Genomic DNA, 57671 nt, shown 5'->3' with positions numbered 1-57671 from the left:
AAGATCTTGGTTTCATTCCGCTGGTGACTCCAACCTCGCAAATTGTAGGTACTCAGGCAGTCATCAACGTCCTGACGGGTGAGCGCTATAAGAGCATCACTAAAGAGACGGCTGGTGTTCTCAAAGGCGAATATGGTAAAGCACCGGCAGAAGTGAACGCTGAGCTACAAGCGAAAGTGCTGGATGGCGCAGAAGCGATTACCTGTCGACCTGCTGATCTGCTTGAAGCAGAATTGCATACGCTCACTGATGATTTGTTGCAGAAAGCGAAAGCGGAAGGCATTTCGTTGGCAGAAGATACGGTGGACGACGTGCTGACCTATGCTCTGTTCCCACAAGTAGGGCTGAAATTCCTCAAAAACCGCCACAACCCCGATGCTTTTGAGCCTGCGCCTGGCAAGGAAGTTGTTGCGCCAGCTGCTCCGGTCTCAGCACCAGCGGCAACTAAAGGTATTGAATCGTACAGCGTGAAAGTGGACGGTCAGGTTTATGATGTTGAAGTTGGACCAAAAGGTGAGCTGACTTCAGTGACGCCTGCAGCCACCTCAGCACAGGCCGCTGCCCCTGCTCCGGCGGCGACGAATGTCGAGGCTGTAGCCGCTCCTCTGGCAGGCAACATCTTCAAGGTAAATGTGGCGTCTGGTGCTCAAGTACAGGAAGGCGACGTTCTGCTGATCCTTGAAGCGATGAAGATGGAAACGGAAGTTCGCGCGGCGCAAAGTGGCGTGGTTCAGGATGTACACGTAAAAGAAGGTGATTCAGTCGTGGTTGGCGCACCTTTGGTTAGCTTAGCGTAAGGGAGTACCATGGAAGGATTGATGACCCTATGGTCAGAAACAGGGATCGCTAACTTCGAATTCGGCCAGATCTGCATGATTCTGGTCGGATGCCTGTTGTTGTTTCTAGCGATTCGCAAGGGCTTTGAACCGTTATTGCTATTACCTATCGGCTTTGGTGCTATTCTCGCCAATATTCCTAATGCTGGCTTTACGGAGCCCGGTGGCTTGCTGTACTACGTCTACTACATCGGTATTGAGTCCGGGGTATTCCCGCTGCTTATCTTTATGGGTGTAGGGGCGATGACGGACTTTGGTGCTCTGATTGCCAACCCTAAGACGTTATGGCTTGGTGCGGCAGCGCAGTTTGGTATTTTTGCTACGCTGTTCGGGGCTATTTTGCTGAACTACGTACCTGGCATGGAGTTCTCAATGCAGGACGCTGCATCCATCGCTATTATCGGTGGCGCAGACGGTCCGACAGCGATCTTCCTGGCAAGTCGACTTTCTCCTGAGTTACTGGGTGCGATTGCTGTGGCTGCATACAGCTACATGGCTTTAGTTCCTATCATTCAGCCGCCGATCATGAAGGCTCTGACGACGCCGGAAGAGCGTAAGATCAAAATGGCGCAGCTTCGTCACGTAAGCAAAGGGGAGAAAGTCTTATTCCCTCTTGCGGTGCTGTTAATGACGATCCTGTTCTTGCCGTCGGCAACGCCGCTGGTCGGTATGTTCTGTCTGGGTAACCTGATGCGCGAAGCGGGTGTGGTCGATCGTTTGTCAAAGACTGCGCAAAATGAGCTGATCAACATCGTTACTATTTTCCTGGGTCTGGGCGTCGGCTCTAAACTTCAGGCGGAGCAGTTCCTGAACTTCGAAACTCTGGGGATTCTGGCGCTGGGTGCGGTGGCATTTAGTATTGGTACAGGAGCGGGTGTCCTCATGGCGAAGCTGCTGAACAAGTACTCGAAAGAGGACATTAACCCATTAATTGGTGCCGCCGGCGTTTCAGCTGTACCAATGGCTGCGCGAGTTGTGAACAAGGTCGGTTTGCAGGCAAACCCGCAAAACTTCCTGCTCATGCATGCTATGGGCCCGAACGTAGCCGGTGTACTCGGCTCTGCAGTGGCGGCAGGTATTCTGTTGGCACTGGTTGGATAGTCCCATTCAGTTGTGAATAAGAGGGGGAGCGAAAGCTCCCCTTTTTTTTATTTGCGTTTAGGAAAGTGATTGAAATTGTTACATACTGGCAAGTGAATTGACGAAAAGTTAGTCTAGACTCGAATTGGTATTGGGTTACTATGAGTACACGATGAGCAAGAGGAAGCCTCGATGAAATGTAAACAGATAGTCATTCCAGAGTTTGGTTCAGCACAAGTACTGGCATTCCGGGAAGTTGATGTCCCTCAGCCAAAACCGGGAGAGGTATTGGTGAAGGTTGCTTTCTCAGGAATCAATCCGATTGACGTGAAAACCCGAGCGGGTCTGGGCTGGGCCGCAGCAGAGAACAAAGACAATCTGCCATGGGTTCCTGGTTACGACATCTCCGGGACGATAGCAGGGCTAGGTGAAGGTTCCGAATTGTTTGAGGTCGGTGAACAGGTAGTGGGCTTTATTGGCTTTCCGCTAAGAGGGGGAGGCTACAGTCAGTATGTCTGCGTCCCCGAGGCAGAACTGACGGCGCTCCCAAATACTGTCACTCTGGAAGCCGCAGCAGCGCTTCCTCTGGCAGGGCAGACCGCTGCTCAAGCGATCAATAAGGCTCAGGTACAGGAAGGTGAGCGGGTATTGATACTTGCTGGTGCCGGTGGAGTGGGGCATATCGCGGTTCAGATTGCAGTGGCAGCCAAAGCGGAAGTCTACACTACTTGCAGCGAACGTAATCTGGATTATCTGGCCACATTGGGTGCTCACGCTATTAATTACCAGTTTGCCCCAGCCTCAGAACGAGTCAGTGACGTGGATGTACTTATCGATCTGGTGGGTGGTGACGTTGCACTGGATGCACTGAAGTGCCTCAAGGATAATGCCCGTGTCGTGACTATCCCAACCATTACTGCTGAACTGGTGTGTGAAAAAGCACAGCTACTTGGCTTTGAAGCCAGCGGTATGTTGGTATCACCAGATACCAAGCAGATGGAAACCTTACTTTATATGGTGGGCGTTGGATTGCTGAAAACGGAGATCCAACATGTCTACCCATATCAACAGGTTGTTGCTGCGCATCAACAGGTGGAATCCAGTCGCACTCGCGGCAAAGTCTTACTTGATATGCAATGCTAGAAACATTTTCTCAAACGCTTGCGGAGTCATGGTTTGCCGACTCCGCACTCGCCGTCCTGTTTGTGTCAGGATTTTTAAGTGCCACGTTATTGCCAGGTGGTTCGGAAGCGGGCCTGGTTGCAACACTCAGTTTGCAGCAATATGAGCCGGCGATGATTGTGCTGGTTGCCACTGTGGGTAATACACTGGGGGGCCTGACCAATTACTGGATCGGAATTTGGCTTCCGAATCGAACTCAAAACGAGAAGCACGGTCATAAAGCCATGGCCTGGTTACAAAAGTATGGTTATTGGACTTTGCTTTTTAGCTGGCTACCCGTCATTGGCGATCCTCTCTGTTTAGCCGCAGGTTGGCTGCGGATGAAGTTTCTACCTTGTGTCGTGCTGATTGCGGTAGGGAAAGCCCTGCGTTATGCAGCTCTGACAGCAATATTCTATGGTCTTTTCTAAGGAGCATTTATGAAAAAGATCTGGTTCGGCTTATTGTCGATAGTCTTTATTTACGGTTGTAGCAGTAATGAATCGTCGACACAGAACAACAGCCTGCTGCCGTCGGGAGTGACGTTAATCGAAGAGACAAAAGCGGATCCTGATAAGGTGATGATCCCTTACTCCAAGTACCAACTGGATAACGGGCTCACAGTGATTCTTGCTCCTGACGACTCCGATCCTCTGGTTCATGTGGATGTCACCTATCACGTGGGTTCTGCCCGTGAAGAAGTAGGTAAATCGGGCTTTGCGCATTTCTTTGAGCACATGATGTTTCAGGGCTCGGAACATGTTGGTGACCAGCAGCATTTTAAGATCATCACCGAGGCTGGTGGCACACTGAATGGCACGACGACCCGTGACCGCACGAACTACTTCGAAACGGTACCGTCCAACCAGTTGGAAAAAATGCTATGGCTGGAAGCCGATCGCATGGGCTTCCTGCTGGGGGCGGTGTCACAGCATAAGTTTGAAATTCAGCGTGATACGGTAAAGAACGAACGCGCGCAAAACTATGATAATCGTCCTTACGGTCTGGTCTGGGAGAAAATGGGCGAGGCGATGTTCCCCGAAGGTCACCCGTACTCATGGCAACCGATCGGCTATGTCGAGGATCTGGACCGTGTGGATGTGAATGATCTTAAAGCCTTCTTCTTGCGTTGGTATGGTCCGAACAACGCGGTGCTGACAATTGGTGGAGATATCGATAAAGCACAAACCCTTCAGTGGGTGAGCAAGTACTTTGGGTCGATCCCAAGAGGCCCTGAGGTAAACAAGGCACCGAAACAGCCAGCTGTGCTGCCACAAGACCGGTATGTGACACTGGAGGATCGTATTCGTCAGCCAATGGTCGTGATCGGCTGGCCAACAAGCAGTTACCGTGGTGCTGAGGATCAAGCGGTGTTGGAGGCTATGGCAGACGCCATCGGTGGTGGTACCAACAGTCTGTTATACCAAAAACTGATCAAAACACAGAAAGCACTGGATGCAGGGGCCTTTAATGACTGTAATGAGCTGGCCTGTAATTTCTATGTGTATGCGATGGGGGCCTCAACGGACAAAGATGGCCTGAAATCCCTCTATAACGAGCTGCTTTCGACCCTGGACGAGTTTGAAAATCAGGGCATCAGTGAAGAGCGATTGCAGCAGATCACTGGTCTGTCGGAATCTGGTGCAGTGTTTGCCTTGCAGAGCGTGAAAGGAAAAGTATCGCAACTGGCGTCTAACGAGACGTTTTTTGGCCAACCCGATCGTTTAGAGCAACAACTGGCAAGAATCCGTGCAGTTACACCTGAAGCGGTGAGCGCAGCTTACAAGACTTTTATTAATGACAAGCATAAGGTCACTCTGAGTGTGGTTCCAGTAGGACGTGCAGATATGGCGGTAGCGCCAGCGAACTTTGTGACGCCACCGAGAACGCTACCTGAATACGACAAAGTGACAGAAGATCAACTCGCTTTACGTCGTCCCGTCGATGATTTTGACCGCAGTGTGATGCCCGAAGTGGCACAAGGGGTCAAAGCCAAGATGCCTGAGCTGTATGAAATGTATTTTGCCAATGGCAGCGAATTACTGGGAACGGAGACCAGTGAAACACCGACGGTTGAAATCCATTTTCAGTTACCCGCAGGGGATCGCTATGTCCCTAGAGGGAAAGAGGGTCTGGCGGGACTTACGGCAGCAATGATGGAAGAGGGAACTACAACCCGCAGCGTAGAACAGTTGCAGGCTGAGTTGGATCGTTTGGGAAGTCAGATTGGCTTTAGCGCAGGTGCTTATACCACGCGTGTATCGGTATCTGCACTGGAGAAGAATTTGCCACAAACTCTGGCACTGCTCGAAGACATTCTGTTTAATCCAGCGATGAAACCCGCAGACTTTGAGCGTCTTAAAGCTCAAACATTGGAGGGGTTGGTGTATCAGCATCAGAAACCAAGCTGGATGGCCTCACAGGCGACAAGAGAAGTGTTGTTTGGCGATTCGGTGTTCGGGCGCTCATCTGATGGCACTGAGTCATCGATATCAGCGCTGACGCTGGAGGATGTAAAGGCGTTTTACCGCAAGCACTATACCCCACAGGGAGCACAACTTGTTGTTGTCGGTGATATTTCCAGCAAGCAGGTTGCCAAGCAATTACAGTTCTGGAAAAACTGGAAGGGCGAAGCGGCGCCTTTGATCCGCCCGGAAACGGTTAAGGCACTGCAAGGGCAACACATCTACCTGATTGACAAGCCTTCAGCGCCTCAGAGTATTGTTCGTCTGGTGCGTCGAGGCCTGCCGTTTGATGCCACGGGAGAGCTGTACCTGAGTCGATTGGCGAATTTCAATCTGGCGGGTAACTTCAACAGTCGTATTAACCAGAATCTGAGAGAGGATAAGGGCTATACCTATGGGGCAAGCGGCTATTTTGCCAGCAACCGTGAGATTGGCGCCATCGTTTTCAGTGCGCAGGTCCGTGCGGACGCGACCATACCGTCCATTGAAGAACTGGTAAGTGAGCTGAAAAACTACAGCGAAAATGGCATGACGGACGAAGAACTGAACTTTATGCGCCTGGCCGTAGGTCAGCAAGATGCGTTGACTTACGAGACACCAAGCCAAAAAGCCAGCTTACTTTCTTCGATTTTAACCTATAGTTTGGATAAGGATTATCTTAAGCAACGCAATGAAATCGTCGAATCGGTCGACAAAGCCACTCTGAATCAGTTGGCCGCCAAATGGTTTGACCCAAGCCAATATCAGATCATTGTCGTGGGCGATGCCAATGGCCTGAAACCGCAGCTTGAGAAACTCAATATTCCGATTAAAGAGCTTGAAATCTCCCAGTAGAGTGACCATATAGGAGGAATGGGCGATACCTGAACACTATACGAGATGGATGAATCTGTCCGGCTTTCGCCCTGCTCTCAATTGGAATTACAACCTATAAGCGAATCGCATTGTGACTAATTTTGCTAAGCGACTGGATCAAGTTGCTAAAGAGAAGACCATTTTCCAACAGTTTGGACGCGGTGTGGAAAGAGAATCGTTACGTTACACCAACGATGGTCAGCTGGCGACAACGCCTCACCCTCAAGCGTTAGGCTCTGCCCTCACTAATGAATACATCACAACCGACTTTGCTGAGTCATTGCTGGAGTTTATTACGCCAGTTTCCCGTGATGTTGATACGCTGTTGAATCAGTTATCCGATATTCATCACTTCACACAAAGCAAACTGGGTGATGAGAAACTGTGGCCATTGTCGATGCCGTGTTACGTCGGTTCCGAAGATGACATCACGTTGGCTCAGTATGGAAGCTCCAATTCGGGTCGTATGAAGACCCTGTACAGACAGGGCCTCAAGCATCGTTACGGCAGTCTGATGCAAGTCATCTCCGGTGTTCATTTTAACTTCTCTTTTCCTGAGACGTTCTGGGATGCCTTGTTTGGTGAGCAAGATGAACAAACGAGACAAGACGCTAAATCAGAGGCATATTTTGGTCTGATTCGTAACTACTACCGTTTTGGTTGGTTAATCCCTTATTTCTTTGGTGCGTCTCCTGCTATCTGCTCGTCCTTTATACAGGGAAAAGAGACTAAGCTTCCGTTTGAAAAGATTGGTGGCACTCTGTATTTACCGAAAGCGACTTCTCTGCGACTGAGCGACCTGGGTTACACTAACAGTGGGCAAAGTGCTTTGAAAATTGGCTTTAACAGTCTGGATCAATACTTAGAGGGCCTGAATCAGGCGATTCATACGCCGTCAGAAGAGTTTGCTAAGATCGGTGTTAAAGTGGATGGTGAATACCGCCAGTTAAATGATTATGTACTGCAAATAGAAAATGAGCTGTACGCTCCGATTCGTCCTAAGCGCGTAGCAAGCAGCGGAGAGAAGCCGTCAGAAGCTCTGTCTCGTGGTGGTGTTGAATACATAGAAGTGCGCTCTCTGGACGTCAATCCGTTCAGCCCGATAGGGATCACGGCCGATCAGGTTCGTTTCTTGGATTTGTTCCTGACCTGGTGTGTACTGAAAGACTCTGAACCGATGGATGACTGTGAACTGGCGTGTTGGCGTGAGAACTGGAACAAAGTCATTACTGAAGGTCGTCAGGTCGGGTTGCCATTGCAAATTGGTTGCCATGGTGAGGTGCTTGACAGCCAGTCCTGGGTCAAGCGTGTGTTTGCTGACTTGCGTGAGATTGCGAAGTTGATGGATGCCGCGCATGGCAACAACGATTACCAACAGGTATGCGATACACTGGAAAGCTGGAATGAAGACCCTGAACGGTCAATCTCTGGGCGTATCCTGAAGAAGACCATTGAACTGGGTGGTTTGGGTAAAGTGGGTTGCGAACTGGGTAAAGAGTATCGTCAGAAAAACTTGTCGCATGAGTACCAGGTGTATTCATCGGACTTGATGGAAAACGAAGTTATCCGCTCCGTTGAGGTACAAAAAGTCATTGAAGCGTCAGACAGCGTTAATTTTGATGACTTCCTGAGCGATTATTTTGCTTACCTTACCCCTGAGCGGGCTCAGGCTATGAATCAATGAGTTGGATGAATGACTGAGGTTGCACCTCGTCATCGGGCCACTTACAATCGGGCTACAAATAATGTGCTTGCCCTGCCTGTCGGGCAAGCAACACGAAGGAGAATTGACCATGCCACTACTGGATAGCTTTACGGTAGATCACACGAAAATGCACGCACCAGCGGTTCGAGTTGCGAAAACCATGCAAACCCCGAAAGGTGATACCATCACTGTGTTTGACCTGCGTTTTACTGTACCAAACAAAGACATCTTGTCGGAGAGAGGTATTCATACGCTGGAGCACCTGTACGCTGGCTTTATGCGTGCCCACCTGAATGGTGACTCAGTAGAAATTATCGATATTTCTCCAATGGGCTGCCGTACCGGTTTTTACATGAGCTTGATTGGTACGCCGTCTGAGCAGCAGGTCGCGGATGCCTGGCTGAACGCAATGCACGATGTGCTTAAGGTTGAAAGCCAGAATAAGATCCCTGAGCTGAACGAATATCAGTGTGGAACTGCAGCGATGCACTCGTTGGACGAGGCTAAGGCGATCGCTGAGAACATCATTGCTGCGGGCATTCAGGTCAATAAGAATGATGAACTGGCTCTGCCTGAGTCTATGCTTCAAGAGCTGAAAGTCGACTGATCACTGACGACAAATAAAAAAGGATGGCGATGCCATCCTTTTTTGTGCCGGGTTAGCCCCACTGAGCTTCGAACCAGCTTTCCAGTATCACGACCGCAGACTGGCAGTCGACGTTGCCCTTAGACAGAGCTTTGTAACCGCCCATTTCAAACAACTCGGCCCGGGCCTCGGCTGTCGAAAGACGCTCGTCATGCAATTCCACTGGCAGGCCGAAGCGTCCGTGAATACGATTTGCAAACTTTTTCGCTCTTGGCGTGATGGTTTCCAGCGCTTTGCCATGAAGGTCTGTGGGCAGGCCGACGACGATCAGGTCAGGCTGCCACTCTTTAAGCATGGCTTCGATATCGTCCCAGTTGGGGACGCCATCTTTGGCCTTAAATGCTTTTAGCGGACTGGCGGTTCCGGTGACTTCTTGCCCGATAGCACTGCCAATGCTTTTGGTGCCGTAGTCAAAGGCAATAATAGTTCTGGAGGTCATAGGTTCTCTTTGTGATTAGAATAGACGGTTACGCGTGTCCAACGTCGGAAGACAGTTGAGCAATATCGATGCCTAGTTTAGCGACGGCACTGCTCCATCGCTCTTCTGCAGGGGTATCAAAAATGATGCTGGTATCGGCTTCCACCGTGAGCCAGGAGTTATCCGCCAGTTCACTTTCTAACTGTCCGGCACTCCAGCCGGAGTAGCCTAAGGCAACAAGATAGTTTTCCGGTTGAGCATCTGTGCCCAATACCGCGAGAATGTCTTTGGACGTTGTTACCATCACGTTATCGGTGATCTTAATGCTGGACTGATATTTATCTTTGGGTCTATGAATAATAAACCCACGATCCTCTGCTACCGGTCCACCATTCAGGACCGGCTCATCAAGGCTCTTGCTATGCGTGGTTTGGGAGGCGATAGGCAGGTCTATCTGAACCTGTTTCAGCATACTGGCCACGGTCACATCGATAGGCGTACTGATCATGATCCCCATCGCACCATCTTCATTGTGTTCACACACATAAATTACGCTGCGTTGAAAGTAGGGATCTTTCATGCCTGGCATTGCGACAAGAAAGTGATTTGCTAGATTCATGATCGCCTCTCTGTCCATTACTTCCCTAAACGGCGCTCTATAGCGTCCATGAGCTTACCGGTGATCGAAATATCAAAGGCTGCTTCAATTTCACGAATACAGGTAGGGCTGGTCACGTTAATTTCGGTGAGCTTATCACCGATGACATCCAGCCCCACAAATATTAGACCTTTCTCCTTCAATGTTGGAGCGACCGCCTCTGCTATTTGCTTATCTGTCTCACTTAAGGGACGTGCTTCCCCCGTACCGCCTGCGGCTAGATTGCCGCGCGTTTCGCCTTCTGCCGGGATGCGGGCCAGGCAGTATGGCATAGGCTCACCGTCAACCACCAGAATACGCTTATCGCCGTTGCTGATGTCAGGAACGAAGGTCTGAGCCATCGCATAGTTCTGCCCATGATTGGTCAGTGTTTCGATGATGACTGAAACGTTCGGATCCCCCTGTTTTACACGGAAGATTGACGCGCCACCCATACCGTCCAGCGGTTTCAGGATCACATCGCCATGTTGCTCTCTGAACTGTTTAATTTTATCCGCTTTGCGCGTCACGATCGTGGTGGGCGTTAATTCAGGGAACCAAGCGGTAAACAGCTTTTCATTACAATCACGTAAGCTTTGTGGCTTGTTGACGATCAGGGTGCCTTTTTCTTCGGCACGTTCCAGAATGTAGGTAGCGTAGATATACTCAGTATCGAACGGTGGATCCTTACGCATTAAGACAGCATCTAGCTCTGACAGTTCGATGGTTTGTTCAGATTTAAATTCATACCAACCATTCGGATCTTCTTTTAGCGTTACGATCTTGGTGTCAGCGACGGCAGTCCCTTGATCCAAGTGCAGATCATTCATTTCCATATAGTGGATTTCATAGCCGCGACGCTGCGCTTCCAACATCATGGCAAAGCTAGAGTCTTTTTTGATGTTGATGGATGAAATTGGGTCCATCACGATGCCGAGTTTGAGCATTATTTTTCTCCCGTTAACCTAAATCGCCAAAGCGTACCTGAAGTGCAGTAATGGCAGTCAGAGCTGCTGTTTCTGTTCTCAATACACGAGGACCAAGCAGGGTTTCTTCAAATTGATATTGTTCTGTCATTTCAATTTCCTGCGCAGAGAGGCCTCCTTCCGGGCCTATCAGCAGGCGTACTTTGCTGACTGGTTCTGGCAAGGTATTGATTGAGTATTTTGCTCTTGGATGCAGATTGAGTTTCAGTGCTTCAGAGGGTTCGGCACACCACTGTTCCAGAGACATGATGGGTCTAATTACTGGAATCGTGTTGCGCCCGCACTGTTCACAAGCACTGATAGCAATTTTTTGCCACTGGTGGAGCTTTTTTTCAAAACGTTTGGCGTCCAGTTTGACACCACAACGTTCAGAGATGAGGGGAGTAATGGTGTTAACGCCCAGTTCCACTGACTTTTGAATCGTAAACTCCATCTTGTCACCCCGAGAGACCACCTGACCCAAATGAAGGTTCAGTGGCGATTCGATACTCGCGGCGATTTTTTCGGTGACATCAACGTCGACATTCTTCTTTCCGACGTTGGTGATGGTTGCAGGGAACTCATGGCCACTGCCATCAAACAGCAGCACTTCCTGACCTTCTTTCATACGCAATACCCGGCCAATATGGCCCGCAGCATCTTCGCTTAGCGCTAAGCTTCCCAGAGTGTTGATGGTTTCAGGGTGGTAGATACGAGGTATGCGCATAGTCATTTCCAAAGAACAAAACAGTAATGAGGTATAAGATGGATGCCAGCCTTTCAAATTACAAGGGCTTGGCTTATGAATTAGCTCGGATTTTTACAAGCTTGGGCGACAAATGGATTGTCATTACCCTGTATCCGTCGAATGCGTTCATTTCGGGTACACTCCCAGGCGTCAACCGGATAGGCTTTGTTCCAGACATGCATCAGTTGTGTTTGTTGCTTGGAGAGCTTGAAACCGTATTCCTTGCTCATATAGAGGTAGGTACGAGCGATGGATCCTTTAGCACGATCCGGTGGCATGACTTTACGTTGTTTAAAGTTCACCTGCATCTCACAGCGTCCATAACTAACCCCATCGATGCCATTCCACTGAGAAAAGTTGTAGTTCGAGCGATCACCGTTGACCTCACCAATAGCCGGAGTCAGATTGTGCAGATCCGCTTCCATCAGGCGAAACTGTTGGTCATTTCGGGTGCAGTTTTTGCGTCCACCATCCTGCCAGCATTGTCGCTGGTGGCCAAATTGCCATGCCGGGACGACGTGTTCCCATTCGATGCGACTGGCTCTTTTTTGTTGTTTACGTACCTGATATCCACATGAACTGAGGTCAGGAACGCCTTTTTTTCCCTGCCACTGAATATCACAGCCACAGTAAAAGCTGACCGGATGATCGGCATAGATCTTGACGGCTTCTTTCTTAGCCTTGCTGAAGCTGCTAGGGGGAGCACTGACGGCAGCGAAGGATATCAGGCTGGCCGTAACTAGGCTGATGAAGTGGGTATATCGAGTCATAGCGAGTCTTAGAAAAGGTTTAGATAACCTAGTTTAACCCGCAAAAAAGACCTTATCTATAGATGGTTAGCTCAGTTGCTTGCCGGTAAAGGCGATTTGAGTTCCACATTTACGACAGCGATAACTGGCTTGCTGACGCATCACTTTGTTGTGTCTTCTTATGGAGACGGGAAAAGTGTCGCACTGGCATTGGTATTCAAATGTACGACCCTGTACGGACTGTATGTTCATTGAATGCGTCGTGTTCGGTTCGACGGAGAACACCCGGCGCATGATTTCCTGCCATTCTTTACCGTGAGGACGAACTCGACCAAAACAGGCGTAGGTAATCAGGTGAGCCACTTCATGGGGAATCACTTCATCAAGAAAGGTTTGCTGGTTTTCAATCAATAGGGTGGGGTTCAGTCGAATTTCCCAGATTTGCAAATACGCTTTACCCGCTGCTTTTCCTCGCAGTTTGTAGCTTAGAGCTGGCATGGGAAAATCACGCTGAAAATAGGCTCTGGCTTGTTCTATACAACGGGATAGCCGTTTCAGAGTTTGATAGTTGAGTTGTTCTGAAATAGGAGAGTTCACGTGTTAAAACCAATAAAATAGCGCCACAACAGGCGCTATTCTAGATGGCTTACGAGCGAATGCAATCTTCTAAGGGTGATGTTTCTTTTTAATGGTCGCGTGATAAGCATGCCAAGTACCGTATCCCAAAATCGGCATGGTCACCATCATGCCGATGCCATAAGTGGCAAAGCCGATCAGAATACCGCCACAGATGATCAAAGCCCAGACGATCATGGCTGGAATATTCGATTTCACCGCATTAAAACTGGTGAATACGGCGGTCATGATATCGACCCTGCGTTCCATCATGAGCGGAATTGAGAAAGCCGAAATACTGAAAATGACAGCCGCGATGACGGCTCCAACCACACTCCCGGTAATTAGGAAAGGGGCAAACTCGGTGAGCGGAGCGCCTTGTACCGAAGGATAAAGTGCGTGGAGCAGCGCAGCAATGCGCATCCAGAAGATCATGGCAACGGCCAATAGCACCGCAAAGGCCCATTGAGAGGTAGAGTTTCTGCCGATCGCTTTCATGGAGTGGAACAGACTGGGTTTGTGACCTCTTTCCCGTTCCCAGGCTGCATCATACAGCCCAAGCGCCAAAAATGGCCCTATTAGCATATAGACAACCAGACTGGGCATAATCACCAGATGTGTTCCCTGCCATTCAACCAACAGAACAATCGCCACCGCGGCGGCGGTGAAACACAAGCCATAAAAGGCACTGATGATCGGCATTCGAATGAGGTCGTGCAACCCGAGCGCCAGCCAATGAAATGGTGCAGATACACTCAGTTGGTTACATGGAATAGTTTTAGCGTAATCTTGATCCCTGACTTCATGCTTCTTACGGAAGTCGTCGGAGTTAACAGTTCGAGGCATATGTCCTCCCTGATTTGACAAACTGGCCTACGTTTTTCAGGGCACGGCGCTATCGAAGCTGTTCATCCAGCACAAAATCGTTCTAGCTTAGCTTCGTTGTCTAGCGTCTTCCCTTCATAAGTGCTCTATTAACTTACATTACGAACATCAGACCTAAATGGTCTGTTTGCAAGGGCACTTTTGATTAACTATTGACCTAGTTGGCAGAAAACACAATTTTATGAAAGGTATAAAAAACGTGCTGCAGTAATAAAAATTAACAAAAATGCAACAAAGTGTTTGAATTGGCTAGCAATTAAGAAAAGAAAAAGCCCTCAAAATATTTTGAGGGCTTTTTTGGAGTAGAAACTCAACTTTAAGTCATTATAGACCAGCGAAGTCGCGCAGAATCGCTGCTTTGTCTGTCGCTTCCCAAGGGAATTCTTCACGACCGAAGTGACCGTATGCTGCCGTCTTCTTATAAATAGGCTGAAGTAGATTCAGCATTTCTTGCAGACCGTATGGACGCAGGTCGAAGTGTTGGCGAACCGCTTCGATGATAATGTCGTGAGAGACTTTCTCAGTGCCGAAGGTTTCCACCATGATAGACGTAGGATCAGCAACACCGATTGCGTAAGAAAGTTGGATTTCGCAACGGTCAGCCAGACCTGCTGCTACGATGTTCTTCGCCACATAACGTGCCGCGTATGCTGCACTACGGTCAACTTTTGATGGATCTTTACCAGAGAATGCACCGCCGCCGTGACGTGCTGCGCCGCCGTAGGTATCAACGATGATCTTACGACCAGTCAGACCACAGTCACCCATTGGACCACCGATTACGAAACGGCCAGTTGGGTTGATGAAGAAGTTAGTCTCTTTGTTGATCCACTCTGATGGCAGTACTGGCTTGATGATTTCTTCCATTACCGCTTCACGTAGATCTGGAGTAGAGATAGTGTCGCAGTGCTGAGTTGAAAGCACTACTGCATCGATACCAACGATCTTACCCTGGTCATATTGGAACGTAACCTGAGACTTCGCGTCTGGACGTAACCAAGGTAGTGTGCCGTTTTTACGTACTTCTGCTTGCTTTTGAACAAGGCGGTGTGAGTACGTAATAGGTGCTGGCATCAGGATTTCAGTTTCGTTGGTTGCGTAACCAAACATGATGCCCTGGTCGCCCGCGCCCTGTTCTTTAGGATCCGCCTTATCAACACCCTGGTTAATGTCCGGAGACTGCTTACCGATGGTGTTTAGTACCGCACAAGAGTTAGCGTCAAAGCCCATGTCAGAATGAACGTAGCCGATTTCGCGAACGGTTTCACGGGTCAGTTCTTCGATATCTACCCATGCTGAAGTAGTGATCTCACCACCTACCATCACCATGCCAGTTTTCACGTAAGTTTCACAAGCAACACGCGCTTTCGGGTCTTGTTCTAGGATTGCATCAAGTACCGCGTCAGAAATTTGGTCTGCGATTTTATCTGGATGGCCTTCTGATACTGACTCAGAAGTAAACAGGTGCTTAGCCATGAGAGCTCCAATTACAGTTTATAAGTAAGCGCAATAACGCTCACTTGTAATAAATTCAATGATATATTGTAGGTGTATCTACATCTAGACGTCTATTCTAGTCATCAATGTTCGTTTAGCAAGCGATTTTTGCTATTAACATATAGCCAAACGTTTGCCTGCTTTCTTGGTTGTTGGCGACTTGAATACGACATTATTCCGCTAAAATGCCAAAAAATGACGGTAAATCGTTTGCAGAGACTATATCGCTTTGCGACAATAGCGGCCGCTGATTATTCAATCAGTCTATGAAAAACTTGGAATTCGCTTAATGCACTCAGGAGCCTACATGTCTTCTCGTAAACAACTCGCTAATGCAATCCGCGCGCTAAGCATGGATGGTGTTCAACAAGCTAACTCAGGTCACCCAGGTGCACCAATGGGTATGGCTGATATCGCTGAAGTTCTTTGGCGTTCTCACCTAAACCACAACCCGTCAAACCCAGAGTGGGCTGACCGCGACCGTTTCGTTCTTTCTAACGGCCACGGCTCTATGCTGATCTACTCTCTGCTTCACCTAAGCGGTTACGAGTTATCGATTGACGATTTGAAAAACTTCCGTCAACTGCACTCAAAAACACCAGGCCACCCAGAATATGGTTACGCGCCAGGTATCGAGACGACTACAGGTCCTCTAGGTCAAGGCATCACTAACGCGGTTGGTATGGCGATTGCTGAGAAATCTCTTGCAGCACAATTTAACAAAGAAGGCCACGACATCGTTGATCACTTCACTTATGTCTTCATGGGCGATGGCTGTCTGATGGAAGGTATCTCTCACGAAGCATGCTCGCTAGCAGGTACCCTAGGTCTTGGTAAGCTGATTGCTTTCTGGGATGACAACGGTATCTCTATCGACGGTGAAGTCGAAGGTTGGTTCTCTGACGATACACCTAAGCGCTTCGAAGCGTACGGCTGGCACGTTATCCCAGCAGTAGACGGTCACGACGCAGACGCAATCAACGCAGCGATTGAAGCGGCAAAAGCGGATCCACGTCCAACACTAATCTGTACTAAAACCATCATCGGTTTTGGTTCGCCAAACAAAGCAGGCTCGCACGACTGTCACGGTGCACCACTAGGTCACGACGAAATTGCAGCGGCACGCGAATTCCTGGGCTGGGAACACGGTCCATTTGAAATCCCTGCAGAAATTAAGGCTGAGTGGGATGCCAAAGAAGCGGGTAGTGCTAAAGAAGCGGCTTGGAATGAGAAACTAGCGGCCTATGAAGCAGCGTACCCAGAACTAGCGGCTGAGTTTAAGCGTCGTGTAAACGGTGAGCTTCCGGCTCAGTGGGAACAAGAAGCAAGCAAGATCATTGCTGACCTTCAAGCTAACCCTGCAAACATTGCATCTCGTAAAGCGTCTCAAAACGCGCTTGAAGCGTTCGGTAAGATGCTTCCAGAATTCATGGGCGGCTCTGCTGACCTTGCGCCTTCTAACCTGACTATGTGGTCTGGTTCTCAGTCTCTGACGGCTGATGATGCGTCTGGTAACTACATTCACTACGGCGTGCGTGAATTCGGCATGACGGCGATCATCAACGGTATCGCACTGCACGGTGGTTTCGTACCTTACGGTGCTACGTTCCTAATGTTCATGGAATACGCGCGTAACGCAATGCGCATGGCTGCATTGATGAAAGTGCAAAACATCCAAGTTTACACTCACGACTCAATCGGTCTGGGTGAAGATGGTCCAACGCACCAACCGGTTGAGCAAATTGCATCACTGCGCGTAACGCCAAACATGAGCACATGGCGCCCATGTGACCAGGTTGAGTCTGCGGTTGCCTGGAAATACGCGATTGAGCGTAAAGATGGCCCAACATCGCTGATCTTCTCTCGTCAAAACCTAACGCAGCAGGATCGTGACGCTGAGCAGCTAGCAAACGTTGCTAAGGGTGGTTACATCCTGAAAGATTGTGAAGGCACACCTGAGCTTATCCTTATCGCAACCGGTTCAGAAGTTGAGCTGGCAACCAACGCTTACGCTGAACTGACGGCTGAAGGTAAGAAGGTACGCGTAGTGTCTCTTCCTTCTACTGATGTATTTGACGCGCAAGATGAAGCTTACCGTGAAGCGGTGCTACCAGCTGCCGTAACTAAGCGTATCGCAGTAGAAGCAGGCATTGCTGATTACTGGTACAAGTATGTTGGCTTTGGCGGCAAGATCATCGGTATGACCACATTTGGTGAGTCGGCACCTGCAGGTGAGCTATTCAAGATGTTTGGTTTCACAACTGAAAACGTTGTAAACACAGCAAAAGAACTGCTTGCATAAGCGTCTTTATCTTGAAATGAAAAACCGAGCCTAGCGCTCGGCTTTTTTATGGCTATTCAAATTCACTACCTCGGTTGTCCAACTCGCGTCTGCCACAGGTTTGGCAGGTGACATAGCGGTCCATATCGTAGTAGTGCCCACCATTGATAAATGCATGCAGCAATAACTTAATTCGACCAAGGATCTTTGGATCCTTGTCATAGCTACTTGGCTTACGTATCAAGACTTCGTTATGAACAGTTTCTTTGTTACATGATTGGCAGTAATGCTGACCAGTAAACATGAGGACACCTCCTGTGCAGTGAAAACGAGGTCGTTAATTGGCACGTGAGAAGCACTCCTCAACCAAGGTAGCAGAGTAAACTTTTAGCGGATGGCGTGTTTTGGAGACTTGCCTCGCAACTGTTAATGCGAAATGACAATTGATCGGTTACTATGCACACCTTCTTAACGTGAACTAAGGATGTAGTGCGATGCTAAAAGTAGCAATCAATGGCTTTGGTCGCATTGGACGAAATGTACTGCGAGCAATCTATGAAAGCGGCAAAAACGATAAAATAAAAGTCGTCGCGGTCAATGAGCTTGCTCAACCTGAAGCGATGGCCCACTTGCTTCAATACGATACCAGTCATGGTCGATTTGCTAAAAAGGTTTCCCATGACCAGGAGCATCTGTACGTTAATCACGAGGATGGGCAATTTGATACTATTCGAATCCTGCATCTTGCGGACATTAATCTGTTGCCCTGGCGCAATCTCGAAGTCGACATCGTACTCGATTGTACCGGGGTATACGGGAATCGTGCTGACGGTTTAGAGCATATTGCCGCCGGTGCGAAAAAAGTGCTGTTTTCCCACCCGGGTGCCAATGATCTGGACAACACCATTATTTATGGTGTTAACCATGACTCGTTGAAGAAAGAACACGCCATTGTTTCAAATGGCTCGTGTACAACCAATTGCATTGTGCCAATTATCAAAACCCTTGATGAAGCGTTTGGTATCGACTCAGGTACCATTACTACTATCCACTCTGCGATGAACGATCAACAGGTGATCGATGCTTACCATGGAGACTTACGCCGTACCCGTGCGGCCAGTCATTCCATTATTCCGGTGGACACCAAGTTGCATAAAGGAATTGAGCGCGTTTTTCCGAAATTTTCTAACAAATTTGAAGCAATTTCTGTAAGAGTGCCGACAATTAATGTGACAGCTATGGATTTAAGTGTAACTATAAATACGAATGTGAAAGTTAATGACGTAAATCAAGTCATTATTAACGCATCTCGGTGTACATTAGACGGCATTGTTGACTATACTGAAGCACCGCTGGTTTCGATCGACTTTAATCATGATCCGCACAGTGCCATCGTAGACGGAACGCAAACGCGCGTCAGTGATGGCCGACTGGTCAAAATGCTGGTCTGGTGCGACAACGAGTGGGGTTTTGCTAACCGCATGTTAGACACTGCTTTAGCAATGCAAGCGTCTCAGTAGTACCAAGGCGCCGTTGGGTAAATATTAATTTTGAAGGTTGAAATTAATATTCATGAGCCCAATATAAGTAAGCAGTTGATGAATTCAAGAACTTGGCATGAGGCCGGGTTTTCAAAAACTTTATTTATTTTTTAGTTGAGAGGACTAAACATGTCTGTAATCAAGATGACTGACCTGGAACTAGCAGGTAAACGCGTATTTATCCGTGCGGATCTAAACGTACCTGTAAAAGACGGTAAAGTAACTTCTGACGCACGTATCCTAGCGTCTCTACCAACCATTAAGCACTGCCTAGAAGCTGGCGCTAAAGTAATGGTTACGTCTCACCTAGGTCGTCCTACTGAAGGCGAGTACGCAGAAGAGTTCTCTCTACAACCTGTTGTTAATTACCTAAACGACGCTCTTGATTGCGAAGTTAAGCTAGCTAAAGACTACCTAGAAGGTCTAGAGCTAAACACTGGTGAGCTTGTTGTTCTTGAAAACGTTCGCTTTAACAAAGGCGAGAAGAAGAACGAAGAAGAGCTATCTAAGAAGTACGCGGCACTATGCGACGTATTCGTAATGGATGCATTCGGTACAGCTCACCGTGCTCAAGCTTCTACTCACGGCGTTGGCATGCACGCTCCTGTTGCTTGTGCTGGTCCTCTACTAGCGAACGAACTGGACGCTCTAGGTAAAGCAATGGACAAGCCAGCTCGTCCGATGGTTGCTATCGTAGGTGGTTCAAAAGTTTCTACTAAGCTGACTGTTCTTGAGTCTCTTTCTAAGATCGCTGACCAACTTGTTGTTGGTGGTGGTATCGCGAACACGTTCATCGCGGCAGCTGGCCACAACGTTGGTAAGTCTCTATACGAAGCGGACCTAGTTGATACAGCTAAGAAACTAATGGATGAGTGTGCAATTCCTGTTGCTACTGACGTTGCATGTGCAAAAGCATTCGACGAGAACGCAGAAGCTGAAATCAAGCACGTTTCTGAAGTTCAAGATGACGACATGATTTTCGACTTGGGTCCAGACTCAACAGTGGAACTAGCGAAAATCCTAAAAGATGCTAAAACTATCCTATGGAATGGCCCTGTAGGTGTATTCGAGTTCAAAAACTTCGAAGCAGGTACAGAAGGCATTTCTAAAGCTATCGCTGAATCAGAAGGTTTCTCTGTAGCGGGTGGTGGTGACACGCTAGCAGCTATCGACAAGTTCGGTATCAAAGCTGACGTTTCTTACATCTCTACAGGCGGTGGTGCTTTCCTTGAATTCGTTGAAGGTAAAGTACTTCCTGCAGTAGCAATGCTAGAAGAGCGTGCTAAAGCATAATTATCTTTTTATAAAGCGGGCTTATAAGTCCGCTTTTATCTATGCTGCAATGGCTGGTTAACTTTGATACAATGCCGCCCATTGTGAGCAAACGATTGCAAATTTTTATTTAAAACGACAGAAAATAGGACTTATTCCATGTCTAAGATCTTCGACTTCGTAAAACCAGGTGTTATCTCTGGCGATGACGTTCAAAAAGTATTTGAAGTTGCTAAAGAGAACAACTTCGCTCTTCCTGCAGTAAACGTAGTTAACACTGACTCTATCAACGGTGTTCTTGAAGCAGCAGCTAAAGTAAAAGCTCCAGTTGTTGTTCAGTTCTCTAACGGCGGTGCTGGCTTCTTCGCTGGTAAAGGCGTTAAGCTTGAAGGTCAAGGCGCGCAAATCCTAGGTGCGGTTGCTGGTGCAAAATACGTTCACGCAGTTGCTGAATCTTACGGTGTTCCAGTAATTCTTCACACTGACCACGCGGCTAAGAAACTTCTACCATGGATCGATGGTCTTCTAGATGCGGGTGAAGAGTTCTTCGCTCAAACTGGTAAGCCTCTATTCTCTTCTCACATGATCGACCTTTCTGAAGAGTCTCTAGAAGAGAACATCGAAATCTCTGCTAAGTACCTAGAGCGCATGGCTAAAATGGGCATGACTCTTGAGATCGAACTAGGTTGTACTGGTGGTGAAGAAGACGGCGTAGATAACTCTCACATGGACGCATCTGAGCTATACACTTCTCCAGAAGACGTAGCATACGCATACGAGAAACTAAACGCTGTTAGCCCACGTTTCACTATCGCTGCTTCATTCGGTAACGTACACGGTGTATACAAGCCAGGTAACGTTGTTCTTACTCCAACTATCCTACGTGACTCTCAAGCATACTGTGCAGAGAAGTTCGGTATCGCACCTAACGCTCTAAACTTCGTATTCCACGGTGGTTCTGGTTCTACTGAAGCAGAGATCCAAGAGTCTATCGGCTACGGTGTTATCAAAATGAACATCGATACTGATACACAGTGGGCAACTTGGGACGGTATCCGTACTTACGAAGCTGAAAACCGTGATTACCTACAAGGTCAAATCGGTAACCCAACTGGCGATGACGCTCCTAACAAGAAGTACTACGATCCACGCGTATGGCTACGTGCAGGTCAATCTTCTATGGTTGCACGTCTTGAAAAAGCGTTTGCTGACCTTAACGCAATTGACGTACTGTAAGTTAAATCGCATCAGATTTAGCTGATAATAAGATGAAAAAAGTCGCTCTTTGGAGCGGCTTTTTTTGTGTCTGGAGAAAATCAAGTTGACGAGATTAAAAAAACTGGCGCAAACGCATATGATTGCGTAACCTTTTGTTAAGTATTGCATATTGACATTTATTGTTGTGATGTTTTACCAGGAGAGTGCGCCTTTGCTAATCAATCAGTGGTATTAGCCAAGACCCGCCAAGCAAAAATGACATTTTAAGAGGTACGCAACATGGCTAATGAGTCAGTTGATATTGAAATCCCGATCGTCGATGGTCTGACACAAGCAGAAAAATGGCTGAACAATAATTCTGATCTGCTGATTCAGTACGGTGTGAATATTATTTCTGCGCTGCTGATTCTGTTTATTGGTAACATCATTGTGAAGGCCGTCGCAGGCAGTGTGGCGAAGGTACTGCACAAGAAGAAAATGGATAAAGCAGTCGTTGAGTTTATCCATGGCATCGTGCGCTACACCCTGTTTATCATTGTCCTGATTGCTGCGCTAAGTCGCGTTGGTGTGCAAACGGCCTCTGTGGTTGCAGTGATTGGTGCCGCCGGTTTAGCTATCGGTCTGGCATTACAAGGCTCGCTTTCAAACTTTGCCGCTGGTGTGCTTATTGTTGGCTTCCGCCCGTTTAAGTCAGGCGACTATGTTGAGATTGGCGGTGTTGCAGGCTCGGTCGATTCCATCCAGATCTTCCAGACCATTCTGACTACCCCTGATAACAAAATGGTCGTCGTGCCAAACGCGTCCGTGATTGGTTCAGCGATCACCAACTATTCTCGTCATGCGACTCGTCGTATCGATCACGTGATTGGCGTATCTTATGGGGCGGACTTGAAGAAGACGCAAGAAGTGATTCGTAAGACGTTAGAGGCCGATGAGCGCATTCTTAAAGAACCTGGCATTACGATTGGTGTCGTGGCTCTGGCTGATTCGTCAGTGAACTTTGTGGTACGTCCCTGGGTTCGCACCGAGGAATACTGGGCAGTGTACTTTGATACGCTCCAGGCGATCAAAGAAGCGTTGGATGCGGAAGGAATTGAAATTCCATTCCCTCAAATGGATGTGCACCTAAACAAAGTGGACTAACCGTCTTTGTATTTGAGGCCAGACGTAAAAAAGGAGAAGCTAGGCTTCTCCTTTTTCTATTTCAATCACGTTATTTGGAAGGTGCTCTAGCAGCTGCTTGAGATCGCAGCCCCGAACACCAAATGTCCAATCAGGCTTCCCAGGAGTGTAGAGAATCTCGTTGGCACCAAATAAACGGTTATCGACAACAATGGTAATATCGGAAGGCAGCCCGATTGGACAGACTGCGCCAGGAACACAGCCGATCTGTTCAATCATTTCTTCATTGCTGCAGATAGAGGTACGTTTGCCGAGTGCTTGTTTAATCTGTGTTTTGTCCAGTCTTGAGTCTTTATCGGTCAGAAACAGAGCGAAGCCACCCCCTTTCTTTTTCAAAAAAAGACTCTTGCTGTGAAGCCCAGTCCAGCCAAGCTCTTTCGCTATGCGAACATCGGTTTCAAAATCTAAAATGGGTTCGTGCTGCCATTGTTGAAAGGAGACCGATAGGGTCTCCAGCAGCGCAAGGTTTGCAAGATAAATGGTTTCTGTTCTATCCATTAAGGTTTACTCGATCAATCCTTTTGTGAGCAGTAGCGCAATAGTAAACATCATTGCGGCTACCGCCAAATCGATACCTTTTTTAACCTTAGGTTTGGACAGCGTTGGACCCAGTTTCGCAGCACCCATGGATAGCGAATAGAACCAGACAAACGACGCCAGCACAGTACCAATCGCAAACGCGATGCGGTCATTGTCTTCAAACTGGCCACCGATAGAGCCTAGAATGACCACGGTATCCAAATACAAGTGCGGATTGAGCACAGTCACCGCAAGTGCGCCCAGAACTACGGTGCGTCTGCCGCGTGCTAACACTTCTCCAGACGACTCTTTCTCTGCTGGCGCTTTAAACGCACTGCGTAGAGACAGCAAACCATAGCCAGTCAGAAAGGCGATACCACCTAACGTGACGGCGGTAAGTAATAGTTCGTTTTGCGATAAAATCGCGCCGCCACCGAAGATGCCCAGTGAAATAAACGTCATATCCAGCAGGCTACAAACAGTGGCCGTCGTGAGATGATGATTACGCTTAATGCCTTGATTTAACACATAAGCATTCTGAGCGCCAATTGGGATAATCATTGTTGCACCCAATCCGAAACCTTGAAGAAGCACCCAAAAATTCACTTTATTTTCCTTACCATTGTATAAAAGAGAGCGTGAGAATAGCGATTCAATTATGATTAGGATAGTTAATAATATTAATTGGAAATAAGCTTGTCTTATGGAGTTGCTAAGAGGATAAAAAATGCGCGGATTGGACTACAAATGGATCGAAGCACTGGATGCCATCGTTGAGCAAAGAAGCTTCGATAAAGCAGCAGAACACCTGTTTATCTCTCAGTCTGCTGTTTCCCAGCGAGTCAAGCAACTGGAAAAGTGGTTAGCTCAACCGGTATTGGTGCGCGAGCAGCCGCCGAGGCCGACCGCAGTAGGTAAAAAGCTGCTTGGGCTTTATCGTCGGGTACGTTTGTTGGAGCAGGAATTGGTTCCGGAACTGGCGGCGGATTTAGGCGACAAGCCATTGTCAGTGTCGTTAGCCACTAACGCAGACAGTCTGGCCACCTGGTTGTTACCCAGTATGTTCTCGTTGTTGGAGTCCAAGCGAGTCGAGCTTGACCTGATTGTGGATGATGAAGGCCGTACGATCGAAAAACTGAAAAATGGTGAAGTAGTTGGGGCCATCAGCCTCGAAGCTCAGTCCATTCCAGGCTGTGTCGCGGACTACTTAGGGCGTGTCGATTACCTGTGCGTGGCTAGTCCTAGCTTTATCAAACGCTATTTCAGCCAAGGGGTCAATCGTGAAACCTTGATGAAAGCGCCTGCCGTTGCGTTCGACCAGCATGACAAGATGCACCAGAAGTTTGTTAATCAGCATTTTAATATCATGCCCGGTAGCATACTCAAGCACACGGTACGTAGCTCGGAAGCCTTTGTAAAGCTCGCGGTAGCAGGTGTAGCTTACTGTCTCATCCCCAAACTGCAAATTCAGGATGAGCTGGAGTCAGGAGCGCTGATTGAGCTGACGCCAAACATCCTGCTATCTCATCAAATATACTGGCACCATTGGCAGTTAGAAAGTGGGGTTTTGGGAGAGGTATCCAGTGCCATCATAGGTCATGCCAGACAGTATTTACCGCAGTAACGTCAGGTTTGTGTCAGTTATAAGGTTTGCGGGAACCTATAGTGGTCACCGATGCCTAACATTGAGTATGAAGCTTACATTCTAATTAGGAGTCTTCAATGAAACGCACATTTGTTATTGGTGCTCTTGCTGTGTCTTTTATTTCCGTGTCAGCGTTTGCCAATGCGCTTGAATTCCCACATATTGCCACGACGGGTTATGGTGAAATACAGGTCAAGCCCGATATGGCAGAGTTCTCTGTTCGTGTGGTTCAGTCTCAGATGGACGCCGACCAGGCTAAACAGAGCGTCGATTCAGTGGTCGATAGCTTCCTCAACAGTTTGATGTCTCAGGGGATCGAGAAACACGATATCCAAAGTTCAAATCTTCATTTGTCGCCGCAGTACCATTATCCTGAAAAAGGCAAACCAGAATTGGTCGGCTATCGTGCCTCCCGAACGGTGACTGTTCAGGTTATGGAGCTGGATAAATTGAACGACTATCTCGATCTGGCACTGCAATCTGGCATCAACCAAGTGGATAGCATTGAACTGAAGGTGAAAGATCAGGGGCAATATCAGCAAGCAGCCAGAATAGCAGCGATCAAAGATGCACAAGGGAAAGCCGCATCATTGGCAAAGGGCTTTGAGCAGAAGCTGGGCCAGGTATGGCGTATTGAATATCGTCAGCCTATGAATCAACCTGTCGTTATGCGCAGTATGGCGATGGATAGCAAAATGGAATCAAGCAGCTATCAGGACTCGGTGATCACGATTCGTGACAGGGTCGATGTGACTTATCAGATAGCGAAATAGTTTACCGCTTAACCCACGAACTTCGACCGCGAAGATAATAACCTCCCCTTGGTGAGGGGAGGTCAGAGGGGGAGCGTATTAGTGCAGGATACGTGCTCTAATGGTCCCTTCGATTTGTTTTAGCTTTGCCAGCGCTTCTTCTGAACGAGCTGTCTCAACGTCAATGACCACGTAACCAATGTCTGACGATGTTTGTAGATACTGACCGGCGATGTTGATGCCTTCGTCAGCGAAAATGGTGTTGATTTGCGTCAGGATGCCAGGACGGTTTTGGTGAATGTGCAACAGACGAGAACATTCAGTGTGCTCTGGCAGCGATACCTCTGGGAAGTTGACGCTCGATAACGTTGAACCGTTATCAGAGTATTTCGCCAGCTTACCCGCGACTTCCACGCCGATATTTTCCTGAGCTTCTTGAGTGGAACCGCCCACGTGCGGAGTCAGAATGACGTTGTCGAACTTCATTAGTGGTGATTCAAATGGGTCCGCATTGGTCTTCGGCTCTTCAGGGAACACGTCAATGGCAGCTCCGCCAAGGTGACCTGCTTCGAGTGAATGGCATAGAGCCGGGATATCAACAACGGTACCGCGTGCGGCATTGATAAAGATAGCACCTGGTTTCATGCGTTCAAATTCTGCAGCGCCCATCATATTCTTGGTTCCTGGTGTTTCCGGAACATGCAGAGAAATGACGTCACACTTGTTCAACAGTTCGGTCATAGTGTGGACTTGCGTTGCGTTACCCAGGGAGAGTTTGTTCTCAATATCGTAGTAGTAGACACGCATTCCCAGGTTTTCTGCAATGATACCAAGTTGGGTACCGATATGGCCGTAACCGATAATGCCCAGGCGCTTGCCGCGCGCTTCGTAGGAGTTGTCGGCGCTTTTCTTCCAAATACCACGGTGTGCCAGGGCATTTTTCTCAGGGATGCCACGTAGCAACAATAGAATTTGACCCAGTACCAGTTCTGCAACACTGCGTGTGTTGGAGAAAGGTGCGTTAAACACCGGTACACCGCGCTTGGCTGCAGCACCCAGATTAACCTGGTTGGTGCCAATACAGAAACAGCCAATTGCGACCAGCTTTTCAGCGGCATTGATCACTTCTTCTGTGAGGTTAGTGCGCGAACGAATACCGATAAAATGTACGTCTTTGACCGCTTCAATCAGCTCTTCTTCAGGCAGCGAACCTTTGTGATAGGTGATGTTGGTGTAACCGGCAGCTTGTAATACTTCTACTGAAGATGGATGCAAACCTTCGAGTAGCAGAATCTTGATCTTGTCTTTTTCCAGTGAAACTTTGGCCATTGAACTCATCCTTAACATGGGAAAATTGGGCATAATTAGCGCACATTTGACAGTGAGAATATCAGGGAGGGAGCTTCCAACTGCTTGAGGCAAACGTTTTCCTTGTGCGTCTGGTGACCAATAAAGTAACAAAAAAGTTGAACGATGGGTAAGAAAATTACGGAATAAGGCATAATTTTCTTATAGAAAAATGAAAAAACGGCACCTGGGGTGCCGTTTGTAATCAAATGACGTAATCGCGTCCAATATATTTGCCAAATAAAAGTGACAAAATGGAGCCGATTTGCGTTTACTCTTCGATTTTTGCGCCTTCTGGCGTGCCTGTGATGATCACATCAGCACCACGGTGCGCGAACAGACCAACAGTCACGACACCTGCGAGGGCATTGATCTTATCTTCCATGGTTTTTGCATCAGTAATCTGCATACCGTGCACATCCAGGATTACATTGCCGTTGTCAGTGATCACACCTTCACGATACACAGGATCACCACCAAGCTTAACCAACTCACGAGCGACGTATGAGCGGGCCATTGGAATAACTTCTACAGGTAGCGGGAATTGTCCCAGTACGTCAACCGCTTTGGTGCCGTCAACGATACATACAAATTTATCTGAGATTGCGGCTACGATCTTTTCTCGGGTAAGGGCAGCACCACCACCTTTGATCATGTCGCGGGTCGGGTTAATTTCGTCTGCACCATCCACGTAAACATCAAGAGCGGCGACATCGTTACAGTCGAAGACTTCGATACCCAGAGCTTCAAGTTTCTCTGTTGAAGCGACAGAGCTCGATACCGCTCCTTTGATATCTTCTTTGATTGTGCCAAGCGCATCAATAAAGTGGTTAACGGTAGAGCCTGTACCAACACCGACAATGCTACCTTTTTCGACATACTTTAGTGCCGCCCAACCAGCAGCTTTCTTCATCTCGTCTTGAGTCATGGTTGAATCCCAGTTTTAGAGTTAAGGTGAAAATGCGGGCGAATTATATATCAAATTTCAGATGATATGAGCCCTAAAAACGCCTGTAGGTCAAAAAAGCTGAAAAAGGAGCAATCGGTTGCGATGAACCTGCCAACTATACGAGGTCTGTGGATGGTGCCCAACGCCAAATCTTACTGGGTGTGACGATAGTGGATAAAGGGATGTCCCAGGATTCACTCGGCAGGACATCTACTTGCTGACAATCGTGAGCGAGGCCGATAGCGATGGGGCCTGCATCAGTGTGCTGCCAGGGAGCAAGCGTGCGGTCATAGTAGCCGCCACCCATGCCCAGTCGTTGTCCGTGCTGGTCAAAGGCCACCATAGGGGTGAAGATGATGTTGAGTTGAGAAACCGGACAAATGCCACGCTGATCAAGGACGGGCTCATGGATGTTGTATTTATTACTGATCAGCGATGTTTGTTCATCGTAGCGTAAAAACAACAGGTGACCCTTGGCAAAGGGATGGATAATCGGTAAGTAGGTCTCGATGTCTTGTTGCCACAAGGCGTGAATCAACGGTGTTGTATTCAATTCACCATCAGTGGCCAGATACAGGGCGACTTTCTTAACGGAAGCCAGTTCATCCAGTGAGTTGACCTGAGAGACGAGGCTGTCGGAATGAGTCGTTTGGTCGTAGGCGCTGAGAGATTGGCGGCGTTGTCTTACCAAAGTGCGGATTTGTTGTCGTGTCGACATAGACATTAGGAATACCCCAGAGTGCCGTTGAGGATTGTGGCCCTTGAACCAGCTGGTTCAAGGCGGATCAGCAATGGTAACCGTAGGCTTCTCGATACGAGCCGAGCTTGCTCAATAGCTACCAAGTACTAACCCTTTGGTATTGCTTATCGGCTCAGGGACTTAAATCCACTGACGCACACCCCAGGGTAAAATTAGGCTTGCTGTCCTTGTTTCACTTTACTGATCGCATTTTCCAGCGATGCGGCGAGCTGTTCCATCCGCTCGTTCATTTTGGCCACTTCTTGTTGTGACGCATCATTACGATTATTGAGCTCATATGACATATTCAGAGCTGCAATGGTGAGCAGTTTAAGCTCGTTGGTTACTTTAGTCCTTTGGGACATGTCTTGCAATCGATTATCCAAGTCTTTCGCGGCTTTAATTAGGGTCTCTCTCTGATCTGCAGGGCAGTTTACCCGCGTCACTTTCCCCAGAATTTCCACTTCGACAGCTTGATTTTCCATAATGACAAGAACTCTTTTAAGTATCACCAAATCAGGTAATGTTGAGGGAGAAACTATAGGTAAACGGGCTTTAAGATTCAAGCTTTTCCGATGAGTCTGTGTCAAATGCGTGGTTAATCACACAGGAAATCGACAATTCGCACAAAAGCTACTCAGAAACGGGCGAGACAGCATTTTCGCCAGCGTAGGGAAGTGATAGCATTGCAGATCAGATTTGAAATTCCTGCCGTGGATGACACGCTCTTTTTAGACCGCGGCCTCAATACACAGAACAATGAGTATCGCTATGAGTGAAACAACACTACCTAATTACATTACGGTTGCTACAGAGCTACAACAAGCTGGACTGGCGGTATCACCAGCCGAACTTCACGGCTTGCTGGTGGGCATGCTGAGTGGTGGGTTAGGGCTAAGCGATGACAGTTGGCAGCCGCTGATGTTTGATTACACCAATGATGGTATGGGTTGGCCACAGTCGACTATCGTCAGAGCCAAATCTTTGCTTGATTTTTCTATCAAAGAGCTCACGGCACAGCAAGGTTTTGAACTGTCTCTGTTCATTCCCAACGAAGACGTTGAGGCCAGCATTTTTGAATTGGCGGACGGTCTGAGTGAGTGGGTTAACCACTTTATTTCAGGCTTGGGCCTGATCAATGCTCAACTGAGCAAAGCCTCAGCAGATACGAAAGAAGCCTTGGCCGATCTGGAAGAGATCGCAAGATTGGGCATCGACGAAGACGACGATCTTGAGGAGCAGGGGCAGCTGTTGGAACAGGTGATTGAGCACGTGAAAGCGTGTGTGCTGACCATCCATGCGGAGTTTGGCGTAAAACCAAGTAAAGCCTCTGGAAAACCCACTATCCATTAATGGGGTACGGCTGTTCATCAAGGAGAAAAACAGTGTCAAACAAGTATGATGTCGTTATTGCAGGAGGCGCTATGGCTGGGTCAACCCTGGCAATGGCGTTGGATCATTGCAGTAATCATGCGTTACGAATCGCGGTGGTAGAGCCGTTTCTCTCCGATAGTCACTCTCATCCTGGATTTGATGCGCGATCTATCGCGCTGTCTTACGGTACGGTGGAGATCTTAAAGCAGTATCAACTCTGGTCATTGATCGAAGATCATGCCACCCCCATCACTCATATCCACGTTTCAGATCGTGGGCATGCCGGTATGACGGACTTTTATGCCGAGAGAGAAGGACTGGAAGCCATGGGGTATGTGGTTGAACTGGCGGAAGTGGGACGTCGATTCAACAGTCAGTTGAAACAGAGAGTCAATATCGACCTATTTTGCCCTTGTTCTGTGGCCGACATCCTTCAGCACCAGGACCGGATTGATGTTGTGGTTCAAGATGAGCAAGGTCACTCCAAGACTCTGAGTGCAAAGCTCTTGGTTGCTGCCGATGGTGCAGACTCTTTGAGTTGTCAACGCATAGGGCTGGAGCAGCATACTCATGATTTTGAACAGGTCGCTGTTATCGCCAACGTGCTGACAGGGCAACCTCACAACCATCGCGCGTTTGAGCGCTTTACAGAATGTGGCCCGTTAGCCCTGTTGCCAATGTCTGAGCAACGTAGCTCGCTGGTATGGTGCTTGCCGCCAGCGCGCGCAGCACAAGTGTGCGCGTTACCTGAGGGCGAATTTCGTCTTCAATTGCAAGATGCCTTTGGCTGGCGTTTGGGACGGTTTACTAAAGTTGGTGCAGTGGCCAGTTACCCATTGAAACTGCGATATCGACCTCAGATAGTGGCGCATCGTTTTGCCGCGGTAGGGAATGCGGCACAAACACTTCATCCCATTGCAGGACAAGGCTTTAACCTTGGCATTCGCGATATTGCGACTTTGGTGGATTCATTGCTTGCTGACCTATCGGATGTTGGCAATTACGCTAATCTAAATAGATTCCAGACCAAACGGCAGCAGGATCGTGAATTAACGATCACCATGACCACAGGATTAGTTCACGTCTTCTCTAATGATTTCTTGGCACTCAGATTAGCTCGCAATCTTGGTTTGGGGCTGATGGATAATTTCCCAAGACTCAAGTCGCCTGTTTTTAACCGGGCACTTGGTGTTGTGAATAGGTAATACAGAAATATGCAAAGTTTTGATATAGCCATTGTTGGCGGCGGAATGGTGGGGCTGGCTTTGGCGCGAGCTCTTAAAAACACCGATCTGCGGATCGCCATCATTGAAGGAGCGGCCCCTAGTCGCGATCTTTCTGGCGACCCGGATATCCGAGTGTCGGCTTTAAGTCGTGCCAGTGAAACCATTCTCAAAAATCTCGGCGCCTGGCAGGCGATAGAGAAGCAACGTTGTGCGCCCTACTATGCAATGGAGGTCTGGGAGCAGGACAGTTTTGCCCGAATCGAGTTCTCGGCCAGTCAAATGTCCCAACCTAATTTGGGACACATCGTTGAGAATCGAGTCATTCAGTTGGCATTGTTGGAGCAAGTGGAGAAGCAAGATAACGTCACTTTGTTTATGCCTCAGCGCTGTCAGTCGATGGCTGTGGGAGAAAGTGAAGTCTGGATGACGTTGGATAATGGCCAGTCATTCACCACTAAGCTTGTTGTCGGTGCCGACGGCGCGAACTCATGGGTGCGTCAGCAACAGGATATTCCGATGACGCATTGGGATTATGGACACAGTGCTCTGGTTGCCAACATTACGGTGGACGATGCGCATGAGTGCGTTGCCAGACAGGTGTTTACGCCTCAAGGGCCTCTGGCATTTTTGCCGTTAGATGATCGAAGTTTGTGTTCGATCGTTTGGTCTACTGACCCGCAAAGAGCGGAAAAGTTGGCGAAAATGTCGGAATCGGAGTTTAACAAAGCGATCACTGCTGAGTTTGACAGCCGTCTTGGACTTTGCCATGTCACCTCTGAACGTCGCGTGTTTCCTCTCAAGATGCGTTACGCCCGTGATTTTGTGGTAGAACGAGTGGCCTTGGTGGGCGATGCCGCGCATACTATTCACCCCCTAGCCGGGCAGGGCGTAAATCTGGGTTTGCTTGATGCGGCCAGCCTGGCGCAGGAGCTGATGAAACTGTGGCGTTCAGGTCAAGATATCGGTCGCAAGCGCCACCTCAGAGAGTATGAACGTTGGCGTAAGGCTGAAGCAGCGAAAATGATTGCAGCCATGCAAGGCTTCAGGGATTTATTTGAAGGCGATAACCCAGCAAAAAAATTGTTCCGTGGTATTGGCATGAGTTTGGTGGGGCAACTGCCGGGCGCGAAGCAGGAGATCATGAGCCGAGCACTTGGCATGCGAGGTCGCCTACCTGAACTGGCAAAAAGTGTGGTTAGTGAGAGTTAGTCGCTGGCAAAGTCAGGCGTAGTCATTAAAAAAGGGCAGGTAACCTGCCCTTTTTGTTGTCTGTTACCCATCTGGGTGGGTTTGTTTAGGCCAACTTGTTGTCCATTCTGGCCTTTAAGCGTAGGCGCATCTCAGTTTCATGACTTCCTGATTGACTTCTTTTACTGCCTGGAAGTGGCGTTGTTCGGCCCGATCCGGAATAATCAGCTTACCGTTATCAAACTCAAATCCACCCAGTCCATAGATGTAGATCTTTCCCTTGAATAATCGACTTACATGTTTAGCAATCATACTTGGTGTATAGCGCTTAAACAGTCTCATTTAGTGTTCCTTATTATGTTACCTAGCAAAAAGATTATAAGAAAAACCCTAATCAAAATGTGTGATTAACGAGGCTTTCCAGAGCACTCGGTTTGACCAGGTTTTCGTTTTGTGGAGCAAATTGCAAATCCTTGCCTTGGTCTCCTGTTCAACGTGACATTAAGCACAAAAGACTTTTTGGGGGCTTCCTTTCTAAAAATTTTACTCTATTTGAACTGCGCAACATGACAGTCATATGAATCACCACGCATTTGAAGGCGATGGATGAAATACTTATGTACTGTCTACGTATTAATAGACCGGAGAAATCAGAAAAAGTTGTCGGCAGACATACTCTTTTACAAAACACGCGAAATGTTGCGAGAGGCAAAAAAAAAGCCCGCACAGCGGGCAAATGTCACAGATGCATTACACAAAAGTGGAGTTACTGCCTGAGCAGAGATTCACTCTAGTGCCGTCATCATTAGCCTTGAAGCGCTAACTGATGACAATGCGTACAATAACTCAAAAAAACACCAATGACTATTTATGCTTTAAAAATGTATAAACTTTCACTCTGGTCGGTGTGTGAACTTAGATCTGCTTCACGAATTGTTCCAGATGTTCGACAAAATCTTGCATTAATTTTCCAAAAAAACGGCGGTTAGCGAACGATGTCACCCCAAGAAGGTTGGCAGTGAGCGACCAGATCAGCCAGAGCCAGTTCGATACCTGCAATCCGTTCTCCGCTGCTGATGGTGACCAGAGGATTCGAGCGGATGCCATAATCAAAAATGATGGGCATGGGGGTTTTGAGTAGTAGCGGTGTCACCGTGCCGAGCTTGTAACCGGTCAGGGTTTCTACCTGATCGCCGCTGACACACGTCATGCGCCGTGTTTGTAGCAGCGCGCGTACTTTTTTGGGATCGACTTGCTGGTCGCCAGGACAACAGGCGAGCGCATACTGGTTGCCCATATCCCTCAGCACCATGGTTTTCACCATGGTGTGTGTGGCAATGCCGCGCAGGGTGGCGGCATCTTCGATAGAGACCGCTTCCCGAGCTTGCATCAGTATACGGAATTCTGTCCCGCTCTGGCTCAGGAATGCCGTAATCGCGGTATCTAACATGGTTTACTCGTCGTCCAGAGGGTAAGGCGGTTGCTCCAATTGTAAACGGCAGTCTGGTTGTGTGGAGACGCGGAACTGGGTATCTGCATCCAGATTGTTGGCGATCACTATGGCGGCCACAAATTCACCATTAGCGTATTGATACTGTGCTAGCACGTCACCAGCTTTTCGCCAGTTCTCACCCACAGAGCGTTCAACTTCAACATTGGTATCGTCTGTCAGCATGACATTGAGTTGCCCTCTGACGTTTGCCAGCATGCGTTTGTTGATGCCGCGATATTTCGCTCTCGCTACGGTCTCCTGGCCGGTATAGCAGCCTTTATTGAAGCTAATCCCATCCAGTGCCTGAAGGTTGAAGGCTTGAGGAATATGCTGGTTCTGATGCTCTGCCTCCAAGATCGGCAAGCCTTGTTCAATGTCCAGTTTGGTCCATAGTGAGGCTGGTAACCAAGGGGTTGACTGATCCGAGCGGAGGGTAGTGATTAAGCCCTCATCGGCGAGCAACATCCAGCGCTCGCTGTTAATGCGAATGGCAGTGCTGCCCTGATGTTGCCTGACGTCACCCTGAGTCGGAAACTGTTCATCAATCCAGAGTTGGCACTGACGGCCGACGACCCCAATTAGTAGTTTCTTACTGACATTGATATCTACTTTGGAAAAGACCGCGTATTTTTTGATTTCAGCCAGCTCTTTGTCGATGGCTGAAGCGGGCTGAATCATGGCATAACCGCTATCGGTATGACATAGACGAAAAATGCTCCATACCTTGCCTTTGGCGTCACAGTGTGCACCCAGTGTCGACTGATCCTGTTCTAGTGAGACGACATCACAGGTGACTTGTCCCTGAAGGTAGGATTTTCTATCGTCTCCCGTCATTTCAATTGCGCCCCAAGAGGTCAATTGGGTAAACAGCAATTCGGGTAAAGGGGTGCCTGGCGTAATATCAACGGCCTGTATGCTTGGTTGCCAATCCATAATTGATGATCTCGATAGTGAACATACTCGATATGTTAATCGCCTGGATGCCATTTGTCAGCTTTATGTTGTTGCACGAAATCTTGTGATGAATGTAGAGTTTGTGTGATGCAGAGAGTGGTGAGTGGCAACCTTGCTTGTTACACTCGGCCGATATCAGTTGTAGATGGAGAATAGAATGTACTCTAGTGAAGAAAAAGCTCGAATCAAATGGGCCTGCCGCCGGGGAATGTTGGAACTCGATGTTGTCATTATGCCTTTTTTCGAGGAGTGTTTTGATACGCTGAATGACCAGGAACAAAAGGATTTCGTGTCGCTACTTGAGTGTGACGATCCTGACTTGTTCACCTGGGTGATGGGACATGGGCGCAGTGAAAACTTAGGTCACGCCTCTATGGTTGATAAAATCGTTGCCCACAACCTCAGCAAGGTTCGCTAACCTACGCACTGTTCATGCAGGTCAGGCTGTGCTCAACCACGTCTACCTGCAGATCCTTCCTTCACGTCTCGCTCCTGCTATTAATAGTTTGCTTAGCGTGGCTTTATTCAGCGCTATGTTTTCCGCATCGATTCCGCTCGTATTGATTGGGTATTGTTTGGGTACTTTTAGTTGTTATTACTGGCTAAAACCCTCGATTCTTGGGACGCTGATTCTGCGTGACGGGAAGTGGACGCTCAATGGTCAAGCTGTCTCTTCACCACGTTTTTATCTGTCCTTGTCCCATTGGCTGATTGCGGTTAACGACAAGAGCCTCAAGGGGTGGGGGCTGATTTGGCGAGACGGGTGTGAAGCGTCTGCCTATCGACGCTTGATTGTGGCAATAAAAAAGCAGTCACAACAGTGACTGCTTTGATGGTAAGGATTCGAAACGGCTTATTGCTCTGGAGTCAGTATTGTCGGGCCACTGTTCTCCAGCATATCCGGGTAGTCGAGCGTGTAGTGTAATCCCCGGCTCTCTTTACGTTGCATCGCACAGCGCACCATCAATTCTGCCACCTGAAGCAAGTTACGTAGCTCTAACAGGTTATTAGATACTCTGAAGTGACTGTAATATTCGTGCGTTTCCTGTTGCAGCATCTGGATGCGTCGCAGAGCTCGTTCCAGTCGCTTGTCGGTGCGAACGATGCCCATGTAATCCCACATAAACAGACGAAGTTCGTGCCAGTTGTGCTGAATGATCACTTCTTCATCTGAGCAACTGACCTGGCTTTCATCCCAAGCGGGAAGATGGTCCACTAATGTCGCTTCATCAAATTTCGCTAGAATGTCGTTGGCGGCAGACCAGGCGTAGACCACACATTCCAGTAGGGAATTGGATGCCATACGGTTGGCACCGTGCAGGCCGGTATAACTGACTTCACCGATTGCATACAGTTGTTCTAGGTCGGTTTTACCCGACTTGTCGACCATGACGCCGCCGCAGGTATAGTGTGCTGCAGGGACAATGGGAATCGGTTCTTTGGTCATATCAATGCCCAAATCCTGCAGACGCATATGGATGGTCGGGAAGTGTTTGATGATGAAGTCTTCCGGTTTGTGACTGATGTCGAGATACATACAGTCTGCACCCAGGCGTTTCATCTCGAAATCGATCGCACGGGCAACCACATCTCGAGGTGCGAGCTCTTCACGCTCATCAAAATCCGGCATAAAGCGGGTACCGTCAGGACGTTTAAGATACGCGCCTTCACCTCGCAGCGCTTCCGTCAACAGGAAGTTGCGTGCATCAGGATGAAACAGACAGGTTGGGTGGAACTGGTTAAACTCAAGGTTAGCGACCCGACAGCCTGAACGCCATGCCATGGCGATACCATCCCCCGAGGAAACATCGGGGTTAGACGTGTACTGGTACACTTTGGATGCGCCGCCTGTTGCAAGTACCACAAACTTGGCACGAACGGTTTCTACATGCTCCTGGTTGCGGTTCCAGATATAGGCACCCACAACTTTGCCTTTGTCGCCACCCACTTTGTCTTCGGTGATGAGATCCAATGCGTTATAGCGTTCAAAAATCTCAATGTTTGGGTGACTATTAACGTTGTCCTGCAGTGTTGTTTGCATCGCCATGCCTGTCGCATCGGCCGCGTGCAGAATGCGGCGGTGGCTATGACCACCCTCGCGAGTCAGATGGTAGCGAGGCTCTTCATCTTTTTTTGTTTCGACCTGATCGAAGGGGACACCGCCATCAATCAGCCACTGAACACACTCTTTGGCATTCTCTGCAATAAACTGAACCGTTTCTTGCTCACACAGCCCGGCACCTGCGATATTGGTGTCGTTCACGTGTGATTCAATGCTGTCTTCTTCATCAAAGACCGCTGCAATGCCGCCCTGAGCATAATACGTTGCCCCTTCACTGCGAGGGCCTTTACTCAAGACAATCACCTTAGCGCGTTCGGCTACTCGTAGAGCCAACGATAAACCCGCTGCGCCACTTCCTATGACTAAAACATCACAAAGATGCTCTCGGTTTGTGTTCATAATTATTTTAAAATCCTGACCTATCGTAGAGTGAAATGACTCTACCCAGATAAAAGTGCACGATAGGAAGCTGCATTCGCAGCTGGCGTAGGGCACTTGCTACAAGGATTACTGCCAGTGATAACACGTTGAAAAATCGATTGTGTTCAGGCGTTAAGTAATCCATTCTTGTAATTTGACAACATTGTAGTTGACGCTAAATCACATTGTGAATGATTAACGACAAAAAAAAACAGAAAGTTTTGAACTTTCGTTATTGCCTTAGGTCTCAATAGTGCTCATGTTAGCGGTGGTGTCAAGACTACAATATGCATAATTAATACTCATATCTGAGAAGGTAAGGGTTAGAACGAATAGGAGTGAACGCTCGCATGAACGAGCAGCCGACCGATCAGGTGTTGATTGAGCGCGTTCAAAGTGGAGATAAACAAGCATTTAACCTGTTGGTTTTGCGCTATCAAAACAAGGTTTGCAATCTCATATCAAGATACGTGAGCAATTCGGGCGATGTAGCGGACATTGCCCAAGAAGCGTTTATCAAGGCGTATCGTGCGATACCGACGTTTAGAGGCGAGAGCGCTTTCTATACTTGGTTGTATCGCATAGCAGTGAACACCGCGAAAAACCACATTGTGGCGCAGAGCCGCAGGCCACCTGCCAGCGATGTGGATGCAGAAGATGCCGAATTTTTTGAAACTGGTAACGCTTTGAAAGAAATTTCGAACCCTGAGAACTTAACGTTGTCGAACGAATTGAAGCGAACAGTTTTCGCTGCAATTGAAGCGTTACCCGAAGATTTAAAGACTGCGATGACCCTTCGTGAACTCGATGGTCTGAGCTATGAAGAAATCGCAGAAGTGATGGATTGCCCAGTAGGAACGGTACGTTCGCGTATCTTCCGTGCTCGTGAAGCGGTAGAGAAGAAGATTAAGCCTCTTCTTCAACGCTAAAACTAGTTACAACTATGGTGAATATAATGGCTGACAAACAGAAGCTTTCAGCATTCATGGATGGAAACCTGATTGATGACGCATTGATTGAAGCGTTAGAAAACGATCAGGAGAGCAAAGATACTTGGCATAATTACCACTTAATTGGTGATGTTATGCGTGGCGATGAGCCACAAAGTCTGGACTGGAATATTGCTGAAAGTGTTGCGGCAGCGCTGGAAAGCGAGCCGGCACATAGTCGTGTGAGCGACAGCAATGTGGCGCCGATAGAGTCGCAACCGACACCACAGCAAGCAAAACGACAGTTACCTGCCTGGTTAACACAGTTTGGTCAGGTCGCGGTCGCTGCGTGTGTGTCATTGGCTGTCATTCTGGGTGTGCAACAGTATTCCGGACAAGATCCGACTCAGCCAGAAGCGGAGCAACTTCCGGTACTCCAGACCATTCCGTTTGCAGGTAGCGCAGAGCCAGTGAGCTTAACGCGTGATTCGGTGGCGAAAGCCAACACAAACGAAAGCGTCAATGTGCAGGAGCAGCGTCGCCGTATCAATGCTTTGCTACAGGACTACGAGCTTCAACTAAGACTAAACAGTGAAGATAGTGCTTCACACTCTACTGATACAGAATCGGTAATTGAATGAATAAATTTCTGACCAGTTCGTTATTGCTGTTCAGTTTATTTGGTACGCAAGCCTCCGCCGAAGATGAGTCTTCGGCGGAGGCTTTGTTGCATCAGATGAACGATGCAAGTCAGCAACTGAATTATGAACTGTCCTATATCCTAATCAAAAAGAACAGTATTGAGCCCCTGCTTTATCGTCACGCGACCCACGATGCTCAACAACTTGCGCATCTGGTCTATTTGAGTGGCCCGATCAGGGAGGTGATTCGTCGTGGTAACGAAGTCAGTTACATTGAGCCTGGCGTGGATCCGTTTACCATTGAATCCGGAAAGATGGTCGCGCCATTGATGCCCCTGCTTAACAGTGACGTGAAACAGCTTAGTGAATACTACGACTATGTTCGTGTTGGGCGTGCCCGAGAGGCAGGTGCGGCCACGCAGGTCTTTCGGGTTGTACCTAAAGATGGCTTAAGGTATTCCTATGTTCTCTGGGTGGACGAGAAAAGTAAGTTACCTTTACGTGCCGATCTACTGGATCGAGACGGTGAGATCCTCGAGCAGTACCGAGTCATCTCTTACAGTGTCAACGATCATATTGCCACAATGCTGAGCTCGCTGGATGAGGTGCAGTTGCCGGCGGTGTTATCGTTGCCTAAAGGCAATATTGAACATACTTTCTGGCAAGTGGGTTGGGTGCCGAGCGGCTTCAATCCCAAAGATCTCAACCGTTATCGTATGCTCGCAACCGAAGATGTGGTAGAGAGCCAGATGTTCAGTGATGGACTGTTCAGTTTCTCGGTTTATATCTCAGAACGCGACAGCAACTCGCTTAAAGGTCAGTTGATTCGTCAGGGACGTCGAACGGTGCACAGCATTGTCCTTGGTAACAAGCAAGTCTCCGTCGTGGGTGATATTCCCCCCGCCACCGCGCAGCGTATCGCACAATCTGTTACACTTAATAAAGTGAAAAAAACAGATGAAGGCATTACCCCATGATGACAGCACTTGCTACGGTGGTCTCTGTACAGTCACGAGATCACCGTTTTCAAGTTGAGCTCAGTTGTGATCAGCAGAGCAGTTGCAGTTCCTGCCAGTCAAAGAACAGTTGCGGAACCGGCATTGTCAGCAAAGCCGTTGGCAAGAAACGGTTGCACTGGCAACTGTTGACCACTCAGTCCGTCAAACAAGGTGACGTGGTTGAAATAGCTCTTCCGGAAAAGAGTCTGCTGCAGTCTGCGGCACTCATTTATTTAATGCCGTTGTTTTTCCTCTTTATTGGTGCATTGCTTGGCCAGTTGTGGCTTGCGCCCATGATGGGAGGGGGAGAGCTTTCGGTCATTATCTGTTCAGCGGTTTCAGCTTTTGCTGGCTTTCTGTTGGCACGCCGATGGGTAGCCCCAATGGAACAGGCATCGGTCCAGCAAGTGGAACTGGTGCGCGTGCTTGGACAGTCGATTGTCTAAATAAGGTGCGAACCGCCACGAAATTGGGTAGAATCTGCCAACTTAATTGAAATGCGCGATTATTGCGCTATTTCTGTCCCTAATTATTTAAGAGTTTAGCTACACCAAATCTATGAAGCACATTCGTAACTTTTCGATTATCGCCCACATCGACCACGGTAAATCGACTTTGTCGGACCGTCTTATCCAAGTTTGCGGCGGCTTAAGCGACCGTGAAATGGCAGCTCAGGTTCTTGATTCTATGGATCTGGAGCGTGAGCGCGGTATTACCATCAAAGCTCAGAGTGTTACTCTGGATTACACGGCGAAAGATGGGGAAACCTATCAGCTAAACTTTATCGACACTCCGGGACACGTAGACTTCTCGTACGAGGTATCACGTTCTCTTGCTGCCTGTGAAGGTGCACTGTTGGTTGTAGATGCAGGTCAGGGTGTGGAAGCACAAACGCTGGCGAACTGCTACACAGCGATTGAAATGGAGCTAGAAGTCGTTCCTATATTAAACAAAATCGACTTACCTGCGGCTGAACCAGAGCGTGTTGCTGAAGAGATCGAAGAAATTGTTGGCATCGACGCGATGGAAGCGGTGCGTTGCTCAGCGAAAACAGGTCTTGGAGTGGACGATGTTCTAGAGGAAATCGTTAAAGCGATTCCTGCGCCAGAAGGTGATCCTGAAGCGCCGCTTCAAGCACTGATCATTGACTCCTGGTTCGATAACTACCTTGGTGTTGTTTCTTTGGTACGTATTAAAAACGGCAAACTGAAGAAAAACGACAAGATCAAAGTTATGAGTACCGGCCAGGTTTGGGGCGTGGATCGTCTCGGTATCTTCACACCAAAACAGATCGATACGACAGAACTTAATACCGGCGAAGTAGGCTGGGTTGTTTGTGGTATTAAAGACATTCTGGGTGCGCCAGTCGGTGATACGCTGACTACAGCGAAAAACGGTTGTGAAGTGGCTTTACCAGGCTTCCAAAAAGTGAAACCTCAGGTTTACGCGGGTCTGTTCCCGGTATCGTCTGATGACTATGAGAACTTCCGTGATGCACTTGGCAAGCTAAGTCTGAACGACGCTTCTCTGTTCTATGAGCCAGAAAGCTCAGCTGCACTTGGTTTCGGTTTCCGTTGTGGCTTCTTGGGTATGCTGCACATGGAGATCATCCAGGAGCGTCTGGAGCGTGAATATGACCTTGATCTCATTACAACAGCGCCAACGGTAGTCTACGAAGTAGAGAAGACGGATGGTTCGCTTCACTATGTTGATAGCCCAGCGAAGCTGCCGGCAACCAACGACATTGAAGAAATTCGTGAGCCAATCGCGCGCTGTAACATCCTGGTACCTTCTGACTACTTAGGTAACGTGATTACGCTTTGTGTTGAGAAACGTGGTACTCAGGTTGATATGGTTTATCACGGTAACCAAGTGGCAGTGACTTACGATATTCCGATGGCAGAGGTGGTCCTGGACTTCTTTGACCGTCTGAAATCAACGTCTCGCGGTTACGCATCACTGGACTACAACTTCCAGCGTTTTGAAGCATCTAACATGGTACGTGTTGATGTATTACTTAACGGTGACACGGTTGACGCACTGGCGATCATCACTCACAAAGACCAATCACAAAGCCGTGGTCGTCAGCTCGTTGAGAAGATGAAAGAGTTCATTCCTCGTCAAATGTTTGATATTGCGATTCAAGCGGCCATTGGTAACCACATCATTGCCCGCTCTACCGTTAAACAGCTGCGTAAGAACGTAATTGCGAAATGTTACGGCGGTGACGTGAGCCGTAAGAAGAAGCTGTTGAAGAAACAGAAAGAAGGTAAGAAACGTATGAAGCAGATCGGTAACGTAGAACTGCCTCAAGAAGCGTTTCTTGCAATTCTGCACGTAGGCAAAGATTAACACTGTTGCCTAACGTGTTGATATAACTAAGCAGAAGTGAAAGTGCTCTGAAGGTGCTTTCACTTTCGTTATTTTTAAAGATACGAAAATTAAGGGAATTGAATGGCTAATACCTTCTCATTGATCCTCGTCATCGTGACGTTAGTGACTGGTGTTGTTTGGGTTTTGGATAAGCGCGTCTTCAGAAAGCAGCGTCAGCAAAAGCTGGCGGATATCCAGGCTCAGGCGAATCACATTGATGAAGAGACAGCGAAGAAAGCTGTGGCTCCATCGTGGTTTGTTGAGAACAGTGTCTCCATTTTCCCTGTCATTGCCTTTGTTTTGGTTCTGCGTTCGTTTATTTACGAGCCGTTCCAGATCCCATCGGGTTCCATGATGCCTACCTTACTGGTGGGAGATTTTATCCTGGTGGAGAAGTACGCCTACGGTTTAAAAGATCCGGTTTGGCGCACACAGCTGGTGGAAACGGGTAAACCGGAGCGTGGTGACATCGTCGTCTTTAAATACCCACCTCAGCCAAGCATTGACTACATCAAACGTGTTGTGGGGATGCCGGGTGACACGGTTCGTTATAGTGCTCGCAAGGACATCTGTATCCAGGCGAAGGGCGAATCGGGTTGTAAGCCAGTGAAGTTGTCGAACGTAGAAGACAGCCCATTTGTTCAAAATGGTATTCCTTTGATTCAAATGGATGAAAAACTGGGTGAAGTGGCACACCAGATCCTGGTAAACCCTCTGCGTCGTGACCGAGTGGATCAATACCAACCACGCAACGGTGTCAATGAATGGGTGGTACCAGAAGGTCAGTATTTTGTGATGGGTGACAACCGTGACAACAGTGCTGACAGCCGTTATTGGGGCTTTGTACCGGAAGCAAACCTAGTGGGCAAAGCCGTCGGTATCTGGATTAGTTTTGAATTTGAACGTGGCGCAGACAGTATTCTGCCTACATGGATCCCAACCGGTGTTCGATTTAATCGCATCGGTGGAATAGACTGAACGAGAGAGCATGAATTCTCCTATTAAACTTTTAGAAAAAAAGCTCGGCTATCATTTTAATGATAGCGAGCTGCTAATGTTGGCGCTGACTCATCGCAGTGCCCATGGCAATCACAATGAACGACTGGAATTTCTGGGCGATTCAATTTTAAGTTTTGTCATCGCAGATGAACTTTATCACCGTTTTCCTAAGGTAAACGAAGGTGACATGAGTCGAATGCGTGCCACATTGGTGCGAGGTAATACTCTGGCCGAGCTGGGGCGTGAGTTTGTCTTGGGAGATTACTTAAAATTAGGTCCAGGTGAATTGAAGAGTGGCGGATTCCGTCGTGATTCCATTCTGGCAGATGCCGTTGAAGCGATTATCGGCGCAATCTATCTCGACAGCGATGTTGAGACTGTACGTAAGATCGTCCTTAGCTGGTACTTGACTCGCCTTGATGCGATCAAGCCGGGTGTGTCGCAAAAAGATCCGAAAACGCGTCTGCAAGAATTCTTACAGGGTCGAAGAAAACCCCTCCCTGTCTATACAGTGACTAATATTAAAGGGGAAGCGCATAACCAAGAGTTTACCGTTTCCTGTGAAGTAGCAGGTGTGGATAAGCTTGTTATCGGTAAAGGCACCAGCCGCCGCAAGGCAGAACAAGCGGCTGCGGAACTGGCTCTAGAGAAACTGACCAATGTCTGATAAACCAAATTCTGATCAAGAGTTCGATATCGATGCGTACTTCGCATCGTCGGGTGAGTCTACAAGCTCTGAAAATCAAGCAAGTACTGGAGAGCAGCACTGTGGCTTTGTGGCCATCGTTGGGCGCCCTAACGTCGGCAAGTCGACGCTGCTTAATCGCATCTTAGGGCAGAAGATCTCAATTACTTCGCGTAAACCACAAACCACGCGTCACCGCATTATGGGAGTGGATACCGAAGGCGATTATCAGGCAATCTATGTGGATACACCGGGACTGCACATCGAAGAGAAGCGTGCGATTAACCGTCTGATGAACCGTGCAGCGAACAGTTCACTCAGTGATGTTAATCTGGTGCTTTTCCTGGTTGATGGTACCCAGTGGACCGACGATGATGAAATGGTGCTGACTAAACTGCGTAAATCCAATTTCCCGGTCATCCTGTGTATCAACAAAGTGGACAACGTCAAAGATCGTAATGATGTCATGCTGCACATGCATGAAATGTCGACCAAGATGGATTTTGTCGATGTAGTGCCAATCTCGGCCAAGCACGGCAAGAACATTGATGTGATTCGTCAGCACGTGCGTAACCACCTTCCTGAAGCGGTGCACCACTTCCCGGAAGAGTACGTCACTGACCGCTCTCAGCGCTTTATGGCGTCTGAAATCCTGCGTGAGAAGTTGATGCGATTCACGGGTGATGAACTGCCATATTCGGTAACGGTTGAAATTGAGCGCTTCGATTACAACCCGGAAACCGATGGATTCCACATCAATGCACTGATTCTGGTTGAGCGTAATGGCCAGAAGAAGATGGTGATCGGTAAAGGTGGTGAGAAGATTAAAACCATCGGCCGTGAAGCGCGTCTTGATATGGAAGAGTTGTTTGACCGTAAAGTCTATCTGGAGACTTGGGTCAAAGTGAAGTCGGGCTGGGCTGACGATGAACGAGCACTTCGTTCACTAGGCTATATCGACGATATCGAGAATAAATAATACCATCGGGTGGGCGCAGCTTTCGGTGCTGTCCATCTGACCTCAGACAAGATTACCCGTTATGGATGGATTACAACGCTGTTTTGTTTTGCATCGAAGACCATATAGTGAGTCGAGTCTTATTCTCGATGTCTTCAGTGAAGAATATGGTCGCGTAACGCTATTGTCTAAGGGAGCCAGAAGTAAGCGCTCTAACTTAAAAGGAGCGCTGCAACCTTTCACCCCGCTACTGTTAAAATGGTCAGGCAATGGCTCAATGAAGACTCTGCGACAGGCGGAGCCTATCAGCCTTGGTTTGCCACTGAGTGGTATCAACCTCTATTCAGCCATGTATGTAAACGAACTGGTGGCGCGAGTGCTGGCCAGTGAAATGCCTTTTCCAGCACTGTTTCATGATTATCTTCAAGCGTTAACAGAGCTGGCGCATAATACCAATCCTGAACCCGCTTTAAGGCGTTTTGAACTCGCTCTCCTTTCTGCCATGGGATACGGTGTAGACTTTCTTCACTGTGCCGGTACCGGCGAACCTATTGATCCGACAATGACTTATCGTTATCGGGAGCAGAAAGGGTTCATTGCCAGTGTGCGTAAAGATAATCTAACCTTTCTAGGTGAAGAACTGATCGCCATCAGTGAGCGACGTTTTCAGAGTAAAACACAGTTACAAGCGGCAAAACGCTTTACACGCATAGCCCTAAAGCCGTATCTTGGCGGGAAACCATTAAAAAGCAGGGAGTTGTTTCTTCCGAAACTGAAGCAGCTCTGACCATGGAGTAAACATCGATGAGTTCTATCCTTTTAGGCATCAATATTGACCATATCGCGACCCTACGTAATGCGCGCGGAACCAAATACCCTGATCCGGTGCATGCCGCGGAAATCGCTGAGCGTGCTGGCGCTGATGGTATTACGATTCACCTGCGTGAAGACCGTCGCCACATTGTGGATCGTGACGTGCGCATTTTACGTGAGACGCTACAGACGCGTATGAATCTGGAAATGGCTGTCACCGATGAGATGATCGATATTGCGCTCAAAACCAAGCCGGAGTTCGTCTGTCTGGTGCCTGAAAAACGTGAAGAGCTGACCACAGAAGGTGGTCTGGACGTGAAGGGTCAGTTAGAGAAAATCAAAGCGGCGACAGAGAAATTGTCTGCAGCTGGTATCAAAGTATCGCTGTTTATCGATGCAGATCGTGAGCAAATTGATGCGGCTAAGGCGGCGGGTGCGCCATTTATCGAGCTGCATACAGGCCACTACGCGGACGCGGAAACCGAAGAAGACCAGCAGGACGAGTTGAAAAAGATCGCGGCAGGTGCGAGCTATGCAGCGGATATCGGTATCACAGTCAATGCAGGTCATGGCCTGACCTACCACAATGTAGGTCCGATTGCTGCGCTACCGGAAATTTACGAACTGAACATTGGTCACTCGATCATTGGTCGCGCCGTGTTTGATGGCCTGCACAAAGCAGTCGCTGACATGAAAGCGGTGATGGAGTCGGCGCGTCGCGGTTAACCGACAGTAACAGAGGTAGGCATTGTGGCAATTTTGGGTTTGGGCACGGATATCGCAGAAATTGAACGTGTGGAAAAAGCGTTGGCTCGCACGGGTGAAGCTTTTGCACGACGTATACTGACCGAATCTGAGTTTGCACAATTCCAACAACTTAAGCAGCAGGGGCGCTTTCTTGCGAAGCGCTTCGCTGTGAAAGAAGCCGCCTCAAAAGCGTTGGGAACCGGTATTGCTCATGGTGTGACTTTTCATGACTTTGAAGTCACTAATGATGACCACGGCAAACCCATTCTCACACTGACAAAAAAAGCCGCAGATATTGCCGCTTCTATGGGGGTGGTCTCTAACCACCTCTCTATCTCTGATGAGCGACACTACGCAGTCGCAACAGTTATTTTAGAAAGCTAGAGCATTAGGATACTAGTTCTTCGTTCCTAGACCCTAGCCCCTAGGAACCGGCACCTAGGGCCTAGTTCCTTCTTTCCGTTTCAAATACAACTCGGAGCTCTCCAGCACCTTGTCCATTTCATCCTGAAGCTCAAACAGCTCAGGTTCAATGTCTTCCAACGTGCCACCTGCTCGTAATGTTTTTTCTATCGTGGCACAAATCGACTTGAGGCGAGGAACGCCGCAATAGGAGCAGCTGCCGTGCAGTTTATGGATCAGGTGCACCACCTGCTCCCTATCGTCAAAGTTGCTCTCGAGAACCTGCTCAGACAGGGCGTAGACTTCAGGGATGAAGTCTACCAACATTTGCAGCATATCAACTGCCAAATCTTCTTTATTCGCGGCTTGCTTTAACGCGGCTCCCCAGTCGATTATCTGATTGTCACCCTCTGAAGTTGCCACTTTGAGCGTTGCTTCTGGCTGAGTACCATTCTCCTCGGGGGCGATGAAATCCAGACGCGCTTCGACATCGTGATTCCTGTGCGGTACCCATTTGTTTAACACCTGAAGCAGCATGGCTTCGTCGATGGGTTTGGTCAGATAGTCGTCCATCCCCTCAGAAAGCAGCCGATCCCGTTCACCACTCATGGCATGAGCGGTGACCGCAACCACCGGAGTGGTATTGTTCTGCTGAGTTTCTTTAATGAGTTTGCAAGCGGTCACACCGTCCATATGGGGCATCTGAATGTCCATAAACACCATATCGAAGTGTTGCTCCTGAGCTTTTTCCACCGAAGTTTGTCCGCTGGTGCAGGCAATAACATTTTCCACTCGTTCCGACAATAGAGCTGTTATCAGCTTTAGGTTGGCCGGATTATCATCGACCGCCATCACGGTTAACGGGCGTTTTTCAGTGGATTCAATCTCCATCGCCGGAGCCAGAACGGCTGGCTGCTTCTCTACCAGAGACTGCAACAGTTTTTTGCGCGACAGAGGCTTGGTGAGGCACTGTACGTCATGGGTCTGGATCAGATAATCCGACAGCGCCAACTGAGTGCTGGTGGTTCCGATAATGATATTGGATGTGGAGACCTGACAACGGCCGATCCAGTTTTCAATGACTGTGAGAGGGACCTCTTCACTCGTTGGCAGACACAATATGATGTAATCGAACGTGTCCAGTCGGTCAGGCAGTGTGGAACGATAGGTCACCATCACGCCTTCATTGGTGAGCATTTGTTGCAATACTGACGCAGCCTGCATATTAGGTTCTACCAGCAGCAGACGCTTGCTGTTGATCACCATAGGATCGACCGGATCGATCATCGGGATTTCGGTCGAATGCAGCTTCACCGTGAACCAGAATGTTGAACCCTGATGCAAGCGACTGGTCAGGCTGATTTCACCGCCCATCTGTCCGACCAGTTTCTGCGTGATGACCAGACCTAACCCGGTGCCCCCGTAGCGTCGCGAAATGCTGGCGTCAGCCTGACTAAAGGCCTGGAATAACTGTGCTTGCTGACGTTCGGAAATGCCGATCCCGGTATCGCGAACCATAAACTGCAGTTCCACGCGGTCTTCTTTGTGTGATTTGAGCTCGACGCTGATGTCAATGTTGCCACGCTCAGTGAATTTGATCGAGTTACCGACCAGGTTTGTCAGGATCTGCTGAATGCGCAGTGGGTCGCCGACCAGTCCGTTTGGTATCTTAGAGTCGACCTTGAGTGTCAGCTCCAATCCTTTTTCATGTGCGCTGGTGGCCTGTAGTGCCACGACTTCTTCCAGACTATCCTGGAACTCAAAAGGAATGTTCTCTAGCGCCAGCTTGCCCGCTTCAAGTTTAGAGAAATCTAGAATGTCATTGATAATATTGAGTAGGTTGTTTGCTGACTTCTCAATGGTTTGCAAATAGTCGGTCTGACTGTTGGTCAATTGGGTCTTCAGCATCTGACGGGTAAAGCCAATAACCCCATTCAGTGGTGTACGCAGCTCATGCGACATGTTGGCCAGGAATTCCGACTTCACTCTGGCGGCTTCTTGCGCTCTTTTCTTGGCGATATCCAATTCCACGTTTTGGATTTCCAACTGTTCAAGGGTTTCACGTAAGTCTGAGGTGGCCTGATCGATACTGTGCTGCATTTCGACGTGGTATTCAGACAGCGATACCGCCATTGCATTGATACCGTTTTTTAGAGAGTCCAGCTCACCATGCATTTTGCCCTCGATACGCACATCCAGATGACCACGACGAATCCGGTCCACCATATTTTTCATGTGAGAAATTGGGCGGGTCACATCGTACATAAGTCGATAGGCAAAGATGCCGGATAAGATCAGTCCCAGCACTAGCACTAAAATGGCGGAAAACACTTCCTGATATTGTTGTAAACGCAGTGAAGACAAGTCCAGCTCTATAGCGATGTAGCCCAGCGTTTTGTTGGTCGATGTCAGCTCACGGGTATCGGAAACCAATTGACTTTCCGCCAAAATAGGTGCTCTCAGAATCAACGTATTGTCGTGAATTTCAGACGAGCTCAAAAAGGGAATAGGTTGATTCTTAGGAAAGGTTAACGTATCAAAATTGGGGTGAAAGTTAGAGGTGACAAACAGCTCGTGGGAGGCGTCGAACACAGCGATGCTTCGGACAAACTTGGAGTTCTTGCGGTGCGCGTAACTGATCAAGCGGCGGACAGACTCTCGGCTTTGATTGATCAGTCCCTGCTCACTGGCAATCGCCAATGGTTCGATGATGCTGGCACCTGCGTTGAGAACCTGAGATTCCAGATCATGGTAGCGATTGTAGGAAAAAAAGGCACTCAAAAGGAGACCGATGATCAATGTCGGTGCCAGGGTTAATGTGATTACGCGAGCGCGAAGACCGTATCTTGTCATTTTAATTCGAAATCATTATTGGCCAACAGAGTTACATCTGATGGGTGGATATGGGACAATACCCAGTATTGCATCCTCAAGATGACGTAAGCTTAATCAAAGCCGCGCTGTTCGACAATCATTCAAACTAAGAATAGTGAGACTCTAACGAATTTTTATCGAAGTAGGACAAGTGCTTCTACTCACTGGACATAACAATGGCACGTTTTTTCAAACCCACAAAAAAGACCTCTTTTTCAAAAAAGCACCAGGAAGTGCTGATTGACCGTATGGATCATCATGGTGCGGGTATTGGTTACCTGAATAAGAAACCCGTCTTTGTCGACGGAGCACTGACTGGTGAGAAGGTTTTGGTTCAGCTCACGGAAAGCAAAGCAAAGTTTGCCAAGGCTCAATTGATTAAAGTGCTGACGCCTTCCGAGCAACGGGTGGAGGCGGTGTGTCCTCATTACTCTGAATGTGGCGGTTGTAATCAGCAACACTTGCTGCGTCAGCAGCAAATTGCCAATAAAGAGCAGGCTTTGTCACAGCTTATGACTAAGTTTGCCGGTCAAACACTGAGCCTGTCGCCGTCGATCACAGGGGAGGCGTTGAGTTATCGTCGCCGCGCCCGATTGAGTCTCTATCAAGACAAAGGGCGTGAACTGGTGATGGGCTTTCGTCGAAAGCACAGTAAGCAAATTGTCGATGTCTCCCACTGCCCGGTGCTTGATGAGCGCCTGAATGCGCTGATCCCATCATTAAAAGCGCTGCTGGTTGAGTTTACACAGCCGCAGAACCTGGGGCATGTTGAGCTTGTCATTGGCGACAGTGGGCCAGTGGTGGTGTTGCGTCACACTAAAGCTCTGGCGGCGTCGGACAGAGCGCAAATTATCGACTTTGCACGTGCGAACGACATTACTTTATACCTGATGCCAGAATCCGATCAGCTAGAACGTGTGGTGGGTGAACAGCCTTATTATGCTGAAGTAGGGAACAAATTGCCGTTTTTGCCATCTCACTTTATTCAGGTTAATCAAGATATTAACCAGCGGATGGTGGCTCAGGCTCTGGCATGGCTGTCCCCTGAATCAAAGGACAATGTGCTGGATCTGTTCTGTGGACTGGGCAATTTCACCCTACCTCTGGCACAGTTGGCTCACAGAGTCGTGGGTGTTGAGGGCGTTCAGGATATGGTGGACTGGGCCAAACAGAATGCGAAATTGAACCAGTTGAACAATGTCGAATTTTATCAGGCCAATCTGGAACAAGATCTGTCGTCAATGCTCTGGGCATCACAGCAGTTTGACAAAATTTTGCTCGATCCGGCGCGAGCGGGTGCCAGTGGTGTAATAGATCAAGTTTCTGCGCTTGGTGCATCACGAGTGCTTTATGTTTCTTGCAATCCTGCTACCCTTGCGAGAGACAGTCAAAGCTTGATTGAGCAGGGCTATAGGCTCACCAGACTCGGTATGATGGACATGTTCCCTCATACCAGCCATCTGGAGTCCATGGCGCTGTTCGAGAAATGATAATTTGAGCTAACTGGGATAGGTTAGTTAACGAAAAAACTAGGAAGAAAAAAGAAATGGTTGCGGTAAGAAGCGCGCATTTGAACCCTGACGAACAGTTCGAGCTAGACAAATGGATTGCTTCACTCAAGCAAGATAAAAACATCTCGAAAAGGCTTAAAGAAGTTTACCGTCAATGCGAAGAGATTGTCGCAGGCAGTGAACAGGGGTCCTTGTTGTTGTGGCGCGGGAGGGAAATGATCGAGATCCTCATTACCCTCTCTATGGACAAAGCAACACTCGTTGCGGCTCAGTTGTATCCGGTCGTCTCAAGTGGTCTGTATGACCGTGAACAGCTTGAGGAGAACTACGGTAAAGAAATCATCAAAATGATCGATGGCGTCGAAGAGATGGCGGCCATAGGTCAGCTCAACGTTACCTTAGAAGGCTCAGCCGCATCAGGTCAGGTCGATAATGTAAGACGCATGCTGCTCGCGATGGTGGACGATTTCCGCTGCGTTATCATTAAACTGGCTGAGCGTATCTGTAATCTGCGTGAAGTGAAGGATGAGTCTGACGAGATCCGCTGCGCGGCCGCGAAAGAGTGCGCCAACATCTATGCCCCGCTGGCAAACCGTCTGGGTATTGGTCAGCTGAAATGGGAAATTGAAGATTACGCTTTCCGCTACCAACAGCCAGAGACCTACAAACAGATTGCCAAGCAGCTGTCAGAGCGTCGAATTGTCCGAGAGCAATACATCAAGGACTTCGTTGATGATTTGACCTCGGAGATGCAAGCTTCCAACATTCTGGCTGAGGTGAGTGGTCGTCCTAAACACATCTACAGTATCTGGCGTAAAATGCAGAAGAAGAGCCTGGCCTTCGACGAGCTGTTTGATGTGCGTGCCGTACGTATCATTGCTGAGCGACTGCAGGACTGCTATGCGGCTCTCGGTGTAGTTCACACCAAATACAAGCACCTTCCTAGTGAATTTGACGACTATGTGGCCAATCCCAAGCCAAATGGTTATCAGTCTATTCATACCGTTATCCTCGGTCCTGAAGGTAAAACGATAGAGATTCAGATTCGAACCAAGCAAATGCATGAAGATTCGGAGTTAGGCGTTGCTGCACACTGGAAATACAAAGAAGGTGGTAGCGGCGGCCGTAGCGGATACGACGAGAAAATTACCTGGTTGCGTAAGCTACTCGATTGGCAGGAAGAGATGTCAGACTCTGGCGAAATGCTGGATGAACTTCGTAGCCAGGTATTTGATGATCGCGTTTATGCCTTTACACCTCGCGGTGACGTTGTCGATTTGCCGATGGGGGCAACGCCACTCGACTTTGCCTACCACATTCACTCCGAAGTCGGGCACCGTTGTATCGGGGCTAAAGTGGCGGGACGCATCGTACCGTTTACGCACAAGCTTTCTATGGGTGACCAGGTTGAGATCATCACAGCGAAAGAGCCCAATCCATCTCGTGACTGGCTGAACCCGTCATTGGGCTTTGTTCATTCTGGACGGGCCCGCGCTAAAATTAATGCCTGGTTCAGAAAACAGAGTCGTGAGAAGAACCTGGAAGCGGGACGAGAAATCCTCGAAGCTGAACTGGCGAAGATAGGTGCGACGCTGAAAGATGCAGAGCAGTACGCTCTGAAACGCTTTAATGTCAACACGCCGGATGAGCTGTATGTGGGTGTGGGCAGTGGTGATTTACGAATCAACCAAATCATCAATCACATCAACGCTCTGGTGAACAAACCAACGGCGGAAGAGGAAGACCAGCAGGCACTTGAGAAGCTTCAGGAATCCGAAGGTAAAGCTCCGGCACAGAGTCGCCCGCATAAGGATGCGGTCGTGGTGGAAGGGGTTGATAACCTGATGACGCATTTGGCACGTTGTTGTCAGCCAATTCCGGGTGATCAGATCAAGGGTTATATCACGCAAGGCCGTGGCATTTCGGTGCATCGTGCTGATTGTGAGCAGTTGGAGGAACTGAGTCATCATGCACCAGAGCGAATTATTGATACGGTTTGGGGCAGTGGCTTTGTCGGTTCTTATATTCTGACCATTCGCGTTGAAGCGATGGAACGTGGTGGTTTACTGAAAGACGTTACCACACTGCTTACCAATGAAAAAATCAAAGTCACCAGCATGAAGAGCCGCAGCGACTACAAGCGACAACTGTCGATCATGGACTTTGACCTTGAAGTGAACAACATCGAAGTGTTGTCCCGCGTGACCAAACGTATTGAGCAAATTAAAGACGTGATGAACGTGAAACGCTTGGGTTAAGTAAGACTCAGGTGAGCGCTACATCTAGGTAATCACATCATGTTGAACAATAATAAAAGGTTGGTTTTCCAACCTTTTTGTTTAGGAATCTAACTATGTCCCAACCCATCGAACAACTTCTTACTATCATGGCTCAGCTTCGAGATGAAAAGCATGGCTGTCCGTGGGATCGAAAACAAACGTTTGAAACCATAGTTCCTCATACCATAGAGGAAACATTTGAAGTGGTGGACGCGATTCATAAACAGGACTGGCCGAATGTAAAAGAGGAGCTGGGGGACTTGCTGTTTCAGGTGATCTTCTACAGCCAGATGGCCAAAGAGCAGGGGCTGTTTGATTTTAACGAGGTGGTTGAAGGACTTAATGAGAAGCTGACCCGACGTCATCCACATGTTTTTTCGGATGTGGAGTTCGAAGATGAAGCGGCCATTAACGCCAACTGGGAAGCGGAGAAACAAAAGGAAAAAGCCGAAATAGGACAAACCGAGCAAAGTATTCTAGACTCAATACCACAGTCGCTGCCTGCTCTGTCCAAAGCGAACAAAATCCAAAAGCGCTGCGCAAAATTTGGATTTGACTGGGATGCTTTGGGGCCAGTGGTAGAAAAGGTTCAGGAAGAGATTGAGGAAGTGGTTCAGGAGGCCATTCAAGTCGATGTGAACCAAGAGAAACTTGAAGAAGAAGTGGGTGACCTATTGTTTGCTACTGTGAACTTGTCTCGTCATCTCAACAAAGATCCAGAAGTGGCATTGAGAAAAGCCAATAATAAATTTTCACGTCGTTTCAGAGGCGTTGAAACGCGGGTGGCAGAACAAGGTAAATCTCTTACAGACTTTACCCTTAAAGAGCTAGACCAGTTTTGGAATGATGTAAAAAAACAAGAAAACAGCTCGGATTTGTGAACCGCTTCTCATTGGTGTAAGTTTCTACAATTGATTTGAAGCAAAAAATAAAAATTTTGAATGTGATAAGTTTCACGTTGTGGCGGTAGTGGGCTTCTGGTATATTTGCATCCCGTCCAGAAGAAATCCATTTTCCCTCATTCAACCAACTTCAGGTTAAACATGACGACAAATTATATTTTTGTTACTGGCGGGGTAGTATCCTCTCTAGGTAAAGGTATTGCAGCAGCATCGCTTGCAGCCATTTTAGAAGCACGTGGTCTTAAAGTGACCATGATGAAGCTTGACCCTTACATCAACGTTGACCCGGGCACAATGAGCCCAACTCAGCACGGTGAAGTGTTCGTCACGGAAGATGGCGCTGAAACTGACCTTGACCTTGGTCACTACGAGCGTTTCATCCGTACCAAGATGACAAAGCGCAACAACTTCACTGCTGGTCGTGTTTACGCTGATGTTCTTCGCAAAGAGCGTCGTGGCGACTACCTAGGTGCAACTATTCAGGTAATCCCTCACATTACTAACGCTATTAAAGATCGCGTGATCGCTGGTTCTGAAGGCCACGATGTCGCTATCGTTGAAGTTGGTGGTACGGTTGGTGATATCGAATCCCTACCATTTATGGAAGCCATTCGTCAGCTAGCGGTTGAGCTGGGTCGTGAGCGTGCCATGTTTATGCACCTGACTCTGGTTCCTTATCTTGCAGCGGCGGGCGAAGTCAAAACTAAGCCAACGCAACACTCGGTAAAAGAGTTGCTGTCTATCGGTATCCAGCCTGACATTCTTGTTTGTCGTAGCGATCGTATGATCCCTGCAAACGAGCGTAAGAAGATTGCTCTGTTCTGTAATGTATCAGAAAAAGCAGTAATCTCAATGAAGGACGTAGATTCTATCTACAAGATCCCTCAATTGATCAAGTCACAAGGTCTGGACGATCTTGTATGTACGCGTTTCGGTATCTCTGCCCCTGAAGCTGATCTTTCAGAGTGGGAGCAAGTGATTTACGAAGAAGCGAACCCAACCGGTGAAGTGACTATTGGTATGGTTGGTAAGTACATTGAACTGCCAGATGCGTACAAGTCAGTGAACGAAGCGCTTAAGCACGCAGGTCTTAAGAACCGAGTGAGCGTGAAAATTAAGTACGTTGACTCTCAAGACGTCGAGAGCAAGGGTGAAGAAGCTCTGGCAGGTCTTGACGCAATCCTTGTTCCTGGTGGCTTCGGCGACCGTGGTGTAGAAGGTAAGATCCGCGCAGCTCAGTACGCACGTGAGAACAAAGTACCTTACCTGGGCATCTGTCTGGGTATGCAAGTGGCACTGATTGAATACGCGCGTAATGTAGCGGGTATGGAAGGTGCACACTCAACAGAATTTAACAAAGAAACGAAGTACCCTGTGGTCGGTTTGATCACTGAGTGGGTAGACGGCGAAGGTAAAGTTGAAGAACGTACCGAAACGTCAGATCTTGGCGGCACAATGCGTCTGGGTTCTCAGCTATGTCACCTGGAGAAGGGGACTAAAGCGTTTGAACTGTATGGCAACGCGAAGATCCACGAGCGTCACCGTCACCGCTATGAGGTGAACAACGTACTTCGTCCACAAATTGAAAAAGCAGGTCTTAAAGTTTCTGGTCTGTCTGCAGACAAGAAACTGGTTGAAGTGATTGAGAACCCAGCACACCCATGGTTTGTTGCTGCGCAGTTCCACCCAGAATTCACTTCAACACCTCGCGATGGTCACCCGCTATTTACAGGCTTTGTGAAAGCGGCGGATGAATACCAGCGCGGCACAGAAGATAAGTAAAAGGATACGGGTGGCTGCGAAGGTTGTGCGGCTGCCCTAAATTTGACATTTATATTTAATGAGAGGAAACATTAATGTCTAAGATCGTTAAAGTTCTAGGTCGTGAAATCATCGACTCACGTGGTAACCCAACTGTTGAAGCTGAAGTACACCTAGAAGGCGGTTTCGTAGGTATGGCTGCGGCTCCATCTGGCGCATCTACTGGTTCTCGCGAAGCTCTTGAGCTACGTGACGGTGACAAAGCACGTTTCCTAGGTAAAGGTGTTCTTAAAGCTGTTGAAGCTGTTAACGGTGCAATCGCTGAAGCTCTAGTTGGTAAAGACGCTAAAGCTCAAGCTGACATCGACCAAGTAATGATCGACCTTGACGGCACTGAAAACAAATCTAACTTCGGCGCGAACGCTATCCTAGCTGTTTCTCTAGCAAACGCTAAAGCTGCTGCTGCTGCTAAAGGCATGCCTTTGTTCGAGCACATCGCTGAGCTAAACGGTACTGCTGGTCAGTTCTCTATGCCTCTTCCAATGATGAACATCATCAACGGTGGTGAGCACGCAGACAACAACGTTGACATCCAAGAGTTCATGATCCAACCAGTTGGTGCTAAGACTCTTAAAGAAGGTCTACGTATCGGTGCAGAAGTATTCCACAACCTAGCTAAAGTTCTTAAGTCTAAAGGCTACAGCACTGCAGTTGGTGACGAAGGTGGTTTCGCTCCTAACCTTAAGTCTAACGCTGAAGCTCTAGAAGTTATCGCAGAAGCTGTTGCAGCTGCTGGTTACGAACTAGGTAAAGACGTAACTCTAGCTATGGACTGTGCAGCATCTGAGTTCTTCGACAAAGAAGCTGGCATCTACAACATGAAAGGCGAAGGTAAGACTTTCTCTTCTGAAGAGTTCAACCACTACCTAGCTGAGCTTGCTAACCAGTTCCCAATCGTTTCTATCGAAGACGGTCTAGACGAGTCTGACTGGGATGGCTTCAAGCACCAGACTGAACTACTAGGTGACAAGCTTCAACTAGTAGGTGACGACTTATTCGTTACTAACACTAAGATCCTTGCTGAAGGTATCGAGAAAGGCGTAGCTAACTCTATCCTTATCAAGTTCAACCAAATCGGTTCTCTAACTGAGACTCTAGCTGCTATCAAGATGGCTAAAGACGCAGGTTACACAGCAGTAATCTCTCACCGTTCTGGCGAAACTGAAGACGCAACTATCGCTGATCTAGCGGTAGGTACTGCTGCAGGTCAAATCAAGACTGGTTCTATGAGCCGTTCTGACCGTGTTGCTAAGTACAACCAGCTAATTCGTATCGAAGAAGCTCTAGGTGAAAAAGCACCTTACAACGGTCTTAAA

Annotated in this window: 55 protein-coding genes and 1 other RNA gene (1 of these 56 running past the window's edge); 35 read left to right on the top strand and 21 right to left on the bottom strand. The window is 48.3% G+C overall.

The window, feature by feature from the left end; genetic code table 11:
• The 7 genes from oadA to luxS all read left to right on the top strand — a co-directional run.
• Nucleotides 1-797, top strand: the end of a protein-coding gene (oadA, locus tag C4S60_RS19715) for a sodium-extruding oxaloacetate decarboxylase subunit alpha (RefSeq protein ID WP_103882055.1). 988 nt of this gene lie to the left of the window's left edge; only the last 797 of its 1785 coding nucleotides appear in the window; its start codon lies off the left edge, out of view; it ends in the stop codon at nt 795-797.
• A gap of 9 nt (nt 798-806) precedes the next feature.
• Nucleotides 807-1937: a sodium ion-translocating decarboxylase subunit beta gene (locus C4S60_RS19710; RefSeq protein ID WP_103882054.1), complete on the top strand. Its 1131-nt coding sequence runs from the start codon at nt 807-809 to the stop codon at nt 1935-1937.
• 171 nt (nt 1938-2108) lie between these two features.
• Nucleotides 2109-3059 (top strand): NADP-dependent oxidoreductase, encoded by a 951-nt coding sequence (locus C4S60_RS19705; protein WP_103882053.1) that lies wholly within the window; start codon nt 2109-2111, stop codon nt 3057-3059.
• Nucleotides 3053-3508 (top strand): YqaA family protein, encoded by a 456-nt coding sequence (locus C4S60_RS19700; RefSeq protein WP_103882052.1) that lies wholly within the window; start codon nt 3053-3055, stop codon nt 3506-3508. The genes C4S60_RS19705 and C4S60_RS19700 overlap by 7 nt, the downstream gene beginning before the upstream one ends.
• A 9-nt stretch (nt 3509-3517) precedes the next feature.
• Nucleotides 3518-6376 carry a M16 family metallopeptidase gene (locus C4S60_RS19695; RefSeq protein WP_103882051.1) on the top strand — a complete coding sequence of 953 codons (2859 nt, stop codon included), beginning with the start codon at nt 3518-3520 and terminating at the stop codon, nt 6374-6376.
• Nucleotides 6377-6488: 112 nt separating this feature from the next.
• Nucleotides 6489-8081: a glutamate--cysteine ligase gene (gshA, locus tag C4S60_RS19690; RefSeq protein ID WP_103882050.1), complete on the top strand. Its 1593-nt coding sequence runs from the start codon at nt 6489-6491 to the stop codon at nt 8079-8081.
• 109 nt (nt 8082-8190) lie between these two features.
• Complete coding sequence (luxS, locus tag C4S60_RS19685) at nt 8191-8709, top strand: S-ribosylhomocysteine lyase (protein ID WP_103882049.1); 519 nt, start codon at nt 8191-8193, stop codon at nt 8707-8709.
• Between the two features lie 52 nt (nt 8710-8761).
• Here luxS and ruvX read toward each other — a convergent pair whose 3' ends face one another.
• The 8 genes from ruvX to metK all read right to left on the bottom strand — a co-directional run bounded on the left by ruvX (nt 8762) and on the right by metK (nt 15241).
• Nucleotides 8762-9187 carry a Holliday junction resolvase RuvX gene (ruvX, locus tag C4S60_RS19680; protein ID WP_103882048.1) on the bottom strand — a complete coding sequence of 142 codons (426 nt, stop codon included), beginning with the start codon at nt 9185-9187 and terminating at the stop codon, nt 8762-8764.
• Between the two features lie 28 nt (nt 9188-9215).
• A complete protein-coding gene (locus C4S60_RS19675) occupies nt 9216-9785 on the bottom strand; it encodes a YqgE/AlgH family protein (RefSeq protein ID WP_103882058.1) in 570 nt (189 codons plus the stop codon).
• Nucleotides 9786-9802: 17 nt separating this feature from the next.
• Nucleotides 9803-10750 carry a glutathione synthase gene (gene gshB, locus C4S60_RS19670; protein ID WP_103882047.1) on the bottom strand — a complete coding sequence of 316 codons (948 nt, stop codon included), beginning with the start codon at nt 10748-10750 and terminating at the stop codon, nt 9803-9805.
• A 13-nt stretch (nt 10751-10763) separates the two neighbouring features.
• A complete protein-coding gene (gene rsmE / locus C4S60_RS19665; RefSeq protein WP_103882046.1) occupies nt 10764-11495 on the bottom strand; it encodes a 16S rRNA (uracil(1498)-N(3))-methyltransferase in 732 nt (243 codons plus the stop codon).
• A gap of 80 nt (nt 11496-11575) precedes the next feature.
• The gene (gene endA, locus C4S60_RS19660; RefSeq protein ID WP_103882045.1) at nt 11576-12286 is read right to left on the bottom strand and encodes a deoxyribonuclease I; all 711 of its coding nucleotides are present in this window, start codon (nt 12284-12286) and stop codon (nt 11576-11578) included.
• 66 nt (nt 12287-12352) lie between these two features.
• Nucleotides 12353-12862, bottom strand: a complete 510-nt coding sequence (locus C4S60_RS19655; RefSeq protein ID WP_244183149.1) for a SprT family zinc-dependent metalloprotease — start codon at nt 12860-12862, stop codon at nt 12353-12355.
• Nucleotides 12863-12931: 69 nt separating this feature from the next.
• Nucleotides 12932-13726, bottom strand: coding sequence for a DUF2189 domain-containing protein (locus C4S60_RS19650; protein ID WP_103882044.1), 795 nt, complete (start codon nt 13724-13726; stop codon nt 12932-12934).
• A gap of 363 nt (nt 13727-14089) precedes the next feature.
• Nucleotides 14090-15241, bottom strand: coding sequence for a methionine adenosyltransferase (gene metK, locus C4S60_RS19645; protein ID WP_103882043.1), 1152 nt, complete (start codon nt 15239-15241; stop codon nt 14090-14092).
• A gap of 310 nt (nt 15242-15551) precedes the next feature.
• On the opposite strand from metK, the gene tkt reads away from it, so the two are divergent.
• Nucleotides 15552-17564, top strand: a complete 2013-nt coding sequence (gene tkt, locus C4S60_RS19640) for a transketolase (RefSeq protein ID WP_103882042.1) — start codon at nt 15552-15554, stop codon at nt 17562-17564.
• A 52-nt stretch (nt 17565-17616) separates the two neighbouring features.
• Here tkt and C4S60_RS19635 read toward each other — a convergent pair whose 3' ends face one another.
• Nucleotides 17617-17847, bottom strand: a complete 231-nt coding sequence (locus C4S60_RS19635) for a hypothetical protein (RefSeq protein ID WP_103882041.1) — start codon at nt 17845-17847, stop codon at nt 17617-17619.
• Between the two features lie 190 nt (nt 17848-18037).
• Between C4S60_RS19635 and epd the strand changes: the two genes are divergently transcribed.
• From epd to C4S60_RS19615, 4 genes are all read left to right on the top strand, one after another.
• Nucleotides 18038-19063 carry an erythrose-4-phosphate dehydrogenase gene (gene epd / locus C4S60_RS19630; protein WP_103882040.1) on the top strand — a complete coding sequence of 342 codons (1026 nt, stop codon included), beginning with the start codon at nt 18038-18040 and terminating at the stop codon, nt 19061-19063.
• A 150-nt stretch (nt 19064-19213) separates the two neighbouring features.
• The gene (locus tag C4S60_RS19625; RefSeq protein WP_103882039.1) at nt 19214-20377 is read left to right on the top strand and encodes a phosphoglycerate kinase; all 1164 of its coding nucleotides are present in this window, start codon (nt 19214-19216) and stop codon (nt 20375-20377) included.
• 138 nt (nt 20378-20515) lie between these two features.
• Nucleotides 20516-21592, top strand: coding sequence for a class II fructose-bisphosphate aldolase (fbaA, locus tag C4S60_RS19620; protein WP_103882038.1), 1077 nt, complete (start codon nt 20516-20518; stop codon nt 21590-21592).
• A gap of 261 nt (nt 21593-21853) precedes the next feature.
• The gene (locus tag C4S60_RS19615; protein WP_103882037.1) at nt 21854-22717 is read left to right on the top strand and encodes a mechanosensitive ion channel domain-containing protein; all 864 of its coding nucleotides are present in this window, start codon (nt 21854-21856) and stop codon (nt 22715-22717) included.
• 39 nt (nt 22718-22756) lie between these two features.
• On the opposite strand, the gene C4S60_RS19610 is transcribed toward C4S60_RS19615, so the two are convergent.
• Together C4S60_RS19610 and C4S60_RS19605 are read right to left on the bottom strand one after the other, a co-directional pair.
• Nucleotides 22757-23254: a YbaK/EbsC family protein gene (locus tag C4S60_RS19610; RefSeq protein WP_103882036.1), complete on the bottom strand. Its 498-nt coding sequence runs from the start codon at nt 23252-23254 to the stop codon at nt 22757-22759.
• A gap of 6 nt (nt 23255-23260) precedes the next feature.
• Nucleotides 23261-23881 carry a LysE/ArgO family amino acid transporter gene (locus C4S60_RS19605; RefSeq protein ID WP_103882035.1) on the bottom strand — a complete coding sequence of 207 codons (621 nt, stop codon included), beginning with the start codon at nt 23879-23881 and terminating at the stop codon, nt 23261-23263.
• 121 nt (nt 23882-24002) lie between these two features.
• Between C4S60_RS19605 and C4S60_RS19600 the strand changes: the two genes are divergently transcribed.
• Together C4S60_RS19600 and C4S60_RS19595 are read left to right on the top strand one after the other, a co-directional pair.
• Nucleotides 24003-24899 (top strand): LysR family transcriptional regulator ArgP, encoded by an 897-nt coding sequence (locus C4S60_RS19600; protein WP_103882034.1) that lies wholly within the window; start codon nt 24003-24005, stop codon nt 24897-24899.
• Between the two features lie 98 nt (nt 24900-24997).
• Nucleotides 24998-25693 carry an oxidative stress defense protein gene (locus C4S60_RS19595; protein WP_103882033.1) on the top strand — a complete coding sequence of 232 codons (696 nt, stop codon included), beginning with the start codon at nt 24998-25000 and terminating at the stop codon, nt 25691-25693.
• A 78-nt stretch (nt 25694-25771) separates the two neighbouring features.
• Here C4S60_RS19595 and serA read toward each other — a convergent pair whose 3' ends face one another.
• The 5 genes from serA to zapA form a co-directional block, all read right to left on the bottom strand.
• Nucleotides 25772-27001 carry a phosphoglycerate dehydrogenase gene (serA, locus tag C4S60_RS19590; protein ID WP_103882032.1) on the bottom strand — a complete coding sequence of 410 codons (1230 nt, stop codon included), beginning with the start codon at nt 26999-27001 and terminating at the stop codon, nt 25772-25774.
• Between the two features lie 289 nt (nt 27002-27290).
• Nucleotides 27291-27947 (bottom strand): ribose-5-phosphate isomerase RpiA, encoded by a 657-nt coding sequence (gene rpiA / locus C4S60_RS19585; RefSeq protein ID WP_103882031.1) that lies wholly within the window; start codon nt 27945-27947, stop codon nt 27291-27293.
• Nucleotides 27948-28083: 136 nt separating this feature from the next.
• Nucleotides 28084-28686, bottom strand: a complete 603-nt coding sequence (locus C4S60_RS19580; RefSeq protein ID WP_167391005.1) for a 5-formyltetrahydrofolate cyclo-ligase — start codon at nt 28684-28686, stop codon at nt 28084-28086.
• 9 nt (nt 28687-28695) lie between these two features.
• A non-coding RNA gene (gene ssrS / locus C4S60_RS19575) (6S RNA) lies at nt 28696-28879 on the bottom strand.
• Between the two features lies 1 nt (nt 28880).
• Nucleotides 28881-29192 carry a cell division protein ZapA gene (gene zapA / locus C4S60_RS19570; protein WP_103882029.1) on the bottom strand — a complete coding sequence of 104 codons (312 nt, stop codon included), beginning with the start codon at nt 29190-29192 and terminating at the stop codon, nt 28881-28883.
• Between the two features lie 286 nt (nt 29193-29478).
• Between zapA and C4S60_RS19565 the strand changes: the two genes are divergently transcribed.
• The 3 genes from C4S60_RS19565 to C4S60_RS19555 are packed head-to-tail and all read left to right on the top strand — an operon-like array spanning nt 29479 to nt 32516.
• Complete coding sequence (locus C4S60_RS19565) at nt 29479-30060, top strand: YecA/YgfB family protein (protein ID WP_103882028.1); 582 nt, start codon at nt 29479-29481, stop codon at nt 30058-30060.
• Nucleotides 30061-30092: 32 nt separating this feature from the next.
• Nucleotides 30093-31286 carry a 2-octaprenyl-6-methoxyphenyl hydroxylase gene (ubiH, locus tag C4S60_RS19560; RefSeq protein ID WP_279626957.1) on the top strand — a complete coding sequence of 398 codons (1194 nt, stop codon included), beginning with the start codon at nt 30093-30095 and terminating at the stop codon, nt 31284-31286.
• 9 nt (nt 31287-31295) lie between these two features.
• Nucleotides 31296-32516, top strand: coding sequence for an FAD-dependent 2-octaprenylphenol hydroxylase (locus C4S60_RS19555; RefSeq protein ID WP_103882026.1), 1221 nt, complete (start codon nt 31296-31298; stop codon nt 32514-32516).
• Nucleotides 32517-32630: 114 nt separating this feature from the next.
• On the opposite strand, the gene C4S60_RS19550 is transcribed toward C4S60_RS19555, so the two are convergent.
• The 3 genes from C4S60_RS19550 to ygfZ all read right to left on the bottom strand — a co-directional run bounded on the left by C4S60_RS19550 (nt 32631) and on the right by ygfZ (nt 34920).
• On the bottom strand, nt 32631-32837 hold the full coding sequence (locus tag C4S60_RS19550) for a DUF1107 domain-containing protein (protein ID WP_103882025.1): 207 nt from the start codon (nt 32835-32837) through the stop codon (nt 32631-32633).
• A 643-nt stretch (nt 32838-33480) separates the two neighbouring features.
• Nucleotides 33481-33945, bottom strand: a complete 465-nt coding sequence (locus tag C4S60_RS19545) for an aminoacyl-tRNA deacylase (RefSeq protein WP_103882024.1) — start codon at nt 33943-33945, stop codon at nt 33481-33483.
• Nucleotides 33946-33948: 3 nt separating this feature from the next.
• Nucleotides 33949-34920, bottom strand: coding sequence for a tRNA-modifying protein YgfZ (ygfZ, locus tag C4S60_RS19540; protein ID WP_103882023.1), 972 nt, complete (start codon nt 34918-34920; stop codon nt 33949-33951).
• A gap of 178 nt (nt 34921-35098) precedes the next feature.
• On the opposite strand from ygfZ, the gene C4S60_RS19535 reads away from it, so the two are divergent.
• Nucleotides 35099-35359 (top strand): FAD assembly factor SdhE, encoded by a 261-nt coding sequence (locus tag C4S60_RS19535; protein WP_006075514.1) that lies wholly within the window; start codon nt 35099-35101, stop codon nt 35357-35359.
• Between the two features lie 28 nt (nt 35360-35387).
• The gene (locus C4S60_RS23465; RefSeq protein ID WP_146060884.1) at nt 35388-35765 is read left to right on the top strand and encodes a hypothetical protein; all 378 of its coding nucleotides are present in this window, start codon (nt 35388-35390) and stop codon (nt 35763-35765) included.
• Nucleotides 35766-35794: 29 nt separating this feature from the next.
• On the opposite strand, the gene nadB is transcribed toward C4S60_RS23465, so the two are convergent.
• On the bottom strand, nt 35795-37402 hold the full coding sequence (gene nadB / locus C4S60_RS19530) for an L-aspartate oxidase (protein WP_103882022.1): 1608 nt from the start codon (nt 37400-37402) through the stop codon (nt 35795-35797).
• A gap of 371 nt (nt 37403-37773) precedes the next feature.
• Here nadB and rpoE point away from each other — a divergent pair, with 371 nt between their 5' ends.
• From rpoE to acpS, 11 genes are all read left to right on the top strand, one after another.
• The gene (rpoE, locus tag C4S60_RS19525) at nt 37774-38352 is read left to right on the top strand and encodes an RNA polymerase sigma factor RpoE (RefSeq protein WP_103882021.1); all 579 of its coding nucleotides are present in this window, start codon (nt 37774-37776) and stop codon (nt 38350-38352) included.
• A gap of 14 nt (nt 38353-38366) precedes the next feature.
• Nucleotides 38367-38993 carry a sigma-E factor negative regulatory protein gene (locus C4S60_RS19520; RefSeq protein ID WP_103882020.1) on the top strand — a complete coding sequence of 209 codons (627 nt, stop codon included), beginning with the start codon at nt 38367-38369 and terminating at the stop codon, nt 38991-38993.
• On the top strand, nt 38990-39970 hold the full coding sequence (gene rseB, locus C4S60_RS19515; protein ID WP_103882019.1) for a sigma-E factor regulatory protein RseB: 981 nt from the start codon (nt 38990-38992) through the stop codon (nt 39968-39970). The genes C4S60_RS19520 and rseB overlap by 4 nt, the downstream gene beginning before the upstream one ends.
• Nucleotides 39967-40437, top strand: a complete 471-nt coding sequence (locus C4S60_RS19510) for a SoxR reducing system RseC family protein (RefSeq protein ID WP_103882018.1) — start codon at nt 39967-39969, stop codon at nt 40435-40437. Before rseB ends, C4S60_RS19510 begins: the two co-directional genes overlap by 4 nt.
• A 112-nt stretch (nt 40438-40549) precedes the next feature.
• A complete protein-coding gene (lepA, locus tag C4S60_RS19505) occupies nt 40550-42343 on the top strand; it encodes a translation elongation factor 4 (RefSeq protein WP_103882017.1) in 1794 nt (597 codons plus the stop codon).
• Between the two features lie 102 nt (nt 42344-42445).
• Nucleotides 42446-43342 (top strand): signal peptidase I, encoded by an 897-nt coding sequence (lepB, locus tag C4S60_RS19500; RefSeq protein WP_103882016.1) that lies wholly within the window; start codon nt 42446-42448, stop codon nt 43340-43342.
• 10 nt (nt 43343-43352) lie between these two features.
• Nucleotides 43353-44030: a ribonuclease III gene (gene rnc, locus C4S60_RS19495; protein WP_103882015.1), complete on the top strand. Its 678-nt coding sequence runs from the start codon at nt 43353-43355 to the stop codon at nt 44028-44030.
• Nucleotides 44023-45027 carry a GTPase Era gene (gene era, locus C4S60_RS19490; protein ID WP_103882014.1) on the top strand — a complete coding sequence of 335 codons (1005 nt, stop codon included), beginning with the start codon at nt 44023-44025 and terminating at the stop codon, nt 45025-45027. The genes rnc and era overlap by 8 nt, the downstream gene beginning before the upstream one ends.
• Nucleotides 45028-45088: 61 nt before the next feature.
• Nucleotides 45089-45793 carry a DNA repair protein RecO gene (gene recO, locus C4S60_RS19485; protein ID WP_103882013.1) on the top strand — a complete coding sequence of 235 codons (705 nt, stop codon included), beginning with the start codon at nt 45089-45091 and terminating at the stop codon, nt 45791-45793.
• Nucleotides 45794-45810: 17 nt separating this feature from the next.
• Nucleotides 45811-46545 (top strand): pyridoxine 5'-phosphate synthase, encoded by a 735-nt coding sequence (pdxJ, locus tag C4S60_RS19480; RefSeq protein ID WP_103882012.1) that lies wholly within the window; start codon nt 45811-45813, stop codon nt 46543-46545.
• Between the two features lie 24 nt (nt 46546-46569).
• Nucleotides 46570-46950: a holo-ACP synthase gene (gene acpS, locus C4S60_RS19475; protein WP_103882011.1), complete on the top strand. Its 381-nt coding sequence runs from the start codon at nt 46570-46572 to the stop codon at nt 46948-46950.
• Between the two features lie 54 nt (nt 46951-47004).
• On the opposite strand, the gene barA is transcribed toward acpS, so the two are convergent.
• Nucleotides 47005-49821 carry a two-component sensor histidine kinase BarA gene (barA, locus tag C4S60_RS19470; protein WP_103882010.1) on the bottom strand — a complete coding sequence of 939 codons (2817 nt, stop codon included), beginning with the start codon at nt 49819-49821 and terminating at the stop codon, nt 47005-47007.
• Between the two features lie 197 nt (nt 49822-50018).
• Here barA and rlmD point away from each other — a divergent pair, with 197 nt between their 5' ends.
• From rlmD to eno, 5 genes are all read left to right on the top strand, one after another.
• On the top strand, nt 50019-51332 hold the full coding sequence (rlmD, locus tag C4S60_RS19465; RefSeq protein ID WP_103882009.1) for a 23S rRNA (uracil(1939)-C(5))-methyltransferase RlmD: 1314 nt from the start codon (nt 50019-50021) through the stop codon (nt 51330-51332).
• Nucleotides 51333-51388: 56 nt separating this feature from the next.
• Complete coding sequence (relA, locus tag C4S60_RS19460; RefSeq protein WP_103882008.1) at nt 51389-53611, top strand: GTP diphosphokinase; 2223 nt, start codon at nt 51389-51391, stop codon at nt 53609-53611.
• A 95-nt stretch (nt 53612-53706) separates the two neighbouring features.
• Nucleotides 53707-54513 carry a nucleoside triphosphate pyrophosphohydrolase gene (mazG, locus tag C4S60_RS19455; RefSeq protein ID WP_103882007.1) on the top strand — a complete coding sequence of 269 codons (807 nt, stop codon included), beginning with the start codon at nt 53707-53709 and terminating at the stop codon, nt 54511-54513.
• Between the two features lie 162 nt (nt 54514-54675).
• A complete protein-coding gene (locus C4S60_RS19450) occupies nt 54676-56316 on the top strand; it encodes a CTP synthase (protein WP_103882006.1) in 1641 nt (546 codons plus the stop codon).
• Between the two features lie 74 nt (nt 56317-56390).
• On the top strand, nt 56391-57671 hold a 1281-nt coding region (eno, locus tag C4S60_RS19445; RefSeq protein ID WP_103882005.1), incomplete at its 3' end, for a phosphopyruvate hydratase.

The sequence above is a fragment of the Vibrio hangzhouensis genome, from assembly GCF_900107935.1.
Taxonomy (GTDB): domain Bacteria; phylum Pseudomonadota; class Gammaproteobacteria; order Enterobacterales; family Vibrionaceae; genus Vibrio; species Vibrio hangzhouensis.
Note: the sequence above shows the minus strand (reverse complement) of the source record. Positions and strands in the feature narration are given on the sequence as shown.

Coding starts and splice junctions, on each gene's coding strand:
- C4S60_RS19545 (WP_103882024.1), bottom strand. CDS start 33,945: ATGTTAGATACCGCGATTACGGCATTCCTGAGCCAGAGCGGGACAGAA.
- ygfZ (WP_103882023.1), bottom strand. CDS start 34,920: ATGGATTGGCAACCAAGCATACAGGCCGTTGATATTACGCCAGGCACC.
- rpoE (WP_103882021.1), top strand. CDS start 37,774: ATGAACGAGCAGCCGACCGATCAGGTGTTGATTGAGCGCGTTCAAAGT.
- C4S60_RS19625 (WP_103882039.1), top strand. CDS start 19,214: ATGTCTGTAATCAAGATGACTGACCTGGAACTAGCAGGTAAACGCGTA.
- rsmE (WP_103882046.1), bottom strand. CDS start 11,495: ATGCGCATACCTCGTATCTACCACCCTGAAACCATCAACACTCTGGGA.
- C4S60_RS19675 (WP_103882058.1), bottom strand. CDS start 9,785: ATGAATCTAGCAAATCACTTTCTTGTCGCAATGCCAGGCATGAAAGAT.
- C4S60_RS19450 (WP_103882006.1), top strand. CDS start 54,676: ATGACGACAAATTATATTTTTGTTACTGGCGGGGTAGTATCCTCTCTA.
- C4S60_RS19700 (WP_103882052.1), top strand. CDS start 3,053: ATGCTAGAAACATTTTCTCAAACGCTTGCGGAGTCATGGTTTGCCGAC.
- fbaA (WP_103882038.1), top strand. CDS start 20,516: ATGTCTAAGATCTTCGACTTCGTAAAACCAGGTGTTATCTCTGGCGAT.
- C4S60_RS19615 (WP_103882037.1), top strand. CDS start 21,854: ATGGCTAATGAGTCAGTTGATATTGAAATCCCGATCGTCGATGGTCTG.
- nadB (WP_103882022.1), bottom strand. CDS start 37,402: ATGAACACAAACCGAGAGCATCTTTGTGATGTTTTAGTCATAGGAAGT.
- C4S60_RS19580 (WP_167391005.1), bottom strand. CDS start 28,686: ATGTCGACACGACAACAAATCCGCACTTTGGTAAGACAACGCCGCCAA.
- C4S60_RS19650 (WP_103882044.1), bottom strand. CDS start 13,726: ATGCCTCGAACTGTTAACTCCGACGACTTCCGTAAGAAGCATGAAGTC.
- mazG (WP_103882007.1), top strand. CDS start 53,707: ATGTCCCAACCCATCGAACAACTTCTTACTATCATGGCTCAGCTTCGA.
- tkt (WP_103882042.1), top strand. CDS start 15,552: ATGCACTCAGGAGCCTACATGTCTTCTCGTAAACAACTCGCTAATGCA.
- rlmD (WP_103882009.1), top strand. CDS start 50,019: ATGGCACGTTTTTTCAAACCCACAAAAAAGACCTCTTTTTCAAAAAAG.
- endA (WP_103882045.1), bottom strand. CDS start 12,286: ATGACTCGATATACCCACTTCATCAGCCTAGTTACGGCCAGCCTGATA.
- gshB (WP_103882047.1), bottom strand. CDS start 10,750: ATGCTCAAACTCGGCATCGTGATGGACCCAATTTCATCCATCAACATC.
- C4S60_RS19705 (WP_103882053.1), top strand. CDS start 2,109: ATGAAATGTAAACAGATAGTCATTCCAGAGTTTGGTTCAGCACAAGTA.
- barA (WP_103882010.1), bottom strand. CDS start 49,821: ATGACAAGATACGGTCTTCGCGCTCGCGTAATCACATTAACCCTGGCA.
- ruvX (WP_103882048.1), bottom strand. CDS start 9,187: ATGACCTCCAGAACTATTATTGCCTTTGACTACGGCACCAAAAGCATT.
- relA (WP_103882008.1), top strand. CDS start 51,389: ATGGTTGCGGTAAGAAGCGCGCATTTGAACCCTGACGAACAGTTCGAG.
- C4S60_RS19635 (WP_103882041.1), bottom strand. CDS start 17,847: ATGTTTACTGGTCAGCATTACTGCCAATCATGTAACAAAGAAACTGTT.
- C4S60_RS19535 (WP_006075514.1), top strand. CDS start 35,099: ATGTACTCTAGTGAAGAAAAAGCTCGAATCAAATGGGCCTGCCGCCGG.
- recO (WP_103882013.1), top strand. CDS start 45,089: ATGGATGGATTACAACGCTGTTTTGTTTTGCATCGAAGACCATATAGT.
- C4S60_RS19710 (WP_103882054.1), top strand. CDS start 807: ATGGAAGGATTGATGACCCTATGGTCAGAAACAGGGATCGCTAACTTC.
- lepB (WP_103882016.1), top strand. CDS start 42,446: ATGGCTAATACCTTCTCATTGATCCTCGTCATCGTGACGTTAGTGACT.
- C4S60_RS19520 (WP_103882020.1), top strand. CDS start 38,367: ATGGTGAATATAATGGCTGACAAACAGAAGCTTTCAGCATTCATGGAT.
- rseB (WP_103882019.1), top strand. CDS start 38,990: ATGAATAAATTTCTGACCAGTTCGTTATTGCTGTTCAGTTTATTTGGT.
- C4S60_RS19595 (WP_103882033.1), top strand. CDS start 24,998: ATGAAACGCACATTTGTTATTGGTGCTCTTGCTGTGTCTTTTATTTCC.
- C4S60_RS19555 (WP_103882026.1), top strand. CDS start 31,296: ATGCAAAGTTTTGATATAGCCATTGTTGGCGGCGGAATGGTGGGGCTG.
- era (WP_103882014.1), top strand. CDS start 44,023: ATGTCTGATAAACCAAATTCTGATCAAGAGTTCGATATCGATGCGTAC.
- luxS (WP_103882049.1), top strand. CDS start 8,191: ATGCCACTACTGGATAGCTTTACGGTAGATCACACGAAAATGCACGCA.
- pdxJ (WP_103882012.1), top strand. CDS start 45,811: ATGAGTTCTATCCTTTTAGGCATCAATATTGACCATATCGCGACCCTA.
- serA (WP_103882032.1), bottom strand. CDS start 27,001: ATGGCCAAAGTTTCACTGGAAAAAGACAAGATCAAGATTCTGCTACTC.
- C4S60_RS19550 (WP_103882025.1), bottom strand. CDS start 32,837: ATGAGACTGTTTAAGCGCTATACACCAAGTATGATTGCTAAACATGTA.
- lepA (WP_103882017.1), top strand. CDS start 40,550: ATGAAGCACATTCGTAACTTTTCGATTATCGCCCACATCGACCACGGT.
- C4S60_RS19695 (WP_103882051.1), top strand. CDS start 3,518: ATGAAAAAGATCTGGTTCGGCTTATTGTCGATAGTCTTTATTTACGGT.
- epd (WP_103882040.1), top strand. CDS start 18,038: ATGCTAAAAGTAGCAATCAATGGCTTTGGTCGCATTGGACGAAATGTA.
- rnc (WP_103882015.1), top strand. CDS start 43,353: ATGAATTCTCCTATTAAACTTTTAGAAAAAAAGCTCGGCTATCATTTT.
- rpiA (WP_103882031.1), bottom strand. CDS start 27,947: ATGACTCAAGACGAGATGAAGAAAGCTGCTGGTTGGGCGGCACTAAAG.
- C4S60_RS19510 (WP_103882018.1), top strand. CDS start 39,967: ATGATGACAGCACTTGCTACGGTGGTCTCTGTACAGTCACGAGATCAC.
- metK (WP_103882043.1), bottom strand. CDS start 15,241: ATGGCTAAGCACCTGTTTACTTCTGAGTCAGTATCAGAAGGCCATCCA.
- C4S60_RS19610 (WP_103882036.1), bottom strand. CDS start 23,254: ATGGATAGAACAGAAACCATTTATCTTGCAAACCTTGCGCTGCTGGAG.
- C4S60_RS19600 (WP_103882034.1), top strand. CDS start 24,003: ATGCGCGGATTGGACTACAAATGGATCGAAGCACTGGATGCCATCGTT.
- zapA (WP_103882029.1), bottom strand. CDS start 29,192: ATGGAAAATCAAGCTGTCGAAGTGGAAATTCTGGGGAAAGTGACGCGG.
- C4S60_RS19565 (WP_103882028.1), top strand. CDS start 29,479: ATGAGTGAAACAACACTACCTAATTACATTACGGTTGCTACAGAGCTA.